The following is a 55,487-nucleotide window of genomic DNA, read 5'->3' as shown; positions in this document are numbered from 1 at the left end:
GCCGTCGTCGTAGCGGCTGAAGTAGACCGCCGCGCCGACCTCGTCGCGCAACCTGGCGAGGATCGCCTTGAGCTTGTCGCTCAGGGCGCGCCGCCGGGTGCTGCTACCGAGCAGGACAGCCGATTCGCCGACCACATAGGCACCGTCGGGCTGGAGATCGAGGTAGCCCTCGTTCTTCAACATGGAGAGCAGCGGGGCCAGGTAGTCAACGGGCACGCTTATGTCACGGGAAAGCTGGTCGGCCGTCACGCCGCGGCCATGGCGGTCCACGGTCGCCAGTACGCGCATTGCGTACTGGACCGCCGCGTAGGCCGGCGCGGTCTGTCGGTGCTCCAGCGACACGGTGTCCCCCTCGCAGGTGTGACCGCTTTGCGTGATGGTCGCGACTGCCGGGCACCGGTCGAGGAGATCGGCGGACCGGGCCCCGGCAGTGGACCGGCTTCCACGATAGCCCCAACCGGAGTGCCAAGAGCCCTGGTTGCGTACTTCCATGAGGGTTCTCGCGCGTATATGCAGGGACGTATCACTCTGGCATATGCCTAAGTCAAGAACCGTGCCGGTATGGTCCTTCGGATTACCCGGCCGCCCCTTGGACACCCGCCGGATTGCCGTGGTATCCGGGCAGTTCAGCGTAGTGCCCGGAGGAATTCCAGGCTTCCCGAGTGTTCCGCCGCGCCGGAAATCCCCTTCGGCGCAGCGGACTCGAACACCCGTCGAGGCCCACCGTCCTCAACGGTCCCTTCGCGCGCTCCCCAAGCTCATCCTTGCTCAGTCCGAGCCCACGCAGCGGCGCTTCGGTGACACACGCGACACCGGCCCGGCGGCCTGGGGCCTGTTCGAAGCGGGCCAACTCACCGATCCGCGGAGGCCAGTGGGCCGCGCAGCGTCGGAGTGGTTGTGGTGAAGCAGCGGTACGGTGCCGCCTTGATTCCCACCAGGCCGCTGGGGCTGTCGTTGTGGTGTCAATCTTGCCGCAGGAGACGCCATGGCTTTTCGTGTTGTTCTGAATCCCGATGCCCCCCGGCGGACACTTCATTGAGGCGTCTGACCTGGAGATGTCCGCACGGGTGCGTGGCTTCTTCGGAATTGCCCTTGACGGCGGTCGGTGCCGCACCTGTTTGGTCCGGGCTCGCGGAGGGCACGCGCGTCGAGACCGGTCGGCCCGTGACCGGCGCACGGTCACGGGCCGACCGGTGAACCGGGGTCAGTGCGCCCGTTCGACCTCGGCTGTGAAGTCCTTGGGGGAGACCGGCCCGGTCTGGGTCAGCACGTTCAGCCGCGCCCCGTTGAGCAGCACCGACGGGGTGCCGCCGATCGGCTTGCCGTCGCGGTCCTTGGCGTCGTTGAACGCCTTGCCGGTCTTCACCGCCCAGGGAACGAACGTTCCGTCGCGGACCTCGCGCTCGAACGTCGGGGTCTTCAGTCCCGGCACCTTTCCGGCCAGGTCCAGCAGGTAGTCGGTGTCCGCGAAACGGTCGGTCTGCTCGTCGGGCTGGTTCTCGAACAGCACCTTCTTGTACGCCAGGTACTTCGGCAGGCCGCCCTGGTCGAGCGCGGCGCCGAGGGCGGCGAGCGCGGTCTTGGAGCCGCTCTCGTCCTCGGTGCGGTCCAGGAACGTGGCGGAGTGGTACTCGACGCGGTACTTGCCCTGGTCGGCGAGCTTGCGCACCTCGTCGCCGTCGGTCTGCTCGAACATCCTGCAGATCGGGCAGCGCGGATCCTCGTAGACCGCCAGCACCTTGCCGTTGTGCGGGTCGCCGTACGGGACGGTCACGCCGTCGGCGGCCACGTTCCGCGGGGTCTTCAGCGGCTTGGCCGCGGCGTCGGTGGGGACCCGGGCCCAGTCGTCGTGCTCGCCGGAGCCGGAGGCCGAGCTGGCGAACACCACGCCCGCGGCGGCCGCGGCCACCGCGGCGACGGCGACCGCGCCGATGCCGAGGCGGCGGCGCAGCTTGGACCGCCGCGCCTGACGATCCCGTTCGGCCTTCAGCCGCTCACGTGCCGACTGCTTGTTCTGCCAACTGTTCCTGCTGCTCATGAAGGGGGGCTGCTCCTGCTGGTCGCCGTGTCAGTAGATGGTCTCCTTCGAACCTACCCGATAGCCATATAGGTCATAGTTCAACTACAACCATCACTTATCGGTCACCCAAGCGGGCTTTGGGGCCGCGTCCGTACGGGAAGGGGTCCAGGGGACGCACGCTGGAGGTGGAGTTGATGGAACGATTCGTTGAGATCGGGCTCGCCAAGCGGGCGGTGGCCTGCCGGGTACGGCTGTTGGACGACCGCGCGCCGTTGACCTGTGCCGCGGTCTGGGAGGCGCTGCCGTTGGCGGGCGAGGTGTACCACGCCAAGTACGCGCGCAACGAGGTCTACACCCTGCTGCCCGCCTTCGCGGACGGCGAACCACCGCTGGAGAACCCGACGATCACCCCGATCCCGGGTGACCTGATGTACTTCTCGTTCACCGACACCCTGCTGGGCACGGCCAGTTACGGCTACGGCAGCTCGGCGGGGCACGCGGGCCACTCCAGGGTGGTGGACCTGGCGCTGTTCTACGAGCGCAACAACCTGCTGCTCAACGCCGACACCGGTTTCGTGCCCGGCACCGTGTGGGGCACGGTGGTGGACGGCCTGGACCGGATGGCCGCCGCGGCGCACGACCTGTGGCGGGGCGGGGCGCTGGGGGAGACGCTCACCTTCCGTCGGGCGTGAGCGCGTGCGCGGCGCGTAGCACCAGGGCGTCGGCATGCCGGGCGGCCACCAACTGGGCGCCGATGGGCAGCCCTTCGGGGTCCGTGCCGCAGGGGAGCGTGGCCGCCGGTTGCTGGGTCATGTTGAACGGGTAGGTGAACGGGGTCCAACTCGTCCAACGGTGACCGGGCGCGTCCGGCGGCGCCTCCAGGCCCGCCGCGAAGGCGGTGCGCGGCACGGTGGGCGTCAGCAGCAGGTCGTACTTCTGGTGGAAGCCGCCCATGGTCTGGCCGAGCGCCATCCGCACCTGGGTGGCGCGCACGTAGTCCAACGCGCTGTAACGAGCGCCCTGCTCGGCGATCTCGGCCAGTCCGGGGTCCACCAACTCGCGCTCCTCGGAGCGCAGTTGGGCAACGAGCTGCCCGGCTCCGCTGAACCACAGCACATGGAACGCCTCGACCGGGTCGGTGAACGGCGGATGCGCCTCCTCCACCCGCGCGCCCAGCTCCGCCAACCGGTCAGCCACCCGCCGTACCGCCGCCGCCACCGCGGGTGCCACCGACACCGAACCTCCCAGGTCGGGGCTGTAGGCCACCCGCAACCCGGCCACCCCGCCGGCCAACTCGTCGCGGAAGCAGCCCGCTTGGGGCGGCGGCCCCGACCAGTCGCGCCAGTCCGGGGCGCTGATGACATCCATCATCAGGGCGGCGTCGGCCGCGTCCCGGGTCATCGGCCCCACATGTGCCAGCGTGCCGAACACACTGGCCGGATACAGCGGCACCCGCCCGTAGGTGGGTTTCAGCCCGAAGACGCCACAGAAAGCGGCGGGAATCCGCACCGACCCCCCGCCGTCAGTGCCCAGGCTCAACGGCCCCGCGCCCAGGGCGACCGCCGCCGCACTGCCACCGCTTGAGCCGCCGCAAGTGCGCCGGGGATCATGCGGGTTGCGGGACACGCCGTACAGCGGGCCGTCGGTGACGCCCTTCCAGCCGAACTCCGGGGTGGTCGTCTTGCCGATGAACACCGCGCCGTGCTCGCGCAGCCGCGCCACCGCCGGCGCGTCCTCGTCCCACGGCCCGCCCGCCGGATCGACAGTGCGCGAACCGCGCAGCGTCGGCGCGCCGCGCAGCGGCAGCAGGTCCTTGACCGACACCGGCACCCCGTCCACCAGTCCGGTCGGCTCGCCGCGCCGCCACCGTTCCCTTGACGCCCTGGCGGCCTCCAGAGCTCCGTCGGCGTCCACGCGGCAGAACGCGTTCACGGTCCCGTTGACCGCCTCGACGCGTTCCAGCACCGAACGCAACGCCTCGACGGGCGAGAACGCGCCGGAGCGGTACCCCGCGACGAGTTGGCTGGCAGTCAGTTCGTACAGGTCGGTCATGGCAAGGGGCCTCCTGTCCTTACCGGTCCTTCAGGGCACGGGTACGTAACCCAGCCGCTTGTCCACCACGTTGAACAGTGGCCGTCCGGACGTCCAGCGGTCGAAGTTGTCCAGGAACTGCTCGGCCAGCTCGTCACGCCAGCCGAAGGTGTCACCGCTCATGTGGGGGGAGACCAGCAGACCCGGTACGTCCCACAGCCGGTGGTCGTGGCCGAGCGGCTCGTCCTCGAAGACGTCCAGCACCGCACCCCCGATCCGCCGCTCCAGCAGTGCCTTGACCAGGTCATCGGTGACCACCAGCGGGCCGCGGCCGACGTTCACGAAGCGTGCGGAGCCCTTCATCCGCCCGAAGGCCGCCGCGTCGAACATTCCCCGGGTCTCCTCGGTGAGCGGCGCCGCGCACACCACCCAGTCCGCCTCCGCCAGCAGCGCCGCGAGTTCGGCGCGCCCCCGCACCCGGCCGAACTCCGGGTCGTCCCGCCCGGTCCGGCCCACCAGGTCCAGCCGTACGCCCAGCGCGGCCAGGGTGCGCGCCACCGCTCGCCCGATGGGACCGGCGCCCACCACCACCGCACGGGATCCGGCCACCCGCATCGTCTCCCGGTGGCGCCACCGGCGTTGCCGGTGCAGCTCCCAGGTGCCCTGGAAGTCCTTGGCCAGGGCCAGCACCAGTCCGGTGACGTACTCGGCGATCGGCTGCTCGAAGACGCCCCGGGCGTTGGTCAGCGCGGTGCGCGCGGTGATCAGTGCGGGGAAGACCACCCGGTCCACACCCGCGCTCGCGGTGTGCACCCAGGCCGGCACCGGGCCGTGCTCCGGCCACGCCGCACGCAGCGCGTCGGAGGTGAAGTCCCACACCAGGACCACGTCGGCCGAGCCCAGTTGGTCCGTCAGCCGCCGTGGCTCCGCCCGTACGACACGGGTGCCGGACGGCAGCCGCTCCAACTGCCGGGGAGGTTCGTCGCCGAGCACCAGTAGCGTGGAAATTCCGCCCACCCGTCCCTTTCCGGGGCCGCCGCCCCAAGTGCCGCTGGTGGAAATCCGCTTGGCGTTCGTTGTCCGGTGGATGGATTGACCACGCTAAGAATCCGTATCTACCGTGTCAACAATCCTCCTGTGCATACCACTTGTCGCGCTTAGCCCCTCATTCCGCCATGCGTCCGCAAAGGGGACCTCCGTTGGACATCGCCTTCCTCGGCGGGCCGTTGCCGCAGCGCGGTGTCGGTGTCGTAGCGCCGTTCGACTTCGCCCTCGACCGCGAGCTGTGGCGCTGGGTGCCGGACGATGTGTCACTGCACCTGACGCGCACCCCGTTCGTACCGGTCGAGGTCAGCCTCGACATGGCCCGGATCGTCAGCGAGCACGAGACGTTGCGCGAGGCGGTACGGGCGCTGCACGCCGTCCAGCCGGAGTCGCTGGCCTACGCGTGCACTTCGGGCAGTTTCGTCGGCGGGGTGGCGGGCGAGCGGGCGATGAGCGCGGCGATGAGCCAGGCGTCGGGGGTGGCGCTGCCCGCGGTGACCACCTCGGGCGCTCTGCTGGCGGCGCTGGGCGAGATCGGCGCCCGCCGGGTCGCGGTGGTCACCCCGTACACCAGGTCGGTGACCGACTCCCTGGAGGCGTTCCTGCGCGAGGCCGGGATCGCGGTCACCGGGCGGGCCTACCTCGGGCTGACCCGGCAGATCTGGCAGGTGCCGTACCGCGATGTGGTGGACATGGCCCGCAGTGCGGTGGTGGGCGCGGCCGACGCGCTGTTCATCAGTTGCACCAACCTGCCGACGTACGACGTGATCCCGCAGTTGGAGGCGGAGCTGCGGCTGCCGGTGCTGTCCGCGAACCAGGTGACGATGTGGGCGGCGCTGCGCCGCATCGGCGCGGCGGCCGTCGGCCCGTACCAGGCGCTGCTGGACGCCTCGGCGCGGGCCGGGACCGGGCTGGTGGTGGGGCTGCCGGTGGAGCCGTTCCCGGCGGTGGAGGCCTCGGCGCTGCCCGAAGTCGCCCTGGCCGGGCCGCCGTTCGGGGACGCGGAGGTGTTCGACGCCCTCGATCCACCGCCGCCACCGGAGGATCCGCTCGTCAACTGACGCCGCCGCACCGGCTGGTGTGTCGCCGGAACATGTGGGAAGGGGCGGGGGTATGGCTGTTGGCTTCCTCTATCCCGGCCACTCCGCCGAGGACGACTATCCGCGACTGGAACGGCTGCTCGCCGCGTCGGGACCGCCGGTCCGACTACCGCTGGTGCACACCGACATCGGTGAGGACGCGCACCGTGTCGACGCGCTGCTGGAGATGGGCTCCGCGGCCCGACTCGCCGACGGGGCCCGGCAGTTGGCCGGTACGGGGGTGCGGGCCGTGGTCTGGGCGTGCACCTCCGCCAGCTTCGTCTTCGGCTGGGCGGGCGCGGGCGAGCAGGTACGGGAGCTGTCCCGGGCGGCGGGACTGCCCGCGTCCTCGACCTCGTTCGCCTTCGCGCACGCGGTACGGGCGCTGGGCGTGCGGCGGGTCGCGGTCGCCGCGACGTATCCGCGGGACGTGGCCGAGCGCTTCGTGGCGTTCCTCGCCGAGGCCGGGGTCTCGGTGGTGGGCGCCCTGAGCAGCGGCATCGTGACCGCCGCCGAGGTCGGTACGTGGGGGCGCGACGAGGTGCTGCGGCTCGCGCGGGGTGGTGACCACCCGGACGCGGAAGCGGTGCTGCTGCCGGACACCGCGCTGCACACGGCGGCCTGGCTGGACGACCTGGAGTCCGCGCTCGGCAAGCCGGTGCTCACCGCCAACCAGGTCACCGTGTGGGAGGGCCTGAGGCTGATCGGCGCGGAACGCTCCCGCTCGGGGCTGGGCGCGTTGTTCGCTCCAGTGGGGGCCGGGGACGCCACCGGCCCACGATGAGTTCGGCACCGCCGGGCCCGGCTGCCGCCCGTCGGGGGCTGGCCCTTGCCCCGCCGCGGGAGACGTAGGCGTGGCCGCAGCGGGATCCCGCGGGCCGTGCCGGGGCGGTCCTCGCCCGGACCGCGAGCCCCGGGGATAAAGCACCGGGAATAACCGGAGCCAGCATCCGGTTAGCAGCTCGCAGTAGAGGCAACGCGAGCGGGAGGCACGGCGTCGTGGCTGATGAGCGGCGGAACGGGGACGAGATTCGCGGGACGGTGCGAGGCACCGCGCCCGTGCCGTTGTCCGTGTTGGATCTGGCGACCGTCGGCAGCGGGCTGACCGCCACGCAGGCGCTGCGCACCAGCGCGGCGCTCGCACGGCTGGCCGAGGCCCGTGGCTTCCAGCGGTTCTGGGTCGCCGAGCACCACTCCATGCCGGGAGTCGCCAGTTCCTCCCCGGCCGTGATCCTGGCCAACATCGCCGCGCACACCCACACCATCCGGCTCGGCTCGGGTGGTGTCATGCTGCCCAACCACGCGCCGCTGGTCATCGCCGAGCAGTTCGGCACCCTGGAGGCGCTGGCGCCCGGCCGCGTCGACCTCGGTCTCGGCCGCGCGCCGGGTACGGACGGCGCCACGGCGGCGGCGCTGCGCCGCAGCGACGCGCTGCGCGAGGCCGCCGACGACTTCCCGCGGCAGCTCGCCGAGCTGATCCGCTTCCTGGACGACGACTTCCCCGACGGCCATCCGTACCGGCGGATCCATGCCGTGCCGGGACCGGTCCAGGGCGGTGTGGCCGGCGGGGTGCAGTCGCCGCACCGGCCGCCGGTGTGGCTGCTGGGGTCCAGTGGGTTCAGCGCACGACTGGCGGGCGAGTTGGGGCTGCCGTTCGCCTTCGCGCACCACTTCTCCGCGCGCAACACGGTTCCGGCACTGGAGCTGTACCGGGAGACCTTCCGCCCGTCGGCGATACTGGACCGCCCGTACGCGCTGATAGGGGTGCAGGCCTTCGCCGCCGAGGAGGAGAAGGAGGCCCGCCGCCAGGTGCTCACCGGTGCCCTGGCGATGCTGCGGCTGCGCACCGGCCGCCCCGGTCTGGTGCCCACGCCGGAGGAGGCGGACGGGTACCCGTTCAGCCCGATGGAGCGGGAGTTCGTGGACTCGTGGCTGGCGGACGTCGAGTACGGCACGCCCGAGACGGTGCGCGAGGGGTTGAACGAGCTGCGGAAGCGCACCGGCGCCGACGAGTTGATGATCACGTCCAACGCGCACGGCGGTGACGCCCGGCTGCGTTCGCTCGAACTGATCGCCGACGCCTACGAGTTGCCCGCCGCGGGCGGCTGACGCTTCCACGTCCAAGGGTGGTCCAGATCGGTGGGTCGCACCCCACCGGCCTGGACCTCTCGCTGCGCGGAAAATGGTCTAGTCCAAGATTAGTCCAGACCATTGACGTGGACCTGACCGGTCGGTATTTCCATAACCAGCCGGTGAAACAGCGGGGCCATGCCCCCTCCGCCCGGCCTCCACCCTGCCCAGGAGGTCCCCCACGTGCGCTTTTCCCGTAGCCCCAGCAGACCACTGACAGCCGCGCTGTCCGTGCTGGCACTGGCCGCGGCCGGTCTCGGCGTCGCCGCGCAGGCCGACGCGTCGTCAGCCGTCCGGCCCGCGGTGCACGCCGCGACCGCGGCCAACACCACCGGTGCGGCGGCCACCAGCGGCGGCCTGAAGGTCGCGTACTACGACCAGTGGTCGATCTACCAGAACGCCTTCTACCCCAAGAACGTCGACAGCGAGGGGATGGCGGGCAAACTCGACTACCTGATCTACGACTTCGAGAACATCGACCCCACCAACCTCACCTGCTTCGAGACCACCAAGGCCACCGACCCTGATCCAGGCGGTGAGAACGACCCCAACGCCGGTGACGGCGCCGGGGACTCGTTCGCCGACTACCAGAAGTCCTACGGCTCGGACATCAGCGTGGACGGCACCGCCGACACCTGGAACCAGCCGATCGCGGGCAACTTCCACCAGCTCCAGGAGCTCAAGGCGAAGAATCCGCACCTGAAGGTGCTGCTCTCGCTGGGCGGTTGGACGTACTCCAAGTACTTCTCCGACGCGGCGGCCAGCGACGCCTCGCGCAAGAAGCTGGTCTCGTCCTGCATCGACATGTTCATCAAGGGCAACCTGCCCTCGCAGGGCGGCTACGGCGGCCCCGGTACCGCCAAGGGCATCTTCGACGGCTTCGACATCGACTGGGAGTACCCGGGTGGCGGCGGACACGTCGGCAACCACTCCAGCACCGCCGACAAGCAGGACTTCACCGCGCTGCTCGCCGAGTTCCGCTCGGAGCTGGACGCCCAGGGCCAGGCCGACGGCAAGAGCTACGCCCTCAGCGCGGCCATCCCCGCGGGCCAGGACAAGATCACCAATGTGCAGACCGACAAGATCGGCCAGTACCTGACGTTCGGTGACGTCATGACGTACGACATGCACGGCGGTTGGGAGGCCACCGGGCCCACGAACCACGCCGCACCGGTCTACGACAACCCCAACGACCCCAGCCAACCCATCGCCCCGGGCACCGAGAAGTACTCCGACGACGCGGCGATCCGGGCCTACACCGTGGGCGACCAGCAGTACGGCATACCCGGCGGCTTCCCGGCCAACAAGCTCAACCTCGGGGTGCCGTTCTACTACCGGGGCTGGACCGGCGTACCGGCGGGCAGCAACCACGGCCTGTTCCAGAGCGCTACCGGACCGGCCGCCGGCTCCGCCGACTCCGGGAACGTACCGGGCATCAGGATGTACAAGGAGCTGGGCGGGATCGTCGACAACCCCGGTGACACCTTCTGGGACCCCGCGGCGCAGGCGGCGTACTTCTACGACGGCAACAACTTCTGGTCCGGCGAGGACGCCCAGTCCATCCAGGCCAAGGCCGACTACCTGCACTGCAACGGGCTCGGCGGCACCATGATGTTCTCGCTCTACGACCTGGACCAGAGCGCGTCGCTGTTCAACGACACCGTCAACGACACCAACGGCTCGGCCGCCTCGTGCAGTTCGAGCCCGACCCCCACCCCGACACCGACGCCGACCCCCACTCCGACCCCGACCCCACCGGGCACCTGCACCGCCGCGCCGTGGGACAAGTCCGCGATCTACACCGCGGGCAACACCGTCTCGTACGGCGGACACAGCTGGAAGGCCAAGTGGTGGACGCAGGGCGAACAGCCCGGCACCACCGGCCAGTGGGGCGTCTGGCAGGACCTCGGCGCCTGCTGAGTCCGCGCCGGACCGCCTCCCCCCACCCGTGATGCTCGGCGGGCTCCGCCGGTCAACGCCCGCCGAGCATCGCGGAGATGCGCTCCGCCGCGACCGGGCGGGAGTAGAACCACCCCTGACCGGTGTCGCATCCGATCCGCCGCAGCCGCTCGGCCTGCTCCGCGTTCTCCACGCACTCCGCGGTGACGGTCAGTCCGAGCCGGTGCGCCAGCTCCACCAGGGCCACGACGATCGTCTCGTCGGCGGGGTTCGGATGTTCGGGCGAACGGAAGCCCCGCACAAACGATCCGTCCAACTTCAGTGCGGCCACGGGGAGTCGGCTCAGATACGCCAGGTTCGAATAGCCGGTGCCGAAGTCGTCGATGGCGATCCGCACACCCATCTCGCTCAGCGCGTGCAGCGCCTGCAACGGCTGCCCCGCCGAACCCATCACCGCCGACTCGGTCAGCTCCAACTGGAGCAGTTCCGGGGGCAGTCCGGTCTCGTCCAGGATCTCGGCCACATCGGTCACCAGATCCGAGTCCCACACCTGCCGCACCGCCACGTTGACGCTGACGAACAGCGGCTCGTCCGGGTGGTCCTTCTGCCAGGCCCGGGCTCGCCGGCAGGACTCGGCGAGCACCCAGTGGCCGAGCTGGACGATCGAGCCGTTCTCCTCGGCAAGACCGATGAAGCGATTCGGCGCCAGCCTGCCGAACTGGGGGTGCTCCCAGCGCACCAGCGCCTCCACCCCGCGCAGCGCGCCACCGGACAGCGCGACCAGCGGTTGGTACTCCAGTACGAACTCGCCGCGCTCCACCGCCTGCCGCAGCGTGCTGGACAGCGACTGGCGGGTCATCCGGTGTGCGTTGCGCTCCGGGTCGAAAAGCGTCCAGCGCGCCTTGCCGTCCGCCTTGGCCCAGTACAGCGTGGTGTCGGCGGCCTGCATCAGACAGGTCGGCGAGGTGCCCGCGGTGGGCCGCTCGACCACGCCGATGCTCGCCGAGACCGCCAGCCGGTGCCCCTCCAGGTCGAACGGCCGTTGCAGCGCGGACAGCACGGTGTCGGCGAGCGCCACCAACTGCTCGGTGTCCTGCGACTCCTCCACCAGCAGGGCGAACTCGTCGCCGCCGAGCCGGGCGGCCAGATGGCCGCCCTCGGCGACGCAGGCGAGCAGCCGGGTGGCGACCGCGGCCAGCAGCCGGTCGCCGATGGCGTGCCCCAGCGTGTCGTTGACCGCCTTGAAGCCGTCCAGGTCGAGGTAGCAGATCCCGACCCGGCCGCTGGTCGGCGAGCGCAGCGCGGCCGACAGCCGCTCGAAGAACAGGGCGCGGTTGGGCAGCCGGGTCACCGGGTCGTGCATCTGCAAGTGGCGCAGCCGGGCGGCCAGTTCGCGCTGCTCGGTCACGTCCTCCACGGACAGCAGCGCGCCCGCGGAGCGTGCGCCCTGGTCGCGTTGGCGCAGCGACTCGATGGTGACCTCGGCCCACATCCCGTGGCCGTCACGGCTTTTGAGCCGACAGGTCCTGCGCAGCCGCTCCCGGGCACCGCGCAGTACGTCCTGGTACGCGTCCCGGGACCGCTCGTCGCCGCCGAGTCCGACGAGTTCGGCGGCCCGGCGGTCGGCCAGTCCGGCCGGGTCGGTGCCGAGCAACGAGCCCAGCGCCGGGTTGGCCGCCAGCAGTCGTCCGTCGCGGTCGACCAACGCCATCGCGGTTCGCGCGGCGTTGAAAGCGGCGTGATAATCGCGGAGCTCCGCGGCGGCGCTTCCAGGGATCGGATTGTCACACTCCGTGACGTCTCTGGAGCACTCCGCGGGCTCGCTTTCCCGGCTGACCAAAGGTCCGCCTTCAGCTTGCTCCCGCATCGCAGTCGTCTCGCACAGGTAGTCGGGGAGGTGTGGAGGGAACCGCCGGAAGCGGTTCCTATGCTGGAAATGTGGCGATCATAGAGGTTCGTAGCGGGCCTGAGCCACTGTCACGGTGGTGATTCTTGGCACGTGAAACAGGGTGGGAAGCGGAGTGACCGTTCCTTCGATATCGATGTACCCCTCCGCGTCGGATGCTGCACCCAAATGATCGAACGGGATCACTGGTTACGGAGTGTAGTTAACTGAGCCTGCCTCAATTGGCTCAGTAGAACAGGGCGTACACCCGCAAACCATCACAGGCTGGATGGGTAAGCGAGGGTGGCCCGACTCCTTCCGGGCCGGATCCGTCCGGGAGGCGGTGTGCGAGATCGCCTACGGCGCGTTCGGAGCCGCCTCCAGCCCCGCGCGCACGCCGCGACAAGCCGTCGCACGCCCATTGCGACCGGCGTATCGGCTTCGCCGGATACGCCGGTTGTGCGAGGTCCGCGCGGCGGCGGGGGCGCGGGGGGCGGTACCGGCCGCGCGCGGGGCTCCGGCCTCCCCCCGGCAGGGCGGGCGGCGCGGGCTTCGGTGGGCTGGAGACCGCCGGGTCACGCCGTTCAGGTGGCTCGCCGCTGCGGAGGGCAGAAGGTCTCGCCACGGTGGCGGATGGGGGGCGCGGGGTGCGGCGGGGGTGGGCGAGGCGCGGGGAGCACCGCCGGCGAGGGGTGGAACCGGCGGGGGGTGGCCATGGTGGTGGGGTTCGTGGCGCTCGTGGCGTGGAGCCTGGTGGCGGGGCCCGCGGCCGCCGCGCCGATGCGGGGGCCGTGCGCGCTGGAACGCACCGACGTACGGCACTCGGAGGGCGTGGACCGCTGGAACGGCGGCTACCCCCGCCCGTTGGGCGACGTGAACGCCGTCATGGTCTTCCTCTCGTTCCCCGACCACGTCCCCGACGTCGACACGCGGGCACTGACCGCCGATCACTTCCCGGCCACCACCACGTTCCTGACCCGCGCCTCGTACGGGCGCCTCCGGCTCCACCCGCACGTCGTACAGCGCTGGTTCCGCATGCCGCGCCCCTCCACGGCGTACGGCATCCACCGCGACTGGGCCGACGGGCTGCGCGCGCAGTACCTCCAGGACGCGATCTCGACCGTCGGCGGAGCCGTCGACTTCCGGCGCTACCCGGTGATCTACCTCGTCGCCGACCCGGACGCCCGCGGCGTGGACGCCGACGCCACCAAGGTGATCAACCTCGCCCGCCCGATCCACTCCGGCCACGCCACCATCGACCGACTGGTGACCGTCTTCGAACACCACCCGCCGGACCAGAACGTACTGGCCCACGAGACCAACCACGTCTTCGACCTGCCGGACCTGTACTTCCGCCCGCCCCCCGGCAGCAACGACTCCTGGGACACCCGGGTGGGCGACTGGGACCTCATGGGCAGCCAGTTCGCCCTGGCCCCCGACCTGTTCGCCTGGCACCGCTGGAAGTACGGCTGGATAGACCCCGGCCAGGTGGTCTGCGTGGACCATCCGGGTACCACCACGCGCACCCTGTCCCCCGTCGAGGTGCGCGGCGGCACCAAGCTGATCGTGGTCCGCGTCAACGTCACCACGGCACTGGCGATCGAGGCCAGGGAGGCCCGGGGCAACGACGAGCACGCCTGCACCCAGGGCGTACTGCTCTACGAGGTGCACACCGACATCCAGTCCGGCGAGGGGCCGATCACCGTGATGGACGGCCATCCGTGGACCGGCGCCTGCTACGGCACGTCCGTGTACCCGCAGCTCGCCGACGCGCCGCTCGGCGTGGGCGAGTCGTACACGTACCACTTCGGGCGCCTGGCGCAGGACGTGCTGAACATCCATGTCGATCGCCACGGGCACCGCGGCTGGACCGTCACGGCGGACGAGCGATGAGGCGGGCGAAGCGCAGGGAGGGCCACATATGGTGGAAAGCCGCCGCGATGGCCGGTGTCCTGCTGCTCGGCGGCGGCAGCTCCACCCTGATCGGCCCGACCGCGTCCAGCGCGCCCCCGACGTCGGCGACCCCCTCCGGCCGCCCCTGCGCACTGCGGGCCCACCGGGGCACCGAGATGTCCGAGGGTTTCGCCGCGCTCCGCGACCCCGCCTACGCCAGGTCCACCGGGGAGGTGCGCGCCCTCACCCTGTTCATCGACTTCCCGGACGCGCCCGCCCGGGAGAGCGCGGGCAGCCGCTACGCCGAGTTCTTCCCGTTCGTACCGCGGTGGTACGCCCGCGCCTCGTACGGCAGGCTGCGCTACCACGTCTTCCCGGTGCTGCGGTACTTCCGGATGCCGCGCACGTTCGAGTCGTACGGGATAACGCGCGGCTACGGGTGGTCGGTGCACCGCGCGATGATGCGGGACCTGGCCGCGGTGGTCGGGCGCAGCGTGGACTTCCGCGGCTACGACCTGGTCAACGTGATCGCCACGCCCAACGCGGGGCCGCCCGCGGACGAGACGGTGCTCTCCGTCACATGGACCGGCGGCACCGCCGCGCGCACCGAGGACGGCACCCATCTCGACCGGGTCTCCATGATCTACGGCCACGACCAGGCCGGACCGCGGGTGCTCGCGCATGAGAACGGACACATACTCGGCCTGCCCGACCTCTACGCCGCCGACGACTTCCACCGCACCGACCGGCTCGCCGGCCAGTGGGACATCATGTCCCTGGACTGGGGGTTGCAGAGCGATCCGTTCGCCTGGCACAAGTGGCGCCTGGGCTGGCTGGACGACGCTCAGGTGGGGTGCGTCACCAGACCTGGAGCGCGGATCTTCCAGCTCGCGCCCCTTGAGCTGCCGGGCGGCCGCAAGGCGGTGGTGATCCCGTACGGCCGCAGAGCCGCGTATGTGGTGGAGGCGCGCACGGCGCGGGGGAACGACGCGTCGGCGTGCAGCGAGGGGGTGCTGGTGTACCGGGTGCGCACGGATGTGGACACGGGGGACGGGCCGATCAAGGTCATCGACGCCCATCCGGGCACCACTGCCTGCGAATTCAGCAGCGGCTCGTTCAACTCCCTCAACGACGCTCCCTACCGCGCGGGGGAGCGGTTCGCCGACCGCGACAAGGGCATAGGGGTCGACGTACTCGCCAGGGACGCCGACGGCGGCTGGACGATAAGGGTGACAAAAAAGTAGGCCCCCACGATCACGTGGGGGCCTCCATGGTGCGCCGCCAGGGACTTGAACCCCGAACCCGCTGATTAAGAGTCAGCTGCTCTGCCAGTTGAGCTAGCGGCGCCTGTGCGGGAAATACTACCTGACGAAAGGGCGTGCCCTGACCACCCGGCCCTCCGGCCCGAAGCCCACCGGGCGCGGCCCGTCGGGTCTGGTGGCGGAGTTCCGAAGGGGCGGGGGAGCGGAGCCCTCCCGACGAGGCCCGAGCGCCCGGCGTACCCGCACCGCCACATGCAAAGAGGCCCCACACGCAAGCGTGTGGGGCCGTTGTGCGCCGCCAGGGACTTGAACCCCGAACCCGCTGATTAAGAGTCAGCTGCTCTGCCAGTTGAGCTAGCGGCGCCGGTCAACGTCGAAGACCTTAGCACCCTGATCCGGAGGAAGAAAAATCGATAAGTCTTCCCTCCTGGTTCACCTCCCGTCCCGCCCCGCGTGGGCCGCCCGCAGGCAGGCCCAGAGCAGCACGGGCGCGCCCGGCAGCCAGGGGTGCCGGGCGCCCGGCGCCACCAGCCAGCGCGACCTGCTGGCACTGTGCTGTCCGTCACACCCCGGCACCAGCGGCGGCACCGTCACCGTCTCGCCCGGCCCGTGGCACATCAGTGGCGGCACCGGCACGCCCCACTCCTCCCAGGCCAGCAGCGCGGGCAGCCGCTCGGCGGTGCCGGGTACGGCGAAGACCAGGATCCGGCCGCGGTGTACCGCCACCGGCCCGCAGCCCGGGCCGGCCGCCCATAACCGGTCCAGGACCCGGCGGCCGAACAGTGCCGGCAGGTTCAGCACGTCGAACGCCGTCCCGCACGGCAGCACGCTGGGCGCCGTGGGCCGCGCCGCCCACAGGGCGTGGACACTGCGCGGGAAGGCGCTGGCCGAGGCGAGCCAGTCCGCCCCGTCGACCGTCACGTACTCGGCACGCAGCATGGCGTCCGGCTCCCAGGTATCCGTCATGGCAGACAGATCTACCGGCGCTGTGCACTGCCTTTCGCCGGATCACCGGAAACCGGGACGCCCCTGGCCGCGCGGCACTACGCTTCTCGCATATGCCACCGGCTTGTGGATCCCGTGCATCAGCACGTGCACAGCGTCATTGACCGATCGGTGGACGGCGCCTCACTCGCGCGGCGGCTGCCCGTTGAGCAGCTCCAGGCCGAAGTCGACCATCCGCTTCGCGTAGTCCTCGCTCCAATCGGCACGCTCCGCGATCGCGGCGATCGACATCCGGTCGAACCGCCGGGGATCCGCGAGCTGCGCCGCCGCGATCGCCTGGAACTCGGTGGCTCGGTCGGCCGCCGCCCGGAACGCCAGCGCCAGCTCGGTGGAGCGGTCCAGCAGCCGCCCCGGGTCCTCTATCGACTCCAGGTCGAAGAAGTGCTCGGGGTCGGAGGCCGCCGCCTCGGGTTCGAAAAGCAGCCGCGCGGGCCGCATCCGGTGCTGGGCTGCGTCTGGCGTCTGCTGAGCCGACTGCGGCTCGGACATCTAGGTACCTCCAGATCGTGGGCCGCCTACCATTGTCCCGCACGAGGCAAGGCCGCCGAGCGCCGTGTTCGTTCGGCCGCTTCGGGCGGCGTGCCGGACTCCGCCCGGCGCCGCCGACGGCCCGGCCAAGCGCTCGTCACCGTCTCCAGCGCACCCGGTGCTCCGACAGCCGTGCCAGCACCGCGTGGTTCGCCTCCCAGCCGTCCGGGAACTTCACCGTCACCCCCAGCTGGACCGGCTCCATCGACGGATGCTCGTCCAGCAGCCCGGCCACCCCCGCCCGGCACACCACCACGCACGCGTGCCGATGGCGCGAGGCCAGCACGCACAGCCGTCCGGTCTCCAGGTGGAACGCGGTCGCGTCCGGCCGCCCGGACAGTGGATGCAGCACGACCGTCACGTCGAACTCCCGTCCCTGCAACCGGTTCGCGGTGTCCACCACGACGCCGGTCACGCCCAACCGGGCCAGCGCGGCCCGTACCGCGGCGGCCTGGTCACGGTGCGCCGTGCCCACCGCGACGCGGTCGGCGGTGAGCGGCACCGGCTCCTCGGCCCGCTCGCTCACCGTCACCCCGCCACGGTCCAGCAGCCGCCGCACCACCTGGGCCACCGCCGCGACCGCCTCGGGGTCGGTGCGCGGAGTGTGCCGGGCGGGCAGCTCCAGCAGCCCCCAGCCGGACGCCGCCGCCTCGTCCAGCACCCGGTCGGGCCCGCTGCCGTCCGACGCCACCCCGAACGACAGCGTGCGCTCCCCGTGCCCGGTGCCGCTGCGGAAGGGCGTGTACGGGTAGAAGGCGTCCGAGATCAGCGGCGCCGCCGAGGCGGGCAGCCGCCAGGACACCGGCAGCCGGTGCTGCGGCAACCCCGGGTTGTGCGCGAGCAGCGTGACCACCGCGCTCGCCGACGGGTCGTACGACAGCCCCGCCCACTGCTCCGCGCCCACCACGCTGAACGGGTCCAGCTGGCCCGGGTCGCCGACGAACAGCGCCCGCTCGAAGAGGCCCGCGACCCGCAGCAGGGCGTCGGAACGCATCTGGTACGCCTCGTCCACGATCGCGTGCCGCCAGGGCTCGACGCCCTTGACGTAGCCCCACTTCGCGGCGGTCGCGAGCACCACCTGCCGGTCCCGCAGCTCGGCGACCTTGGTCGACCGGGCCACTGACGGATGCCGGTCCAGCACCGGATCGGGCGGCGAGTCACTGCCGTGCAACCGGCCGATCGGCAACCGTGGATCGGCCGTCGCCAGCCGGTCAACCAGATCGTCCACCTGTGAGTTGGTCTGCGCGACGATCATCAACTGCTCGCCCGCGGCGGCCAGTTCCCGTGCGGCGCGCACCACCAGGGTGGACTTCCCAGCGCCGGGCGGGGAGTCCACCACCACCCCGCGGTGCGGGCCGTCGCGGGTGTCGCGCAGGATCGCCTCGGTGACGGCCGCCGCCGCCCGCGCCGGGCCGCCGGAGCTCGGGGACGCTTCGCTCACAGGTAGTCCTCGCTCGTCACGGGGTCGGGGGCCACGGCGCTCGACGGGGGACCGCCGTGGGTCCACGGGGTGTCCTCGGCGTCCGGCAACTCGGGCCCGCCGCGCGGCGCGTGCTCGAACAGCGTCCAGCACACCCGGTCGCCCACCTCCGGCACCGAGCCCCTGTCGGGCACCTTGCCGCGCCCCATCCCGTTCAGCAGTTGCACGACCAGCACCCCGGGCGCCGTCCACCCGGTGAACCGCGCCTCCTGCGTACGGCCGTCCTCCAGCGCCCGGTACACGGTGCCGCCCTCCTCCAGGTGCGGCAGGTCGCCGGTGGCGACCGTCAACAGCGGGCGCGGCCGCGGCACCCTGCCGTCCGAGTACGCCGGCTCCATCGCCGTGACCTCGCCCGCGAACGCCTCACCGGACAGCCGCCGTCCGGCCATCACCAGCGGATCGTCCAACGCCTCCTGCGCGTCGAGCCGTACCTGCGCGGTCTCCCGGCCCGCGAGCTTCCGCGCCGCGGCGACCGCGTCGTCCACCCTGGGCTGCGGCGGCTCGCCCGCCCGCAGCCGGTCGCGGTGGCCGGTGTACGACCAGCGGTCACCCTTCCAGCGGTCCGCGACATGCGCGCCCGGTGCCAGGGCGCGCAGCAGGTCGATGCCGCGCCACACGTCGTCCCAGGTCGGACGCAACTGGCCGGCCAGCAGCGCACGGATCTCCCGCTCCGCCGGACCGGTGTCGGCTCCCGCGGAACGCGCCGCGTCGTAGCGGTCCATGGCCGGGGCGAGTGCGGTGTTGTCGAAGACCGGGTCGGTGGCGGGTCCGGCGGGCGGGCGGCACAGCAGTCCGTCCGCTCCCCTGTCGACCTGGGCGCCCAGCGCCGCCCGCGCGCCGTCCATGCCCGCCGGTGGGGCTATCCAGGCCAGCAGCCCGCCCAGGTGCTGGTCCTCAAGGCCGCTCTGGCCGGTGGCCCAGTGCCTGGCCAGCAGCTCGGTCATGGCGAGCAGCAGCGCGCTGCCGGGGGTACGCGCCCGCTCGCCGTAGTGCGTCAACCACCGGCCGAGCAACGGGACCTGGGACGGCGCGGGGTACGGTTCCGCCGGATCCTCCTCGGCGGTCCGCCGGAACCGGGTGGCCCGGCCCAACAGCCGTACGTACTCCACCCCGGCCGGGTTGGGCACGATCAACTGCGGTGCGTCCTCGCACAGTTCGCGCTCGACGGCGACCTTCTTCCCGGTCTCCGGGTCGGTCTCCTTGCCCGGCTCCATGACGGTCCGGTCCTCGTACGAGGCGAGGTACGGCAGCATCTCGTCCGCCAGCTCGGCCAGGAAGGCGGAGCGCAGATCGCGGTCGCGCGGCTGCGGTACGGCCAGCAGGCGCGGCGCGTCCCGCTCGGTGCCGACGAGGGCGCCGAGCGGCGCGCCCACCTCGCCGGCCGTGGTCAGCGGTACGAACACCAGCGGCCGGTCGGAGAGCCACCGGTGCCGCACGGTCGCCAACGGCTGCGCCCGCCCGGCCGCCACGGCCTGGGCCTTGGCCAGTGTCTCCATCAGCGGCATCCGGCCTCCTGGAGTGCTTCGGCGCGCAGCGCCGCCGCCCGGCGAAGTGCGGTGGCGGCCGGGTCCTCGTCCCCGGCCGGGCCGGTCGCGGCGGACAGGATCCGCTCGATCGTGGTCAGCGTGCCGAGTTCACCGCGCAGCGAGCGGCCGAGCGACTGCACGGCGCCGTCGGCGCGGGACTTCTCCCGGCAGTGGTAGGCGAGTTCGCAGCTGTCCAGGCACTCGGGCGCGTACGTGGCGGGTACGGCGGCCACGGAGTCGGCCAGCCGCTCGCCGGTCACGTCGAACGTCGTGCCGTCCGGCAGTGCGGCGGCGATCTCCTCGATCCGGGTGAGCCGGGCCAACTGGCGGCGGGTGACGGACAGTTGCTTGCGTACGTCGACCGTGCGGGCGGTCGGCACGTTGGAGAAGTCCCTGGGGCAGACCAGCAGCACCTCGTGCCGGGGCGGCGTGGCCAGGCCTTCCAGCGCCAGTACGTAGCCTGCGGCCTGGCGGGCCGCGGCGCCCACCTTCACCGCGTCGGCGCTGCCGTCCAGGATCGGGAACGACTTGACCTCGATCACCGTCGCCGAGCCGTCCGGACGCACCGCGATCGCGTCGGGCTCCAGGAGGGCGGGGGCGCCCGCCACGTCGAGGGCCAGCAGCGGGTGGTCGAGCAGCGTCCAGCCGCCCGCCGCGGCCGCCTCCTTGAGCGCCAGCCGGGTACGGGCCAGGCGGCCCTCCGGGCCGGGGGCGGACAGGTCCGGCAACGCGGCGTCGTCGGCGCCGAGCAGACGCAGCAACTCGGCGCAGCCGTCGGCCTTGACGCGTGCCTCGAACGCGTTGCCGCGGGTGAAGGCGAAGCGGGACTGGCCGAAGCGGGTGGGGGCGCCGAGGGCTTGTGCGACGGACGTCTTGTCCACGCCCGCCGCGTCCAGTAGTGCGCGGCGCGCGCAGCCGGGGTTGGCCGCCAGCGCGGCCAGCGCTCTGGCGTCCAACGCCTTCGGCTGGACGCCGGGGCCGCGCAGTGCCGCGAGGGTGGCGGCCAGCGGGGCGGTGGTACTGGTGCGGTCACTCACGCCCCGCAGTCTCCCATCCGCCCACGCGTTCCGGCGGTGCGCCCGCCGGGCTGGGGGTGGTGGGCTGCTGCGCGCGGGTGCGCGGGTCGGGGGCGCGCCCGTTCGCCGTCGGCCCTCGCTTGCCGTTGCGCGCGGCGGTTCGCGGGGCGCAGGTGTGGCGCGGTGTTTCCTGGATCCGGTCGGTGTTCACGGTCGCGATCGTCGCGGGGGCGCCGCGGGACACCCGGCACGCGCCTTCCGCGGTGCCCTGCGAAGAGGGCGGGTGGGGGTGAGAACCCGAATCCCAGCGGGAGCGCAGGGTCAGCGGCGCCGTGCCAGCAGGGCGCCCAGGCCCATCACGGCCGCGCCTGCGAGGGCGTCAAGGAGGTAGTGGTTGGCGGTGCCCAGTACGACCAGCGCGATGACCACCGGGTACGCGGCCCCGACCGCCCGCACCCAGGGAGTGCGCGCACAGCGCCACAGGGCGAACCCGCACCACAGCGCCCACCCCACATGCAGGCTGGGCATCGCCGCGTACTGGTTGGTCAACCCACCGAGCCCCTGCGGCGCACTCGCGTCCCCGCCCCACCAGCCGAAGGACGCGTACTGCGCGAGGGTGTCGTGGAAGCCGGTGGCCGCGGGTAGCAGCCGCGGCGGCGCGGTCGGCAGCAGGGTGAAGCCGACCAGCCCTATCAACGTGGAGACCATCAGCCACGTCCGCATGAACAGGTACCGGTCACTGTGCCGCCGCCACAGCCACACCAGCACGCCCGGCGTCACGAGGTAATGCAGCGTCGCGTAGCAGAAGCACGCCGGTATCCCGAGCCACGCCGCATGGGTGAACACCCCGTTGAGCACATGCTCAGGAGCGGCGTGCAACGCCCGCTCTATTCGCAGAATCGTTTCTCCATGTGCGACCGCACGCCCGGTGTCCCCCGCCACCAGCAATCGTCCGGCCGAGTACGCCGCGTAGACGAGGGCGATGAGCGACAGCTCCGCCCACCAACGGGGCCTGCTCCTGGGTACCGCCCCGGCGCGGGCCGCGGTGCTCGACATCGGTGGGAATCTCCGTCTCTGCGCGTACGGTGGTTGCGAGCGCTCTACCGTACGCCGTACGTTATGCACTCCGCGCACCGCCCCCGGCGCCGTGCCGTTCGGCCGGTGTTCACTCGCCCGCGACCGGGTACGCCGTAGGACGCCGAGCGGCAACCCCGGGGTTGCCGTAACACCAACAACATCCGTCACACAGATCGCTGCCCATGACGAACCCACAGCCCGCCCGCCGCCGCGTCCCGCGCAACACGCTCAACCGGGAACGCGTCCTCGGCGCCGCCGTCGACCTGCTGGACCACGCCGGTCCCGACGCCTTCACGATGCGGGCGCTCGCCCAGCGGCTGGGCGTCGGAACCATGGCCGTCTACAGCCACTTCAAGGGCAAGGACGAGATCATCGACGCCGTCCGCGAACGACTGCTCGCCGAGGTCGAGTTGCCCCCGGCGGGCAGCGGCCGTACCCCGCGCGAGGAACTGCGCGAGCTGTGCCGGGCCGTCTACCGGCTGCTCTCCGACCACCCCTCGGTTCTCCACCTGCTCACCGTCCGCCCGGTGCACGGCGACGAGGGCACCGCCGTCGTGGAGCGCATCGTCGGCCTGCTGCTGGCCACCGGACTCGACCGGCCCGCGGCGGCCCGCGCGCAGACCGCGCTGATGCAGTACACCGTCGGCGCCGCCCTGTGGACCGCGCGTGGCCGCCAGCGCGCGGGCGGCCACGAGGACCCGGGCGCCGCCCTGCGCACCCGGTTCGCCGAACTGCCCGCCGAGCGCTATCCGCACCTGGTCGACCTCGCCCCCGAGCTGGCGTCGGCCCAGGACGGCCTGCCCCAGTACGAGCACGGCCTGGACGCCCTGCTCGGCGGCCTGCTCGCCGGGTACTGAACGCGGTGGGCGATGATGGTCTGCGGGTCCCCGCCCAGCAGGGCGGTCGGCCCTCGTAAGCAATCGGCCGGGGGGCCCGGGGTTTCTCCCCCGGGACAAGCAGTCTGAAAGGCCCTTCCTCGGTATGGCACCGCGCATGTTCCTCGTCCGGCACGGTCAGACCGAGTGGTCGGTCACCGGCCGCCACACCGGCCGCACCGACATCCCGCTCACCGAGGAGGGGCGGCGCACCGCACGGCTGCTCGGCGACCGGTTGCGCCGCGCGCCCTGGCACGGCCTGCCGGACGTCGAGGTGCGCACCAGCCCGTTGTCCCGCGCCCGGGAAACCTGTGAGCTGGCCGGATTCGGCGCCCGCGGCAAGGAGTGGGAGACGCTCATGGAGTGGGACTACGGCGCCTACGAGGGCCTGACCCCGGCCGGGATACGGGCGGGCCGCCCGGACTGGCTGGTGTGGCGGGACGGCGCCGAGCGCGGTGAGACGGTCGCGGAGATGACCGCGCGGGCCGACGAGACCGTGGCATGGGCGCGCTCCGCGGACCGTGATGTGCTGGTGTTCGCGCACGGCCACTTCCTGCGCGCGCTCGGCGCGCGCTGGCTCGGCCACGACCTCGCCTTCGGCGCGACGATCAAGTTGGACCCGGCGTCCCTGTCGGTGCTGGGCTGGGCCTACGGTGCCCCGGCCATCGAGCGCTGGAACGACACGGGCCACCTCGACTGACCTCTCGCTGGAGGGCTCGCCTTGGTCATTCGGGGGCGAACCCCCAAGTCCCCAAGGAAAGCGCCTGCGTGTCCGCGTAGGACGGTAGGCCGGGGTCCGCCGCGGCCGGGTCCGCGATGGCGCACGCAGTGCGGAGCGCGCTGTGCAGGGCGACACGGAACAGCAGGGAGCCGGTGCTCACCCGCGCCACGCCCGATTCGGCGAGCCGCTCGTAGCTGAGCCCCGGCGCGTACAGCACGTTGAGTGGCGCGTCGAGGTCGCGGACCAGGCCCGCGATGGTGTCCTCGTCCGTAAGCCCTGGCACGAACACCCCGTCCGCGCCCGCGCGTTGGTACGCCTCGGCGCGGCGGAGCGTCTGGCCGGTCGGCGCGTCGGCCAGCCAGTACGTGTCCGTCCTGGCGTTGACGAACAGCCGCGGCGCGGCCTGCTTCGCGGCCTCGATCACCTCGCACTGGTGGCCCACCGGCACCAGGCGGCCGTCCTCGCGGCCGTCCTCGATATTCACTCCGGCCACCCCGGCCCTCGCCAACTCGGCGGCGAGTTCGGCGACCTGCCCGGGGTCCTCGCTGAACCCGCCCTCGATGTCCACGGTGACCGGCACCGGCAGCCGGGCCAACCCCCGGGCCAGCGCCAGCGTTCGCTCTCGGGTGGCCCCGGTCCCGTCGGGCAGTCCGGCCGCCGCGGCGACCCCCAGACTGGTGGTGCCGATCGCGGCGAACCCGCGATCCGCCAACGCCGCCGCCGAGGCGTGGTCCCAGGCGTTCGGCAGCAGTAGCGGACGGTCGGCGTGGTGCAGCCGACGGAAGTGCGCGAACCGGTCGTCGTCCATGGCACCGACGCTAGTGCCGGTTCACTTCGGCCGCCGTCGAACCGTCGTCGACCGAGCGCGCCCTCACACCGCGTGCTTGGCGACGTACCCGTCGAGGAACGTGGACACCGCCGACCTGCGCCGGTACGGGCGCAGCGCGCGTGCCGCCACGTCCAACATCCCCTGGATGCGCGAGGACTTGACCCGCTCGCCCAGCAACTCCAGTGCCCGGCAGCCCGCCTTCGCGGCCTCGTCGGGTTCCCCGCTGGCGGCCAGGTCGCCGGCGAGCTCCGCACTGTAGAGCGCGATGTTCCGGGTGAAATGGGAGTCTTGGAGCGCGACGCCCCGACGGGCGTGCGCCGCCGCGCGCCGGTAGTCGCCCAGCCGTGACCAGCACTGTGCCTCAAGGCCCTCCATCTCTGCCTCACCGTAGAACGTCATCCACTCCGGATCGCAGTCGGCCGGGCCGCGGCCGTACAGCCGTTGCGCCCGCAGCAGTGCCCGCTCGCAGGCGACCCGGTCACCGAGCCCGGCCCAGCCGCCCGCCTCGCGCAGCGCGAGCAGTGACAGCAGCCGGGACGAGCCGAGCCTGGTCGCCGCCCGCTGGGCCGCCTGCGCGGCCCGTACCGCCTCCCGCGGCCGGTCGGCGTCGCGGGCCAGGAACGAGGTGTTGCAGAAGGCGTGCGCCTCCAGGGCCGCGTCGCCCGCCATCCGCGCCGTGGCCAGCGCCTCCGCGTAGTACGAGCGGGCCTCGTCGTGCCGCCCCGAGTCATGCGCCAACCACCCGACGGAGATGGCGAGTTCACCGGAGCCGCTGTGCAACCGGTCGGCCACCGGCTGGCTGTACGCGCCCTCTTCGAGCATCGCGTAGGCGCTGCGCAGCCAGTGCCCGGCGCGCGCGTAGAGTCCGTCCGCGCCGTGCCGGTCGTCGAGCAACCGGATCTGGCGCACCGCCTCCTCGACGGTCCGCACCTCGGGGCGGCCGATCCGGCGGGGCGCGGCCGAGGCGGAGCCGCCCGGCAGCGTCGCCGCCAGCGCGGCGGCCGGGCCGCTGGTCATGAATGCGCGACGTAGCACGTCGCTCTCCTCGTCACTGTGGGTGTGTTCATCGCGTGCGCCGAACCCGTACGCCTGTGGGCCGGTACCGGCCCCGGCAGCGGCCCGACGGGCCTCGCGCGCCCGCCGTCCGCGCACCGTGTCGCGCGGCGCGAACCCCAGTTCCGCGAGCGAATATCCGGGGAACATGTGCTTGAACACCCGCTCGTACGCGTAGTTGGGGCATCGGATCTCGCCGGACTCCACGCGCCCGATGTACCGGGCGTCGCAGCTCACTCGCTCGCCGATCTCGCGGGCCGCCCGCCGTACCGCCGCCGAGAACTCGCCCGGCGAGAGGTCGCCGCGGATCCGGCGGAAGGCGGTGTTGGGCCCGGAACGGTCCGGTGTGGGTGAGGGTGCCATGGCGGGGCCTCCCCTGGTCATGCGCTCGTGTGCTGGTGGCTGATTCGGCGGGCACGACCGTACCCGCTGTGATCGGCCAACCACCCATTGTTTGGCTACAAAACGGATATCTCATCCGGCATTCGCCATTAAGTGCCATCCTTTGCGGCGGCACACGCCCGTAGCGGTTGACGGCGCGCCGCGTTGTGCATGGTGTACGGACGAAGGCAGTTGCGCTCCCGACTGCGAGGAGGGTTCCCCTTGTTGGACACCGGTGGGGCACACAGGTCCTATGCGGCAGCGCGCGGCGACGGGCTCGCGGCTGCCCCCGGCGGGGGTGACCGTCCGCCTGCCGCCCCCGCCTGGGACCTGGTCACCGTGCCCTCCCGGCAGGGCCTGGAGGCGGTGGACATCCTGCGGCTGCGCACCGGTGTCGGCCCGGTGCTGCACGACGCCTCCGGTGGCACCCTCGGTTTCCTGGTGCCCGCCGGTACCGCCGTCGACTGGGACCTGCCGGGCAGCGCCTGCATCCAGACGCACCGCCGGGTCCGTGCCGCCGCGGGCGATCCGCCCGTCTCGGGCACCTGCTGGCTGGTCGCACCGGAACACAGCAACCCGGTCAACGACCCGACGCTGCTGCGGCTGGCGCTCGGCGAGGCCGCCCGTACCATCCGGGCCGCCGAGGGCATCCAGGCCGCTGACGGCCGGTAGCCCCGCGGTGACCGCCGCGCCCCCCGGTCCTCGCCGATACTGGTGAGGTGGCAGGCAAGAGGCAGGGCAGGTCGCGCACCCCGGAGCCGGTGCGCGAGAAGGTCGACGGCGGCGTGGCGGAGCTGGTGCCCGACCGTGAGCGGCCGCGTGCCTGGTCACTGCTGATCGACGGCGCCCCGCAGTCCCACGTGGACCTCGACGACCCCACACGGCTCGAGTTCGCCTACCAGCGGCGGCTCGGCCATGTCGTGGACCTGGTGAGCCCGCCCGGCCAGCCGCTGCACGTGGTGCATCTCGGCGGCGGGGCGCTGACCCTGCCGCGCTATGTCGCCGCGACCCGTCCCCGCTCCACCCAGCAGGTCATCGAGAACGACGCCGCCCTGGTCCAACTGGTACGCAGGGAGCTGCCGTTGGACCGCTCCTGGCGGATCCGGGTACGCGGCGGCGACGCCCGCGAGGGTCTGGCCAAACTCCCGGACCACTGGGCGCACCTGATCATCGCCGACGTCTTCACCGGTGCCCGCACCCCCGCCCATCTGACCAGCACCGAGTTCCTCGCCGAGGCCGCCCGGGTGCTAAGGCCCAGCGGCTGGTACGCGGCCAACCTCACCGACGGCGGCCGGCTGGACTTCCTGCGCTCCCAGGTCGCCACCGTACGGGCCTGCTTCCCCGAGTGCCTGCTCGCCGCCGACCCGGCCGTACTGCGCGGGCGCCGCTTCGGCAACGCGCTGCTGCTGGGCACCGCGGGCGAGCTCCCGGTCGCCGACCTGACCCGCCGCATCGCCACCGACCCGCACCCCGGCCGGGTCGAACACGGCCGCGTCCTGGCCGACTTCACGGCGGGCGCGGTGGCGGTCACTGACGCGACCGCCAAGTCGTCTCCGGCCCCGCCGGACGACATCTTCCGCTAGGGAATGTCCCTTTGGGGGGCAAGCCCCAAGGAGGAATCCTGCTAGGACTCGTAAGTCTGGACGGTGGGCGCATGCCCGTTCCACGTGCAGAACACCGAGGACGCGTGGCCGTCCGAGGTGAAGTCCACCCGCAGCCAGCCGTTCTGCTTCCACACCTGCATCGACCACCCGGCGTTGGGCGTCGCCGACACCAAGGAGGCCGCCGCCGGCCCCAGATCGATCGCCACCCGGCCGCCGTTGACCGTGTAGCTGTTGATGTTGCCGGTGGACTGCGTCTGCCCCGGCGGCTGTTGCGGGGCGGCGGGCTGGGACGGTGACGGCGGCGGGGCCGAGGAGTCCTGCGGCCGGGGCCGGTGCGTGGACGACGTCTCCGGGCTGATGCTCGGCAGCGCGCTGGCCGACGTGCCGGCCCCCGAGATCGGCAGCGCACGCGGCGGGTCGTACGCCGTCCCCGCCAACACCGTGTGAACCCCGTACCAGGACAGGCCGATCGCCGCCCCCGTGGCCAACGCCCACGCACCGGTGTGAACCAACCCTCTTCGCACCGGACCATCCTGCCGCACTCGTACCAGGCGCCGGAACGGCAGGGAACGGCTCGCTCCGTATGGCGTACGGTGCCGGGCATGGCAAGTGTGCTCGTCGTCGAGGACGACCAGTTCGTGCGTTCCGCGCTCATCCGCCACCTCAGCGAGGCATCGCACACCGTACGCAGCGTCGGCACCGCCCTGGAGGCGCTGCGCGAGGTGGCGCAGGTCGGCTTCGACGTGGTGATCCTGGACCTCGGCCTGCCCGACCTCGACGGCTCCGAGGCGCTCAAGATGCTGCGCGGCATCACCAACGTGCCGGTGATAGTGGCCACCGCGCGCGACGACGAGGCGGAGATCGTCCGGCTGCTCAACGACGGCGCCGACGACTACCTGGTCAAACCCTTCTCGGTGGAACACCTTTCGGCGCGCCTGACCGCGGTGCTGCGCCGCTCGCGCACCGCCGAGGCGTCCCCGGTGCTGCAGGTCGGGGGCCTGCGGATCGACGCACAGCGGCGTGAGGCGGTGCTGGACGGGGCCGCGTTGGACCTGACCCGCCGCGAGTTCGACCTGCTGGCCTTCCTCGCCGCCCGGCCCGGAGTGGTGGTGGCCCGCCGTGAACTGCTCGCCGAGGTGTGGCAGCAGGCCTACGGCGACGACCAGACCATCGATGTGCACCTGTCCTGGCTGCGCCGCAAACTGGGGGAGACCGCGGCGAACCCGCGCTATCTGCACACCGTGCGCGGTGTCGGTGTGAAGCTGGAGCCGCCGGGGCCGCGGGCATGAGATGGGCGCTGGTCAAGGTGGTCGTGGCGGTGACCGCCATGGTGGTGCTGGCGTTCGCCGTACCGCTCGGCCTGGTGGTACGGGAGATGGCCCGCGACCGTGCGCTGACCAACGCCGAACGGCAGGCGGCGGCGATCGGACCGGCGCTGGCCATCACCACCGACCGCGCCCAGCTGGATCGGGCGGTGGCCTCCACCCAGGCGGGCGCAGACGGCCGGATTGCCGTCCACGTACCCGCCGCCGGATCCGGTGGCGATGTCCAGATCGGGCGGCAGCGGGTGACGGGGGCCGACCTCGACACCGCCAGCAGGCTCGGCCGGGCCTCGACGCTGCGGGTGCCCGGCGGTTACGCGCTGCTGCAGCCCACCGCCGTCAGCTCCGGTTCGATCGCGGTGGTCGAGGTCTTCGTCCCCGAAGGCGACGTCACCCGTGGGGTGACCGCCGCGTGGGCGGTGCTGGGACTGGTGGGCGCCGGACTTGTGGTGGGTTCGGTGGTGGTCGCCGACCGGCTCGGCACCCGGCTGGTCCGCCCGGCCCGGAGGCTGGCCGCCGCCGCCCGCGACCTCGGCCAGGGCCGGCTGGGCGTACGGGTACGGGAGGACGGACCGTCCGAACTGCGCGCCGCCGCCGTGGCGTTCAATTCCATGGCCGACAAGGTCGCCCAACTGCTGGCGAACGAACGCGAGTTGGCAGCCGACCTGTCGCACCGGCTGCGCACCCCGCTCACGGTGCTGCGGCTCAACACGGCATCGCTGGGGGACGGCCCGGCCGCCGAGCAGACCCGGGAGGCGGTGGCGCAGCTGGAGCGCGAGGTCGACCAGATCATCCGCACCGCCCGCGGTCAGGCCCAGCACTCCGCCTCGGCCGTGGGGTGCGACGCGGCCGAGGTGATCAGGGAGCGCATGGCGTTCTGGTCGGCGCTCGCCGAGGACCAGGGCCGCCGGGTGCGTACCGCGGGCGTGGACCGGCCGGTAAGGGTGCCGGTGGCCCGCGCCGAACTCGCGGCCGCGCTCGACGCGTTGCTCGGCAACGTCTTCCGGCACACCCCGGAGGGCACCGCCTTCGCGGTCGACGTACACAACTCCGAGGACGCCGTGATCGTGCTGGTCTCCGACGCGGGGCCGGGCATCAAGGACCCGGCGGCCGCCCTGCGGCGCGGGCACGGCGACGGGCGCCCCGGCTCCACCGGCCTCGGGCTGGACATCGTGCGCCGGGTCGCCGAAACCACCGGTGGCGACGTGGCGTTGGGCCGCTCGGTGCTCGGCGGCACCGAGGTGCGGGTGTGGCTGGCGTTGCAACCCCGCGCCCGTACCGGGGCGCGGCGGGGGCACCGGGTGGTGCGGCGTCGCAAGGGGCTGGCCCGTCGAGGAGCCCCCGCGGGGTTCGGCGGGGTCGAAGCATAACCCCCGCCGATCCCTTCCTTAAGCGGGCCATAAGGCTGTCGGCACCTGCCCTGAACTGGCATTTTGTCCGTTTCGCAGCCGCTAGCGTGCTGCCATCCCCCCACCCCCGGACGCAGAGGTAGGCAACACCGATGAGCAGTTCGCACCGTCGCCGCCCCAGCCGCAGGGTCCAGTTGATCGGTGGCGTCGTGGTCTGCGCGGCGGTCGCGGGTACCGCGGTCGCCCTCGCGGGCTCGGCGCAGGCGGCCACGCTGGGTGCCGCGTTCACCAAGACCAGTGGCTGGAGCGGCGGTTACACCGGCCAGTACGTGATCACCAACTCCTCCAACCAGGCGCTGTCCGGCTGGACGCTGAAGTTCGACCTGCCGGACGGCGCCAGGATCAGTTCGCTGTGGAACGGCAAGTACACCGCCAACGGCGCGACGATCACTGTCACCGGCGAGGACTGGGACAGCTCCATACCGGCCGGGAAGTCGGTCACCGTGGGCTTCGTCGCCACCGGCGGGTCCGGGGCCGCCCCGGCCAACTGCCTCATAGACAACGCCAAGTGCTCAGTGGACGGCGGCCCCACCCCGACCCCCACCGGCCGCCCCACCGGTACGCCGACGACCGCCCCGACGTCGTCCCCGACCACCGCACCCACCCAGAGCCCGACGCCGACCGCCACCCCCACTTCCGGTTCCGGCAACGGCAGTTCCGCCAGCGCGGGCTTCTCGCCCTACGTGGACACCTCGCTCTACCCGGCCTACGACCTGGTGGCCGCCGAGAAGGCGACCGGCGTCAAGCAGTTCAACCTCGCCTTCATCACCGACGGCGGCTCCTGCACCCCCAAGTGGGGCGGGGTGACCGACCTGGGCGGTGACGCCACCGCCAACCAGATCGGCGCGCTGCGCGCGGCGGGCGGTGATGTACGGGTCTCCTTCGGCGGCGCCAACGGCAACGAGCTGGCCACCACCTGTTCGTCGGCCTCCGCGCTGGCCGGCGCCTACGGCAAGGTCGTCGACCAGTACAAGCTCACCAAGGTCGACTTCGATGTGGAGGGCGGCGCGCTGGCCAACACCGCCGCCAACACCCAGCGCGCACAGGCCATCGCCCAACTGCAGAAGTCCCACCCGGGCCTTGAGGCCTCCTTCACCCTGCCCGCCATGCCCACCGGACTCACCCAGGACGGCATCAACCTGCTGTCCAACGCCAAGAGCAACGGGGTGGACATCAACGCCGTCAACATCATGGCGATGGACTACGGCTCGTCGTTCAGCGGTGACATGGGCCAGTACGCGATCGACGGCGCCACCGCCACGCAGGCGCAGGTCAAGAGCGTGTTGGGGATCTCCGACGCGGACGCGTGGAAGAAGATCGCGGTCACGCCGATGATCGGGGTGAACGACGTGAGCGCCGAGACCTTCACCGTCGCGGACGCCACCAAGCTCGCCGACTTCGCCAAGTCCAAGAACCTGGCGTGGCTGTCGATGTGGTCCGCGACGCGGGACAAGCAGTGCGCCGGTGGCGCCAAGAACTACGCCGATGCGACCTGCTCGTCGATCACCCAGGACCCGAACGCGTTCGCCAAGGCATTCTCGGCGTACGGCGGTTGATCACCGGCGGTCCGCCGACCGCCCCCAGAACGAGATGTCCCGACCGGACCCCCACCCGGCCGGGGCATCTTCGCGTCGGGGCTCAGCGACTGTCCGGCAGACGCGGTGCCGCGCGTCGCGGCAGCGCGCCTCCCGCGACACCGCGGCGGGCCAGGTCCGCCCGAGGGCTAGTAGTCCTGGGCGATGGCCTTGTGGTGCTGGACGACCTCTTCGATGATGAAGGTCAGGAACTTCTCCGCGAAGGCCGGGTCGAGGTGGGCGTCCTCCGCCAGCTTCCGCAGCCGCGCGATCTGCGCCACCTCGCGGGCCGGATCGGCCGGGGGGAGGTTGTAGGCCGCCTTGAGGTGGCCCACGGCCTGGGTGCACTTGAAGCGCTCCGCGAGCAGATGGACCAGGGCCGCGTCGAGGTTGTCGATGCTGGAGCGCAGCCGCAGCAGCTCCTGCTGGGCCCGCTCGTCGAAGGCGGCGCCGTTGGTCACGTGGTCGCTCATCCCCGAAATGCTACAAGCCGTATCGGGCCCCGGGGACCGCGTATCAGGAGGTGAGATGGCGGATCCGGCTGCGCAGCTGGATGCCGTGCACCACCTCGACCACCCCGAGCACCACCAGCCAGATGCCCGTGACCAGGGTCAAGGTGGCGATCGAGCGGAACGGCTCGACGATCAGCACGATGCCGGCGAGCAGTGTGATGATGCCGAGGAACGCCTGCCAGCCGCGGGCGGGCAGCTCGTGGTGGGAGAGCGCGACCGCGGTCAGCATGATGCCCCGCAGCAGCCAGCCGAAGCCGATCCACAGCGCGAGCAGCAGCAGTGACTGCGCTGGACCGCGGAAGCAGATCAGCCCCAGTAGCACGCACAGCGCACCGGTGACGAAGCTCAGCACCCGCAGTTGCCCCGGTACGTGTGTACTGAACGCCCCGGCGAGCTGGAAGACGCCGCTCACCAGCAGATAGATGCCGAAGAGGACGGCGACCACCAGCAGCGTGGCCGTCGGCCACAGCAGTACGCACACACCCAGCGCCACCGCCGCCAGACCGGCGGTCAGCGGGACCTGCCAGGAGGAGTTGCCCAGCGCGGTCAGGAACGCGCCGGTAGGGCCGCTGCCGTAGGGGTGCTCGGTGTCGCGCGGGCCCCCGGTGCTGGGGTTGTCGGAGGGGATCGTCATGGCGGCTGCCTCCCTCGGGGCGGACCGGACAACCGGATACAGCCATCCTCACGCAGCGGCTCCGTTCCCGCCTGGTGAAGATCCTCTGGCGCCCATGACAAAGGGCCGGCCTGCCTTCGCAGACCGGGCCTTGCCCCATCAGGGTGAGTGACGGGACTCGAACCTGTTTCGTAGTCCTATCGTGACCTGCGCCTTCGCTGAGAATGCGGACAAACGCGTGCAGAAGGATAACGGACGATGACGCCTGATGCGGCTGCGCGGCGTTCGGTTTGGCCATGGCCAAACGCTGCCGCCGAGGTGCGCGTGCGTGGGTGAGGGGTGAGTGACGAGTCCCCTGGCCAAGCTGCGCCCGCCCCGTCTGACAACGCGACCGGCTCCGGAGACAAGCTCCGGAGCCGGTCGCGGGGGGGATGTGACATGTGGAGAAATCTGTCAAGCTGCCCGCCTCGTCGTGAGCTCCTCGCGCTCGGCGGTCGTGAGCCGGTCGTCACGCTCGCCGCGGTCGGCCTCGGCCTAGCAGACTTAGCCGCGCAGGGCCTCCTTGTGGACGCCGAGGTCCTTTGCGACGTGGGCAATCGGCTGGCCGGTGCTGCGGACCTCGCGGACCTAGCGGACCGCGCGCTCGCGGGATCAACCGCTGATGGCGATGTTGACCCAGCTGACCTTTCTGACCACCGCTGACTTTACTGACCCCAGTTGACCGTCCAAGAACTTCAGTCCCTCGGCTTTCATCGTCCCCATGGCGGCTGACCAGCACGCAACAGACGAACTGGGGGAGCTGATGATGGACAGGAGTTACGTCGTGCCCTGGGGAACGCGGGGTGCGGTATTAGCCGACGCAGAGGCAGCCGCGTTGGTCGATCTGGTACACGATGACGTCCCGCTCTCGCTGGGAAACCGGCGTGACTGCTTCGAGCGTGCCTTCGCGGCCCTGGTAGGCAGCAAGCACGCGATCTCGGTGACCAGCGGAACGGTCGCCCTGGAACTGGCGATCCAGATGCTCGATCTGGAACCGGGCGACGAGGTGATCGCCACTCCGCAGACCTACCAGGCCACCGTTCAGCCCCTACTTGACTACGACGTGCGTGTCCGGTTCTGCGACATCGACCCGGCCACCCTCAATATCGACCCATCCGCGCTGGAAGCCCTGATCACCCCCCGGACGAGGGCGCTGCTGTTGGTGCACTACGGCGGCTGCCCGGCCGAGATGGACGCGATCATGGCACTGGCTCGGCGCCACGACTTCCTCGTGCTGGAGGACTGCGCACACGCATTGGGCGCTGACTACCGGGGGCGGACTCCCGGCGCGCTGGCGGACATCGCCACCTTCAGCTTCCAGAACGCCAAGAACATCACCACCCTCGGCGAGGGCGGAATGATCACATGCTCCCGGGGTGACTGGGCTGAGCGACTGGATCGCCTGCGCTCCAACGAAACAGACGCGGAGATCGCCCCCACATACCCGAGCGACGTGGTGGAGCCCATCGTGCTGCCGTGGATGAAGTACTCCGCCTCCGTCTACACCGACGCGGTGCGCAGGGTGCGCCACGCAGGCACGAATGCGACGCTGTCGGAGGCAGCCGCAGCCGTGGGCCTGACCCAACTCGGCAGGCTGGGCGCGGTGAGCGAGGCCCGGCGGGCGATCGCCGGTCGACTCGACGAGGTGGTGAATCGCTACCCGTTCATGAGCCCCCAGTCGGCACCCCCGCACAGCGCCCACGCCTACCACCTCTACACGTGCTTCGCTGATCGACAGGAGCTGCGCGATCAACTCGTCCTGGCACTCGACCGCCGGGGCGTGGAGATCCAACTACGTTATTTCCCCCAACACTTGCTGCCCGAGTGGCGGCATCGCGGACATGCCTACGGCGAATGCCCGGTCGCAGAGCGCATGTGGTTCGAGCAGCATCTGAACCTGCCGTGCAACCCACGACTGAAGCAGTCACAGGTGGCTTACCTCGTTGACGCATTGGACGAGTCCCTGGCCGAGCTGAACGGCAGCCCGTCCTTGCCCCTACGGGTGAGTTCCACCGTCACATGCGAGAAGTGAGCCATGGGCCGGGCAACGAGGCGGGAAACGCATTCCGATTGGGGAGTGCGTTACGGGTAGCGCCAACCGGTGAACTGACCACCGGCGATGGGGAGCAGCCCGCGCGGCGACTGCCGGCGGTCCCCAACGCTCCGCATGAGCCTTCCTCGGTACGGATCAGCTCTCTGGACTTGTCGGGTTCACCGCGTCTGGACGGCTGCGACGTGAGACACGTCCAGGCGCTCTCCGAAGCCAGCGCCATCGATCTCCCGCCCATTGTCGTGCATAGGGCCACGATGCGGGTGCTCGATGGAGTTCACCGTGTGCAGGCAGCGATCCTGCGCGGGGACTCCGAAATCAGCGCCGTTTTCTTCCGTGGCTCTGAGCAGGAGGGGTTCGTGCATGCCGTGCGGTCCAACACCGCACACGGTCTACCGCTGTCCATGGTGGAACGCAAAGCCGCCGCGCTACAGATCCTCCGCGACTACCCGTACTGCTCCGACCGCTCGCTGAGCACAGTGGTCGGACTCTCCGCGAAGACGGTCGCCATGCTCCGCCGTTCGACCGTGGATCCGCCGCAGTCGAACGGGGGCAGGATCGGCCGGGACGGCCGGGTACGTCCGGGGAGCGCGGTCCAGGGGCGACTGCACGCCAGCCGTGTGTTGCGCGCGAACCCAGGCGCCTCTTTACGGGATGTCGCCCGCCAGAGCGGGATATCGCTCAGCACCGCACACGATGTGAAGAGAAGGCTACGCAACGGTCAGGACCCGGTGCCGACACAGCAGCGCGGAGCATCACGAGCATCCTGCCAGGCGGTGCCGGACGGCTGTCTCACTGGCCTGGGTTCAGGGGACGCTGCCCACCCCACGAAGCCGCCGTCGTTGGTGCAACTGCTGTTTCTGCGACGAGATCCGGCGCTTCGGGCAACGGAAACCGGGCGGGCCCTGCTACGGCTGGTGATCGCCCACGAGGCCGCATTGGCCGGAGACGGTGAGCTGTTGTCCGGCGTGCCGCCCCACTGCGCTCCCGCCATGGCCGAGGTAGCACGTGACGTCGCCCGGATTTGGTGTCAGTTCGCCGACGAGCTCTCCCGGTTGGCGCCGGAGGCGTAAGGCCACATGTATGGAAAGGAGATGTCGTGTCGATGAAGTCTGTCCGTGAAGTCCTGTCGGACATCGTGGACACGGACACGTTGGAGGATGCGGGACCGGACGTCAGGCTCCGCGCCGACCTCGGGCTCAACTCCGTGGAGACCACGGACCTGCAACTCGAACTCAAGAAGCAGTTCGGCCTTGATATCGACCTGTGGGACCAGGAGGACTACTCCCTGGGCGAGCTGGCCGAGCGAATCACCGCCGTCGGGAGCCACTCATGACCCGAACCCCGGCGTTGTCTGCGCCAACCCCTCCCATGGACAGTGACGTTCCCGTCATAGCGGAACAACGAGTCGCCGCTTACCGGGAGTCAGGCACGTGGACCGGTGAACTGGTCGGTGCACGTGTCTTGGAACAATGCGAGAAAGCACCTGACCGGGTCGCCGTCGTCGACGGGGAACGCCGCCTGATCTATCGCGAGTTGGGGCATGCGGTGAACAGCGCCGCAGGTCGGCTGCGTGGACTGGGCGTCGGCCCCGGGGACCGTGTCGGCGTGCAGCTGTCCAACTGCCTTGAATACGTGGTCCTGGTGTTGGCTCTGCTGAAGATCGGCGCCCCACCGGTGCTGATCCTGCCAGCCTTCCGCGAACACGAACTCGACCACATCGTGGCGGTCACCGAGCCCGTTGCCCTTGCCGTCGAGGCAGGCAACCGCAGATCTGACGCGCTCACTACCGCACGCAGGCTCAAGGAGCGCCACGCGAAGCTACGCCATCTGTTGGTACGCGGTACGGGAGCGGCCTCCTCGGAAGAGGACCTCGCGGACATCTGTCGTCCGAACCAGGAGACTACCTGCCACTCCGGGCCGGGCGCCTCGCCCCAGGACACAGCCGTCTTCCTCCTCTCCAGCGGCACCACCGGCCTGCCCAAGGCGATCGCCAGGACGCACGAGGGCTATGGCTACATGATTCGTACCGCCAGTACCATCGCCGGGGTTTCGAAGGACACGGTCAACCTGGTCGTGATGCCCGCCGAGCACGGCTTCGTCATGAACTGCCCGGGAGTGCTGGGCACTCTCTCGGCTGGCGGAAGGGTCGTCCTCGCCTCTCCTGTCAGTGCCCGGCACGCCCTGGAGCTGATCGAACGAGAAGGCGTAACGCACAGCACCCTTGTCCCCACCCTGGCCCTGCAGTGGATCACTGCCGCCAAGGCGGCGTCCTACGACGTGTCGAGCCTGCGGGTGCTCCAAGTGGGCGGGGCACGCCTCTCCGCCGAAGCAGCGGCTGGGTTACGCGCGGCGCTGGGAGCAACCGTCCAACAGTGCTACGGGATGAGCGAGGGCTTGCTCTGCTTCACCCGTCTCGACGCTCCGCACGAGGTGACCGACCACACTCAGGGCACTCCAGCGAGCTCCTTGGACGAGATGAAGGTCGTCGGCCCAGACGGCACCGAGGTGGCATCCGGGGAACTGGGAGAACTTCTGACCCGCGGCCCGTACACCGTCGCCGGCTACTACCGGAACGCGGAGGCAACCGCCAAATCCTTCACGGAGGACGGCTTCTACCGTACCGGTGACCTGGTTCGTCTGGATCCGCGCGGCAACGTCACGGTCGAGGGACGGGTCAGCGATGCCATAAACCGAGGCGGCGAGAAGATCTCGGCCGAGGAACTGGAGTCCGTCGCGCGGCGGCACCCAAACATCGCCGATGCGGCGGGTGTCGCCATGCCGCACTCCCTCTACGGCGAGGCGGTGTGCCTGTACGTGGTAGTGGAGGAGGCGGACCGAGAAGCGAGCCCTGACCTCCTGGACCTTCGGGCGGTGCGCCGGTTCCTGGAGGGCCAAGGCTTGGCCCGCTACAAGCTCCCCGAGCGGTTGGAGATCGTCTCCGGGCTTCCACTGACCGGTATCGGAAAGGTCGACAAGGCGGCCCTTCGCAAGGACATCGCCGATCGCCTCGCTGTGGAGGCGAGCACCCTTCGATGAGAGAACACCCATGAACAATCCGCACACCGCCTGGGTCAAGCGCATCCCGGGCGAGTCATCTCCGCGGCACCAGTTGGTCTGCTTCCCTCATGCGGGCGGTGGTGCCTCCTTCTTCCGACCATGGCGGGCCGTGCTCCCCTCCGACGTGGAACTGCTGGTCATCCAGTACCCGGGTCGGGAGGACCGGCTCCGCGAACCCTTCGTCGAGACGATGGACCAACTCGTGGCCGGTGTCTCTGCATGGCTGTCGCCCGAGCTCAGCGTGCCGTCCACCTTCTTCGGCCACAGCATGGGGGCGCTGGTCGCCTACGAAACCGTCCGACAGTGGCAGCGCATGGGGCTTCCCCTCCCCGAACGGCTTGTGGTCTCCAGCCAGTTCGCCCCAGGAGAACTGCCGGTCAATGACCTTCACCTCCGATGTGACGAGGACTTGCTCGACGCGGTGGAGAAGCTGGGCGGCGTGCCCTCCGATGTGCGCCGGACTGCCGAACTGCGAGAGTTCACCGCATCGTTGATACGCGCCGACTATCAGGTCCTGGAGACCTACGAGCCGTCGGATGGCGAACCTGTCGATGTCGCGCTCACCGCGTTCTGCGGTCAGCATGATCTGGCGGTGACCCCGGATGACGTCGTTCGCTGGTCCGCCTTCACCACAAACACCTTCACCCAGCACACCTTCCCCGGCAGCCATTTCTACGTTCGCAGCCACCAAGTCGATGCCGTGTCCACCGTCACGGAACTGATGTCCCGTATATCCAGGTAGCGAGTGAGACGAGGAACTTGTCCATGAGTGGTATCGAGACCTACGACCTCATCGTTGTCGGCGGCGGACCGATCGGCCTGTCCACCGCCTGGCACGCTGCCCGACGGGGGCGGATGAGGGTCCTCGTGCTCGACCAGTACGGTTTCCTGCACGAGCGGTCGGGCTCCAGCGGCAACGAGCGGCACTGGCGCGTGCAGTACACCCAGAAGGACATTTTCTCGCTCACCCTTCAGACCCGCTCTCTGTGGCGGGATCTGGAGCACCTGACCGGCCGCAAGCTGATCCACGAAATCGGTAGCCTGTGGTTCGGTGACACCGAAGTCGCGACCAACGAGGGTCATATCGCCGGAACCGCCCTTGCCATGGATGAGATGTCGGTGCCGTACGAGTGGCTGGCAGGCAAGGAGATTGAGAAGCGTTACGGCTTCACCAACCTTCCAAAGCACTTCGAGGGGTTCCTCCAACGCGACGGCGGCGTCATCGACGTACGGGGCACCCTGACCGCGTTGTTCCATCTCTCCCAGGAGCACGGTGCGTTGCTGCGCGGCAACGAAGCGGTGCACGAGGTCACTCCGGACCACGACGGCGTGACAGTACGCACCGAGCGAACCACCTACCGCGCGGCCAAGGTGGTCCTGGGCAATGGCGCGCACGTCAATGACCTCATCACGCCTTGGGGCAGCGGCAAACTCGACATCCATCTCTACGAGATGGCCCTGGTAACGCTGCGGCAGCGGAACGACAGCGTGGAGCGTCCCTTCTGGTTCGCCTTCCAACAGCCCACCGAAGAGGACACCAACCTGTTCTACGGGTTCCCTTCCAACCCCTGGTCGGTGAGTGACGAGGTGCGTCTGGGACCTGACTTCGAGGTGGGCGCGTTGGACCACGCCAGCCAGGCAACCTACCGGCCGAACCCCCGGCACGTGGAGCGGGTCACCGGGTGGGTCCGGGACCATATGCCGTGGATCGATCCACAACCCGTCGCCACCTCGACCTGCCTGGCCGTACTTCCCGGTGATCCGGCCCGCCAGTTCTACCTGGGAACGGCCGAGCAACTCGTACCCGGTGGCGAGAACATCGTGGTCTGCGCGTCCGGCTGGGCCTTCAAGCTCATTCCGCTCTTCGGCAAGATCTGCGCGGAACTGGCACTGGACGGGGCGACCTCCTGTGACATCGACCGCCACGGCCTCACTGGGCTCATCTCCTCGACAAGCCCCGCGGCCCCGCCTCGTGCGGAGAGCGTCCGATGACGGCTGCCACTCACGCGCCGTACGACATCGCGGTCATCGGCATGGCTGGCCGCTTTCCCGGCGCCGCGGATCTCGACGCCTTCTGGCGGAACCTGCGCGAGGGCGTGGAGGCGATCACCACCCTCAGCGAGAAGGAACTGCTCGCTGAGGGGATCGATCGGGAGGTGTTCGAGCGACACGACTACGTTCGGGCTGCTGCTCTCCTCGACGGCCACGATTTGTTCGACGCCCGCTTCTTCGGTTTCAGCCCGCGTGAGGCCGCTCTGCTCGACCCGCAGCAGAGGGTCTTCCTGGAGTGTGCCTGGCATGCGATCGAGGACGCGGCTCTTGCCCCGGACTCGGTGCGGTGCGGCGGAGTCTTCGCCGGTGCCAACATGTCCGCGTACTGGATGTCCAACCTGCTGGGAGGCAGGCGGATCCTCCTCGATTCGGAGATCTTCGAGCTCCAGATTCACAACGACAAGGACTATCTCGCTACCCGTACCGCGCACAGCCTCGGCTTCACCGGCCCCGCTGTCACGGTCCAGACCGCGTGTTCCACCTCCCTGGTCGCCGTTCACCAGGCTGTGCAGGCACTGCGGGCAGGCGAGTGCGACGTGGCCGTAGCCGGAGGCGTCTGCGTCCGAGTGCCGCACAACGTCGGGTACTTGGCAGAACGAGGCATGATCTTCTCTCGCGACGGTCACTGTCGCCCGTTCGACGCCCAAGGGGCGGGAACCGTGTTCGGCAACGGCGTCGGGGCGGTCGTGCTCAAGCGACTGGCGGACTCGCTCGCCGACGGCGACCGCGTCCTCGCTGTCATCAAGGGGTCGGCCGTCAACAACGACGGTACGGAGAAGGTCGGCTTCACCGCGCCGAGTGTCGCCGGACAAGAGCACGTGGTGCGGGAGGCGTTGCGAGCCGCGGGGGTGTCCGCTCGTTCCGTGACCGCCATCGAGGCGCACGGCACGGCCACCCCGATCGGCGATCCCATCGAGGTCAAGGCCCTCACTCGTGCCTTTCGCGACAGCACTGAGGAGAGCGGCTTCTGCGCGGTGGGAGCCGTCAAGTCCAACATCGGGCATCTGGAGTCGGCAGCGGGCATCGCCGGGCTCATCAAGGCGGTCCTCCAGCTCCGCTACCGCAAGCTCGCGCCTACCGTGCACTTCGCCGAGCCCAACCCGCGTATCGACTTCGCCTCGACCCCGTTCTACGTCAACGACAGGCTCAGGGAGTGGGAGACCAGCGCATTCCCACGGCGCATCGGGGTGAGCGCGTTCGGCATCGGTGGGACCAACGCCCACATGATCCTGGAAGAAGCCAGCGAGCCTGCGGCGAAGACGGCCGTGAACGGGCCGCAGCTGCTCGTTCTTTCCGCCAGGACTCCCGAGGCGCTGGAGGCGTCCGTCGGTCGCCTTGCCGAGCGGCTTGCGGACCCGCAAGCCCCGGTGCTGGCTGACGCGGCGTACACCCTGCAGACCGGACGGCGGGCGATGCGGTACCGGCGCGCCGTTCTCGTACCGAGCGCTTCGGACATGGGACAGCGGACGTCGTGGGAGGAGCGCGAGGCGGATGCGCGTACGGGGCGGCCTAGGACCGTGTTCCTCTTTCCCGGCCAGGGGGCGCAGTATCCCGGCATGGGCCGCGAACTCCACGCAACCGAGCCGGTCTTCGCCAGCCACCTTGACCAATGCGCCGAGGCGCTCCGCCCGGAGCTGGGGTTCGACGTACGTGACCTGGTGTTGCACCACGACGCCAGCCCCGCACGCCTGATGTCGACCGATGTGGCTCAGCCAGCGCTGTTCGCCGTCGAGTACGCGCTGGCCCGGCTGCTGATCGACTGGGGCATCGAGCCTGACGCCATGGTGGGCCACAGCCTTGGTGAGTTCGTCGCCGCCTGTTTGGCCGGGGTGTTCACGGTCGAGGAGGCAGTGCGTTTGGTCACGCTGCGCGGGCGGCTGATGGCGGCAATGCCTGCCGGATCGATGCTCGCGGTACAGGCTCCGGAAGAGAGGGTCCTGGAACTGCTACCGGAGGGTGTGTCCATAGCCGCCGTCAACGCCCCGGAACTGTGCGTCGCAGCTGGCCCCACGTCCCTCGTCGGTGAACTCGCCGGAAAACTCGGTGCATTGGGTGTGTCCAACCAGCGACTGCACACTTCGCATGCTTTCCACTCGGCGATGATGGATCCGGTTGTGGAGCCGTTCACGGAGGCTGTGCGGTCTTCGAAGCTCTCCGAGCCGGAGCGCAATTTCGCCTCTGGTGTCACCGGTGCGCCCATCGCCTCCGGACAGGCGGTGGATCCCACGTACTGGGGTGAACACGTCCGGCTCCCCGTGCGGTTCGCCGAGGCGTTGCGCGCCGCACTGCCTTCCGGGCGCTCGGTGCTGGTCGAGGTCGGCCCCGGCACCACTCTGTCATCGCTTGCGAGGGCCACGCTCGCGGGACGCCCAGGCGTCACGGTCACCCGTACGATGCTCCGACCGACCGAGGAGGGAAGCGAGCACGGAACCGTGCTGCTCGGCGTTGCCGACCTCTGGCTGGCCGGAGGTGATGTGGACTGGTGTGCTCTGCACGGCGGTGCACAGCGCCGGGTGTCGCTGCCCGGGTATCCGTTCGCCCGGGAACGCCACTGGATCGGCCCCAACTCGGTGTCGGAAACTGGGCCGTTGGCTCCGGTCGGGGCTGCGGAGACGAAGGCGGAGCCAGCTGCCCATCAGCGTTCGGCCCGGCCTGGTGGGCTGCAGTCTTCTTACGTGGCCCCTCGCGGGGCGCTGGAGCAGCGGTTGGTCACGGTGTGGGAGGAGTTTCTGGAGTACGAACCAATCGGCGTGCATGACGACTTCTTCGAACTGGGCGGTCACTCCCTGCTCGCAGTGCGGATCGCCAACCGCGCGGCCGAGGTGACGGGTCTGCCGGTGTCGATGCGAGAGGTGCTGTCGTATCCGACCCCGGCGCGGTTGGCTGCCGCACTCAGCGAACGGCACTGACACGGACGGTTTTCGAGGACGTTCCGAGAAGTTCTCCAGCGTTGTGGTCAGCAGGCCCGCCTGGCACGATGGCGGCGGACGGCGTCGCGGTTCGCGCAGGTGTGGGAGCAGTACCGCTGTCTACCAGCCCGACTGAAGTCCGCGTATGCGCTCCCGCACTCTACGAGGGCGCACCGTCCCAGGCGGTGCATGCCCCGTCCGCTCAAATGCAGCGCGGTGCCGACGCTGGCCACGGCGCGCAGGACGCCGGCCAGGCCCAGATCGTCATCACGGTAGTGGATATGCCATCCGCCCTCGGCGTGGTCGGTCAGCCGGGGGTGCGCGGAGGCGTCCGCGAGCAGGACGTTGAGCAGCGCCGCCCGGTGCTCGTCTGTGGTGGCGTCCACGACCTCGGTCCAGCGGCTGATGAAGTCCAGGGCCTCTGCCAGGTCCGCGTCGGTCACCGTGCGGTCCACCACCATCCCTGCCTCGGCACAGCGTCTGGCCAGCTCATCCGCGCTGATCGGCGGCGTGTTTGTGAGCTCAATCACAAAGCGGACGGGATCCTCCCCGTAAGGGTTCAAGTGCATAAGAGGATTACATCAGAGTGGGGTCATGAATTCACCACTCGCCAACTGGCGCCCGGGAACCTCGGGAGTCACCGCTACGGGACGGGACTCCGCGCCACCGACGTCTCCGAAAGGCAAGTGGCTGCCACTCGTGGCAACTTGCCTGGGCACGTTCATGCTGCTCGTTTACGCCACGATCGTGACGGTGGCGTTACCGCGCATCGCCGACGACCTGCACGCGGGTTTCGGCGCGCTGCAATGGGTCGTCGACGTCTACACCCTGGCGCTGGCGGGCCTCCTGCTCGGCATGGGTTCACTCGGGGACAATTTCGGGCGGAAGCGTCTGTACGTCCTCGGGCTGATGGTGTTCACGGTCGCCACACTGCTGTGCGGGCTGGCCCGGAACGTCGAGGTGCTCATCGCCGCCCGTGCGACACAAGGCATAGCGGGGGCGGCGATGTTCGCGACGCTGCTGCCCTTGATCGGTCTCTCGTACAGCGGACGTGACCGTGCCCGCGCCTTCGCGATCTGGGGTTCCGTGGCGGGTGCCGCCGCCGGAATCGGCAATGTGGCGGGCGGAATGCTCACGCAACTCCTGTCCTGGCAATGGATTTTCTACGGTGCAGTGCCGATCTGCGCCGCGACCACCGTGCTGTCCGCGAAGGTGTTGGTCGGCGATTCCAGTACGCCAAGCAAGGTGGACGGATGGGGAATCGTCACCTTCACGCTGGCCGCGGTCGGCATCACGTTCGGCTTCATCCGCGGTGGCGAGAAGGGCTGGGGAGACGTTCCCGCTCTGATCGGCTTCATTGTCGGCGTGCTGCTTCTGATCATGTTCGTTCTTGCGGAACGGGCAGTGGAACAGCCGATGATCCCGCTTGAACTGTTTCGCAAGCGCGCCTTTGACGGCATGTTGATCGCATCCTGCGGCTACTACCTGGCCGCCTACGGCTTCCTGCCGGTTCTCTCGATATGGCTGCAGAACAGTGTTCAGCTGAGCTCGTTCGCCACCTCGCTCGTCATCACCGTTCAGCCACTCGCCTTCTTCGCTACTTCCGCCCTGGTTGGCAGCGCTCTGCACCGACTACCGGCACGATTCACGCTCGGCGGCGGATCCGTGATCGTCGGCATTGGCAATCTGGCTCTACTGACGGTGGGCCCCGGCTCTTCCTGGCCAACCCTGCTTCCAGGGCTCGTCATCACAGGCGTTGGCGCTGGAATCGTCTCACCCGTCCTTCCGGCGATCGCCATGTCCTCCGCGCCGCCATCCCACAGCGGCGTCGCCGCTGCGGCTGCGAACAGCGCGCGCCAGCTGGGCCTGTCCCTGGGAATCGCCGTACTGGGCACGGTCTTTCACCAGTACGTTCCCGGCACGGGCACTACCGCCTCGCGTCTCGCGTACGCGAATGGCCTGGACGCCGCATTCCTCCTGGCGGCTGTGGTCGGTCTGGTAAGCGGAGTATCCGCCATCTGGTTGCTCGGTACACGCGGTCCCGCAGGACAATTGACAGGCTCTGCAGCCTGAAGGGGGCCAACAGCCGCACGTGGCCCGGCATAACTGCCAGCTACCCCCGTTTCTCGAACAGTTGACGCCCGCAAAGCACTGGTTGAGTATCTGCGAGAGACAGCCGAGGTATTACGGCCGACATCGGATTGAACCTGTACTTTGAAGGGATCGTGGTCATGCAGGAAGCAAAGCAGTCAACAATTGACCTCTCGGTACCGGCGCCGCTGGCCACTGCCGTGGACGAGACTGCGGCCCTCAGCACGTACCCGGGGCTTCGTGCGTTCCGTGCCAAATTAGGAGGGACACCGCTGGTGGAGGTTCCCGGCCCTTCCGGGGGTGCGAGGATTCTCGCGAAATACGAGTTCACCAACCCCTTCGGTTCGGTGAAGGATCGCACGGCCTACTCACTCGTCTGCCACGCCGTGAACAACTGGGAGGGCAGCCCGGGGACGTTGAAACTTCTCGACGCTTCTGGCGGCAACATGGCCCGCGCCCTGTCGAAACTCGGCAAGCTGATGGGCGTACGCGTGCGCGTCGTGGTGCCCGGCTCCGTACCGTCCAGTCTCCTGGAGGAGCTGCACGCGGAGGATGCCGAGGTCGATCTGGGCGACCCCGATGAATTCCTGCTCGGCATCATCCGCAAGAGCGAGGAGATAGCCGAACGGGAACCAGACTGGACGCTGATGTCCCAGCACCGCAACGCGGCCAACATCGCCGCTCACGAGTTCGTCACCGGCCGCGAGATCATCGGGCAGCTCGACGGCGAGCGCCCCGCGTGCTGGGTTGCTGCCGTCGGTAGCGGAGGTACGCTCACCGGAGTCTCCCGCGCACTGCGCTCCCGGTTCCCGGACATCTCCGTCATCGGAGTAACCCCCGCAGAACTGCCCTACGGAACACAGCTCCCACCCAACGGGCTCCACAAGTTCGCCGGTGCGGGAGGGCTGGGAAACGGACTTCGCCAGCCGTTCGTGGACACTCTGGTCCCGGATCTGCGCAGCGCCCACGTTTCTTATGCCGAGGCAGTGGCGGGGATGTCGGAGTTCTTGAGGCGGACCGGCACGCGAATCGGCGCCTCCAGTGCGGCCAACTGGCTTACCGCGTACGAAGCGGCCAAATCCTACGCTCCCGACGACGTCGTGGTGACCTTGTTCGCGGATGCCGGTTCCCGTGAGGATTGGGCCAAAGCGGAGCACCGGGGGCACTGATCCATGCCGAAGCAGACGCAGATCCCGGGCCAGACGAACATCCGGCGCCTCGCGGACAAGCGGACGCGCGGTGAATCCCGGCTCGCTTTACGGCACCAGATATGGGAAGACGTGGACACGATCCTCGCCCGGGATCCGTCGATCACCACCCATGCCGAGGCCATGTTCCACTCCGCGCTTCCCGCGGTCTGGATGCACCGGGTGGCTCACCGCCTCTATCGGAAGCGGCATCGCATCAGCGCCCGTGTGCTGACCAATGTCGCCCGGGTCCTCACCGGGGTCGAAATCCATCCAGGGGCTCGCGTCGGCAGGAGGTTGTTCATCGATCACGGCACCGGTGTCGTGATCGGGGAGACGGCCGTCCTGGGCGACGACGTCACCATCTACCAGCAGGTGACTTTGGGCGCGGTGGGCTGGTGGCGAGACAACCAGCGCCGCAGCGGCGAGCGTCGCCACCCCGTCGTCGGTGACCGTGTCACGCTCGGTGCCAATGCCACGGTGCTCGGCCCGCTTGTCATCGGAGATGACGCGATGTTGGGTGCGCACGCTCTCGTACTGAAGGACGTCGGGCCGGGCCAGCGTGTGCTGGCCGAACCATCCAACGGCTGGCGAACGCCACAGGACGCCAGCGAAGAGGGGGCCTGAAGGACGGCCGTGTCGCGCATTTGCGAGAATTCCCCCATAAGCCGAGGAGAGAGAGCATGAACGGAACCGACTCCGCATTACCGGTGCCCAGCACCCCGGCCATGTGCCCCCAGTGTCTCGCCGCACTGGACGGCCTGGCTCCGAAGACTGCTCCGGCCGCGCGCGGCGGAGAGTGCTTCATACAGACACATCTCGCGGAGAATGCCGACATCCGCATCCACTCCGCCGCGTCTTCCGCCAGGCCGACGGTCGGCGACCGCAACTCTCATTCGGACAAAATCACCGATGCGTCCGGAAGAGTCGTCGGCACCATTACCGGTAGTGGCTGGAAAGTGTACGAGCGAGCTCACGACGGCCACGTCCTGTCGTACTATCGAGAGGAAATCGAGTTCGCTGACGGAACCGTCCAGACCTCTGGGTGGATGGACTCGACCGCGGTATGGGCGGGGGAGTGGCAGTCCCTGCATGCCGTCGGCACGGGTGGCGCGTACCTGGGATTGATCGGGGTGCGGCAGATCCGGCAGGAGATCCCACGGGAACTGTTTCGCGCCAACATTATTCTGTGTGCCTCCGGCGGCAGGTGAACGCGAACCCGTGTTGACCGTCGATCGCGTCCGTTGGGGCATCGGTACTCTCATTGCCGGTGGGCTCCTCGTCAACTTCGCGGACCGCACCGTCATCTCGGTCGCGGGATCGCAGCTGAGTGATGAATTCGGCATGGACGTGAGCCAACTCGGCTGGGTCCTAGGGGCGTTCTCCTGGTCCTACTGCCTGGCTCAACTCCCGGCCGGGGTACTGGTGGATCGGATCGGCGTCAGGTGGCTCAATGGAGTCGCCGTGGTGCTGTGGGGGCTGGCGAGTCTTCTGACGGCGACGGCTGGCGGACTCGGCCTGATCATCGCGACCCGGTTGTTGCTCGGCGTGGCCGAGGGGCCGTTCATGCTGAGCGCCTCAAAGGCGACCGCGAGCTGGTTCCCCACCGCTGAACGTGGACGAGCCACCGCGCTGTTCGACGGGGCAACGAAGCTGTCCAACGTCATAGGGCTGCCGGTGTTGGCGCTGGTGATCGGCAAGTGGGGTTGGCGGGCTGGATTCCTCTTCACGGGAGTGACGAGTCTGCTGTTCGCCGTCGTCTGGTGGCGCTGCTACTGGGACCCAGCCGAGCACCCCGGACTCGACAACGCGGGGCGCGCAGACCTGACCGCGCGAGGCGCTCGTGGCCACGACCGAGCGGGCACCGCAGCTGTGCGCACTGTGCTGCGCTCTCGACGGCTGTGGGCGATGACCTTGGGGTTCGCCTGCTACGGCTACACCATCAACGTGTTGCTGACCTGGATGCCGCAGTTCTTCCAACGGCAGTTCGGTGCCCGCGTAGTGGACTCCGGGCTCTACTCCACCGCACCGTGGATCGCGGCCGCCCTCGCCGAGTTCACCCTTGGAGGCTGGCTGGTAGACCGCTTGGTGAGTGCCGGGCGCGACCCGATGAAGGTACGGCGAGCGGTGCTCTTCGGAGGGCTGGCGGTGGGTGCGTCCGTCGGCTTCGCGGGAACGGCGGAATCAACACTCGCCGCGATGGGGTGGATGACGCTTTCCCTGTCCGGGCTGGCGGTGGCCGCGCCGGTGGCCTGGAGTCTCCCGGGGTTGCTGGCGCCGACGGGTTCGGTTGGCACGGCCAGTGGGCTGATGAACGTGGCCAACGCCGTGGCGACCGCGGGCGGAGTGGTGCTCACTGGCTGGCTGGCGAAAGTGACTGGTTCGTTCGGTACGCCCTTCGTCTTCGCAGTCGGCGTGCTAGGTGCTGGAATCCTCCTCTACTGGCCTGTGTTCACGGTTCGGCGGCATGGCGTGCCCCGCTCGGCATCACCTGGCGCTGGTAAACGCGCACCCGAAGAAGGGAGTCAAATATGCGCATGATGTAGAGATGTTTTCGGTCATCTCTTGGCTGTCTCCAGCCTCACGTAATGCGACTTGCTGCCGGCCTGCGGCTTAACAGTTGCCGCTGCCCTTCGGGTTCCCGATATGTTGCCAGTACATCGTTCGCGATTACTGGAGGGAATCTGTGCCCAGCGAGGTGTCAGCTCTGTGTGAGCGCAGACGGCGTAGCCCTCTGGGTGCGCACTCATCAAGCCACAGGGTCCGGCCACGATGAGCGGCGCGTCAACGCTTGCCAGCTGTCTGGAGCGCCTTTCCTGGTCTCCGGACCGACTGGCCCGCGAGGTAAACAAGACATGCGGCGAGAACACGATCAGCATCAAGGCCCCATACAACTGGCTGAAGGGCTCACTGCCACGACACGGCCTCCCGCAGGTAGTGGCCGAAATTCTCTCCCAAAGGCTTGGTGAGCCGATTTCCGTCCGCGACCTGTGGCCGGACAAATTCGGCCACGAGAAGCCGGAAAAGTTTTCTCCCTCAACACAAAGTTCGTCGGTCACGGAGCTTGTGCCGCCCAGCGCGCAGGAGATGGTCAACGCTGCGGTCGACTGGCTTGTCGGCGACGATCCGCCGCTGGACGGGCAGTTACGGGGGGAGGAGATCACACCGCAGATCCTGACGGTCCTTGACGCCCGCACCACTCAATTGCGCCAGTTGGACGACGAGCAGAGCGGGCGGGTGGTGCTGGACTGGGCGGTGCAGGAACTTCGTTGGGCCCGGAAGCTGGCCGCGGACGGCAGTTACGACCGTGAGATGGGAAGGCGGTTGCACCAAGCGATCGCCCAACTCGCCCAACTCGCCGGCTGGATAGCAGCGGACATCGGCAGGCACGACCACGGCCGACGCTACCTTCTGGGTGCGCTGCGTTCGGCGCGGACGTCTGGAGACCGTGCGTTGGCGGCCCATGTCATCTCGTGCCTGAGCTACCACTCCACCTGGGTTGGGCAGGGCCGGGAGGCGTTACGGCTGGCGCAGATCGCACGTAAAGGCGTCGAGGGAACCGCCGCCAGCCGTGGCCAGGCATTGCTGGCGAGCCGTCAGGCAAGGGCCTACGCGGTCCTGGGTGATGTTGAGGGATGCCTGGCCGCGCTGGGCGAGGGAGAACAGCTGATGGAGTCGGGTGGCGCGGCGGACGGCCCGTCCTGGAGTTACTGGATCACTCCCGCCGTGCTGGTCGCCGACGCGGGCCGAGCGTTGTTGGACCTCGGCAGGATCGACCAAGCTGAACGCCAACTCATATGCGGCATCGAGCTGTTCGGTAACACCCAACCGCGAAACCGTCTGCTGCACTGGACCTCACTGGCCGAAGCCCGGCTGGCACGTGGTGCGATCGACGAGGCCGCCGCAGCAGCCGCAGAGGCCCTTGGGCTCTACGAACAGGTCACCTCACAGCGTGCCCGGGCCCGGCTGGCTGCCCTTCAGTACCGCTTTGCCGACTGCGACACACTAGTGGCCCGTCAAATGAGTCAGCGCATCACCCTACTGCTGAAGGAAGCTCGACCACTTGCCTCCTGCACGTGATCCGGGCAAGAGGCCAAGGAAGGACCGAATGTGCACGTCAGCCACTGCGTCCCACTCGCACCGCTGACCACGCTGCGGCTGGGCGGTCCAGCCGCAGCCCTCATCGAGTTGTCGAACCTCGCCGACTTCCCCGACATCGTCGAATGGGCGGGCCGACATGGCAGCACCACGCCGGTATGCCTTGGCCACGGCAGCAATGTGCTGGTCAGCGACTCGGGATGCACTCGCCCCGTGCTGCGTGTCACCACCCGTGGGATCAAACTTCTCGGACCCGCGGACAACGGCCGGGTCCTGGTGGAGGTCCAGGCGGGGCAACCCTTGCGAGACCTGGTGGATACATGCCTCGCAGAGGGACTGTCCGGCCTGGAAATGCTTGCCGGCGTTCCCGGAACAGCGGGGGCGACGCCCGTGCAGAACGTCGGGGCGTACGGACAGGAAATCGGCGACATCCTCGTACGCGTGGTCGCATGGGACTGGAAACTGGGCCGGAGGGTCACACTGGACGCTGCCGACTGCCAACTCGGCCACCGCACCAGCATGTTCAAGGGGTCATCGCGCTGGACCCTGCTCGTTCTCGTCCTCGCCCTGCACCGGTCCGACTTGAGCGCGCCGATCACCTATCGCAGCGTCGCCGACGTACTAGACGTGCCGCTGGGCAGCAGAGTGCCGCTCAAGGAGGTGGCAGAAGCGGTGCTCACCATACGACGGAGCAAGGGGATGGTGCTTGAGGACTCAGGCGTCGACCGTCGCACGGTAGGCAGCGTCTTCCTCAGCCCGGAGGTCCCCACCGGGCAACTGGCCGCTCTGCGCCGACTCGGCGCCCCTGTAAGCACCTTCCCTGACCGCTCGACAAGGGTCAGTGCCAGCTGGACGATTCGTGCGGCCGGTTTCACCTTGCGTGCGCCCGTCGCCCGTGGTGTCCGGATCTCGTCGCAGCACTACACGCTCGTCGCCGACTCAGGGGCAAGCGCCGCCAGCTTCGCGAAGGCCATAGGCATCGTGTCCCGAACGGTCATGGAACGCACCGGCATCGCACTCACCAGCGAGATCGACGGCATCGGCGACGTACGGTGGTCACCAGCCGCCCACGGCCGAGTGCCCGCGCTTGGCCGTTATCAGTAACACCAGCAGATAGGGTCCGCCCACCGCCCCCGTCACAATGCCCACAGGCAACTCGACCGGTAGGAAGAGGTGTTGCGCGGCGAAGTCGGAGACCGTCATCACGAGCGCCCCCATCAATGCGGAGGCGGTCAGCGCGGCGCCCCCACCACGGACCAGGCGGCGGGCGGCCGGACCGGAGACCAGGGCCACGAACGCCACCGGTCCGGCCGCCGAAGTTGCCACGGCCGCCAAAGCCACGGCGGTGACGAGCAGCCCGAGCTGACAGCGCTCGACCCGCACACCAAGTCCGCGAGCCAGATCATCCCCAAGAGCGAGCACGCTCAGCGGTCGGGCCAGCGCCATAGCTGCCGACACCAGGGGAACCAGGAACAAGGCCAGCGTTGAGGCCTGGGTCCACGTGCGGCCGCTGAGACTGCCCGTCAGCCACAGCAGTACCTGCTGGGCGTCGTTGACGTTCGCCCTCGTCAACAGATACGAGGTCAGGCTTGACAACAGCGCGGTGGCTCCAATGCCGACCAGCACCAGACGATGGTCAGCCCTGCCACGGCGGCGGGACATCAGGTAGATCACCATGGCGGTGGCCAGCGCACCAGCGAGAGCACCGACGGAGACGGCTTCCCCGCTGAGACCGAGGACGAGTACGCAGGCCGCTGCAGCCGCGCCCGCCCCCGAGGTGATTCCAATGATGTCCGGACTGGCCAGGGGATTGTGCACCAACGCCTGGAAGATCGAGCCGGACAAGCCGAATGCCGATCCGGCGAGCAGCCCGACGAGGACCCGGGGAAGTCTGACGTCAATGACGAACAGCTGGTTCTTCCACTGTGCCTGCCCGCAGAACGCCCGTATGACTTCGGACGGCGGCACGGCGAGGTCGCCAAGTGACAGCAGCGCCAACGTCGTCACGAGCGCGGCGAGGACCAGCGTCAAGACCACGACTCGACCGCGCCTCACGGAACGACGCGTACCGCCCATCACAGCACCGCCGTCCTTCGGCGGCGTGCCAGCGCAATGAAAACCGGGGCGCCCAATACCGCTGTGACGATGCCCGCCGGCAATTCCCCCGGTCGAACCACCAGTCGCCCTGTGATGTCCGCCAACAGCAGCAACGCGGGCGCCAGAACCATGGAATATGGCAGCACCCAGCGATAGTCGGGCCCGGTGATCAGGCGGGCGGAGTGGGGCACGGCCAAGCCGACGAAGCCGATCGGCCCGGCCATCGCAGTCGCTGCGCCGCACAGCAGGACGACCGCCAACGCGGCCGTGCCGCGCAACCGTGTGGTGTTCTGCCCGAGCGAACGGGCCAGATCGTCCCCGAGCGCCAGGGAGTTGAGCGAGCGCCCAAGGGACAGCGCCAGCAACGCGCCAACTGCAACGAACGGAGCGCCCTGCCAGACCACTGACCCGCCCCGCCCGGCCAACGAACCTACCTGCCACAGTCGAAACTGGTCAAAGGTGCTGACGTTCAGAAGAAGTACCGCATTGGTGAGAGATGCCAGTGCCGCGCTCGTCGCAGCCCCGGCCAGTACCAGTCTCGTTGGCGCGGCTCCGCCACTGCCCAGCGAGCCCACGGCGTAGACCACGGTCGCGGCGACACCGGCCCCCACCAGACCGCACCACACGTAGTCCGTCAGCTCCGTGATCCCGAACACGTTGATCCCCGTCGCCACCCCCAGCGCCGCGCCCGAGTTGACTCCGAGGATCCCGGGATCGGCCAACGGATTGCGGGCCATGCCCTGCATCACCGCGCCGGCCAGGCCGAGCGCCGTACCACTCAGCAGTCCGACGGCGGTGCGGGGTAGCCGGAGCGTGCGCACCACCAGCTGGCCGTAGTCACGTCGGTCGAAGGAAAACAGCGCGTCCCACATCGTGTGTGCGGGCAGAGGCTTGGCCCCCAACATGACGCTGGCAGCAGAACAGGCAACCAACATCAGCAGGGCTGCGACGAGACCCACGGCCAACCGCCACACCCTGGCTCTGCCCGTCCCCTTGGACGCTGGTATCCCATCCGCGTCGGGGAGCTTGTTCCGATCCACCGCGTACGACACAGCAGTAACTCTGTGAACACTGGCCAAAGTTGGCAAGGGCGTTCAGGATCGTCCCAGCAGGACCGTCAGGTGAGGAGCCATAGAGGGTGTCGCCTTGTAGCGCTGGCAGTCGGTGGAGCAGGCGGTGCTTTCTGACCGGTGTCACCACAGTGGCAGGCGCACTCGCCGCGGGTTGCTCAGTACGAAGCGCGCCGCGGCCCAACGGACCACGAGGCTGGGTCTTCCGCGATGACTCTGGAGCCACCGTCGGGGCACCACGCCGCCCCCGTACGGTCGTCGCGTACTCCACCGCCGCAGCGGCACTGTGGGACTACGGGGTCCGGGTCGCGGGCGTCTACGGGGCGTTACAGACCCAAGGTGGCGGCGCCGATGCCGCGGTCCTCGGAGGAGTCGATCTGCACCGGGTGACAGTTCTCGGCCGTACCTGGGGACAGATCAACCTTGAGATGCTCGGGAATCTCTCGCCCGACCTCGTCGTCGACCCGTTGATGTTTGGTGCACATCATATCGAAGCCAACCTCCTGGGAATCGTACGGAAGTTGGCCCCTGTCGCGTCTGTCGAAGCCTACGGCGTCGGAATCCCGCACGCTGTACGACGCTACGCCGACCTCGCGCACGCCCTGGGTGCTGGTGTCCCCACGGGGAAGGGACGCGGCCAATTCGCGATGTCCCGGAGCAACCTGAAGACGGCGATTGCGCGGCGGCGCGGCCTCAGGGTCGTCTTCGCCTCAGTCGACTCCGATGGCCTGAGAATTGCCCGGCAAGGATGGCCCACTGTCCGCGACTTGCAGGATCTTGGCCTCAACGTCGTCATCCCTCCTGAGGGCGAGAGCGTCTTCGCGCAGAAGCTGTCCTGGGAGGAGGCTGACCGCTACCCCTGCGACCTCATCATGCTGGACACACGCACCAGCAGCCTGCAGCTGGGCCAGCTACGCGGCAACAGCGTATGGCGGGCGCTCCCCGCCGTACGGGCCGACCAGATCGGCGCCTGGAACCCCGAGCCCACCCTCAGCTACGGCGCCATGGCACGCGTCTACGACAGCCTCGCCACCTGCCTCTCCCGAGCTCGTCCGCTGACCACCCGGTAAACGGGCCGGTGAGTTCACAGTCCCGCACCGGCGAAATCCCCTGCGTTGACGCAATGGCGAGCCCCTGGGAGTCCTCTTCCACGCCCTCTGGACGCTTGGCGGTGGGTATGGGGCTCCCGAGCCTGAGGTCCTGCGCTTGGAGGGCGGTTGCCTTGCCCCAGCGCATGCCTGTTCCGACGAGCCAGTCGGCGAGGTTTCGGGCGTCCTCGTGGGTGATGTGACGTCGGGTGAGCGGGTACTCATCCTGCTCCAGGAAGACCATCTCCTCGACGATCTCGTCGTCGGCCCGGGGCAGCCGGGTGCCGGCGCAGCAGTTCTTGGTCCTGAGCGGGGGATCGGCCTCGATCGCGGCCTGGACGATGCACCACAGGAGCCCGTGCCGGTTGGCTATGGACTTGGGTGCGGCCGGGCGACGGATCCACTGGCCGGTCTCAGGGTTCTGCTCGCCGGTTTCCTGGAGTCGGATCCAGTCCTGAACGTCGTCCGCGGTGATGTTGCCGATGGTGGCGGGCGTTACCTGCCCCGCCCGTGTGGTGTGCACGAACAGCGAGAGGTGGCGGTCCACCTCGCGGAGGTAGTCGTCCCGGGTCCGCTGGTCGATGCCGGTGAGACGTTCCACGTAGCGGCGCGACCAGTCGATGAGTGGCACGTCGTCGGGATCTTGCTCGGGCTCGACGAAGCCCTGCCCCGGGACCCATCCGTGGGGCCACTGCTGGCCGTGGGCGTCCACGAGTGGTCTTTCCGGATGCGGTGCCTGATCGTCGCCATGGACTGGACAGAAGATCGAAAATCCGGGTCGCGTTTGGCCAAGCCGGGCGACGAAAAGGCCCCTGACCCGCGTTTCCGCAGGTCAGGGGCCTCTCCTCGTGGGGTGAGTGACGGGACTCGAACCTGTTTCGTAGTCCTATCGTGACCTGCGCCTTCGCTGAGAATGCGGACAAACGCGTGCAGAAGGATAACGGACGATGACGCCTGATGCGGCTGCGCGGCGTTCGG

At 69.7% G+C, this 55,487-nt stretch carries 50 protein-coding genes, 2 tRNA genes and 1 pseudogene; 29 read left to right on the top strand and 24 right to left on the bottom strand.

Annotation, left to right across the window (positions count from 1 at the left end; translation table 11 throughout):
• Together P3G67_RS33165 and P3G67_RS33160 are read right to left on the bottom strand one after the other, a co-directional pair.
• Positions 1–342, bottom strand: a pseudogene (locus tag P3G67_RS33165) (IclR family transcriptional regulator); the annotation flags it as partial.
• A gap of 862 nt (positions 343–1,204) precedes the next feature.
• On the bottom strand, positions 1,205–2,038 hold the full coding sequence (locus tag P3G67_RS33160; protein ID WP_269857763.1) for a DsbA family protein: 834 nt from the start codon (positions 2,036–2,038) through the stop codon (positions 1,205–1,207).
• A gap of 173 nt (positions 2,039–2,211) precedes the next feature.
• Here P3G67_RS33160 and P3G67_RS33155 point away from each other — a divergent pair, with 173 nt between their 5' ends.
• Positions 2,212–2,712, top strand: a complete 501-nt coding sequence (locus tag P3G67_RS33155; RefSeq protein WP_269857764.1) for a DUF3830 family protein — start codon at positions 2,212–2,214, stop codon at positions 2,710–2,712.
• Here P3G67_RS33155 and P3G67_RS33150 read toward each other — a convergent pair.
• Together P3G67_RS33150 and P3G67_RS33145 are read right to left on the bottom strand one after the other, a co-directional pair.
• On the bottom strand, positions 2,693–4,072 hold the full coding sequence (locus P3G67_RS33150; RefSeq protein ID WP_276096808.1) for an amidase: 1,380 nt from the start codon (positions 4,070–4,072) through the stop codon (positions 2,693–2,695). The two genes, P3G67_RS33155 and P3G67_RS33150, sit on opposite strands and share 20 nt — an antisense overlap.
• 30 nt (positions 4,073–4,102) lie before the next feature.
• On the bottom strand, positions 4,103–5,068 hold the full coding sequence (locus tag P3G67_RS33145; protein WP_276096807.1) for a D-2-hydroxyacid dehydrogenase: 966 nt from the start codon (positions 5,066–5,068) through the stop codon (positions 4,103–4,105).
• Between the two features lie 182 nt (positions 5,069–5,250).
• On the opposite strand from P3G67_RS33145, the gene P3G67_RS33140 reads away from it, so the two are divergent.
• From P3G67_RS33140 to P3G67_RS33125, 4 genes are all read left to right on the top strand, one after another.
• The gene (locus P3G67_RS33140; protein ID WP_276096806.1) at positions 5,251–6,156 is read left to right on the top strand and encodes a maleate cis-trans isomerase family protein; all 906 of its coding nucleotides are present in this window, start codon (positions 5,251–5,253) and stop codon (positions 6,154–6,156) included.
• A gap of 52 nt (positions 6,157–6,208) precedes the next feature.
• Positions 6,209–6,958: a maleate cis-trans isomerase family protein gene (locus P3G67_RS33135; protein WP_276096805.1), complete on the top strand. Its 750-nt coding sequence runs from the start codon at positions 6,209–6,211 to the stop codon at positions 6,956–6,958.
• 215 nt (positions 6,959–7,173) lie between these two features.
• Complete coding sequence (locus P3G67_RS33130) at positions 7,174–8,283, top strand: LLM class flavin-dependent oxidoreductase (protein ID WP_276096804.1); 1,110 nt, start codon at positions 7,174–7,176, stop codon at positions 8,281–8,283.
• A gap of 204 nt (positions 8,284–8,487) precedes the next feature.
• Positions 8,488–10,224, top strand: coding sequence for a glycosyl hydrolase family 18 protein (locus tag P3G67_RS33125; RefSeq protein ID WP_276096803.1), 1,737 nt, complete (start codon positions 8,488–8,490; stop codon positions 10,222–10,224).
• 52 nt (positions 10,225–10,276) lie between these two features.
• On the opposite strand, the gene P3G67_RS33120 is transcribed toward P3G67_RS33125, so the two are convergent.
• Positions 10,277–12,070 carry a putative bifunctional diguanylate cyclase/phosphodiesterase gene (locus P3G67_RS33120; RefSeq protein ID WP_269857771.1) on the bottom strand — a complete coding sequence of 598 codons (1,794 nt, stop codon included), beginning with the start codon at positions 12,068–12,070 and terminating at the stop codon, positions 10,277–10,279.
• A 732-nt stretch (positions 12,071–12,802) separates the two neighbouring features.
• Between P3G67_RS33120 and P3G67_RS33115 the strand changes: the two genes are divergently transcribed.
• Both P3G67_RS33115 and P3G67_RS33110 read left to right on the top strand, forming a co-directional pair.
• Positions 12,803–13,981 (top strand): M6 family metalloprotease domain-containing protein, encoded by a 1,179-nt coding sequence (locus P3G67_RS33115; RefSeq protein WP_269857772.1) that lies wholly within the window; start codon positions 12,803–12,805, stop codon positions 13,979–13,981.
• The gene (locus P3G67_RS33110) at positions 13,978–15,225 is read left to right on the top strand and encodes a M6 family metalloprotease domain-containing protein (RefSeq protein ID WP_276096802.1); all 1,248 of its coding nucleotides are present in this window, start codon (positions 13,978–13,980) and stop codon (positions 15,223–15,225) included. Before P3G67_RS33115 ends, P3G67_RS33110 begins: the two co-directional genes overlap by 4 nt.
• 27 nt (positions 15,226–15,252) lie before the next feature.
• Here P3G67_RS33110 and P3G67_RS33105 read toward each other — a convergent pair.
• From P3G67_RS33105 to P3G67_RS33065, 9 genes are all read right to left on the bottom strand, one after another.
• Positions 15,253–15,328, bottom strand: a tRNA-Lys gene (locus P3G67_RS33105).
• Between the two features lie 206 nt (positions 15,329–15,534).
• A tRNA-Lys gene (locus tag P3G67_RS33100) sits at positions 15,535–15,607 on the bottom strand.
• Positions 15,608–15,675: 68 nt separating this feature from the next.
• Complete coding sequence (locus P3G67_RS33095) at positions 15,676–16,209, bottom strand: bifunctional DNA primase/polymerase (protein ID WP_276096801.1); 534 nt, start codon at positions 16,207–16,209, stop codon at positions 15,676–15,678.
• A gap of 162 nt (positions 16,210–16,371) precedes the next feature.
• Complete coding sequence (locus P3G67_RS33090; protein WP_269857775.1) at positions 16,372–16,737, bottom strand: hypothetical protein; 366 nt, start codon at positions 16,735–16,737, stop codon at positions 16,372–16,374.
• 136 nt (positions 16,738–16,873) lie between these two features.
• Positions 16,874–18,217, bottom strand: coding sequence for an AAA family ATPase (locus tag P3G67_RS33085; protein ID WP_276096800.1), 1,344 nt, complete (start codon positions 18,215–18,217; stop codon positions 16,874–16,876).
• Positions 18,214–19,761 carry a hypothetical protein gene (locus P3G67_RS33080; protein WP_276096799.1) on the bottom strand — a complete coding sequence of 516 codons (1,548 nt, stop codon included), beginning with the start codon at positions 19,759–19,761 and terminating at the stop codon, positions 18,214–18,216. The genes P3G67_RS33085 and P3G67_RS33080 overlap by 4 nt, the downstream gene beginning before the upstream one ends.
• Complete coding sequence (locus P3G67_RS33075) at positions 19,752–20,828, bottom strand: hypothetical protein (RefSeq protein ID WP_391858403.1); 1,077 nt, start codon at positions 20,826–20,828, stop codon at positions 19,752–19,754. Before P3G67_RS33075 ends, P3G67_RS33080 begins: the two co-directional genes overlap by 10 nt.
• Positions 20,812–21,009: a hypothetical protein gene (locus P3G67_RS33070; RefSeq protein ID WP_276096797.1), complete on the bottom strand. Its 198-nt coding sequence runs from the start codon at positions 21,007–21,009 to the stop codon at positions 20,812–20,814. The genes P3G67_RS33075 and P3G67_RS33070 overlap by 17 nt, the downstream gene beginning before the upstream one ends.
• Positions 21,010–21,119: 110 nt before the next feature.
• Positions 21,120–21,854: a phosphatase PAP2 family protein gene (locus P3G67_RS33065; RefSeq protein WP_391858401.1), complete on the bottom strand. Its 735-nt coding sequence runs from the start codon at positions 21,852–21,854 to the stop codon at positions 21,120–21,122.
• 203 nt (positions 21,855–22,057) lie between these two features.
• On the opposite strand from P3G67_RS33065, the gene P3G67_RS33060 reads away from it, so the two are divergent.
• Both P3G67_RS33060 and P3G67_RS33055 read left to right on the top strand, forming a co-directional pair.
• On the top strand, positions 22,058–22,732 hold the full coding sequence (locus P3G67_RS33060; RefSeq protein ID WP_276096796.1) for a TetR/AcrR family transcriptional regulator: 675 nt from the start codon (positions 22,058–22,060) through the stop codon (positions 22,730–22,732).
• 124 nt (positions 22,733–22,856) lie between these two features.
• Entirely contained in the window at positions 22,857–23,450 is a 594-nt protein-coding gene (locus tag P3G67_RS33055; RefSeq protein WP_276096795.1) for a histidine phosphatase family protein, read from the top strand.
• A gap of 25 nt (positions 23,451–23,475) precedes the next feature.
• On the opposite strand, the gene P3G67_RS33050 is transcribed toward P3G67_RS33055, so the two are convergent.
• Together P3G67_RS33050 and P3G67_RS33045 are read right to left on the bottom strand one after the other, a co-directional pair.
• On the bottom strand, positions 23,476–24,279 hold the full coding sequence (locus P3G67_RS33050) for an isocitrate lyase/PEP mutase family protein (protein WP_276096794.1): 804 nt from the start codon (positions 24,277–24,279) through the stop codon (positions 23,476–23,478).
• Positions 24,280–24,342: 63 nt separating this feature from the next.
• Positions 24,343–25,716: a tetratricopeptide repeat protein gene (locus P3G67_RS33045; protein ID WP_276096793.1), complete on the bottom strand. Its 1,374-nt coding sequence runs from the start codon at positions 25,714–25,716 to the stop codon at positions 24,343–24,345.
• 240 nt (positions 25,717–25,956) lie between these two features.
• Here P3G67_RS33045 and P3G67_RS33040 point away from each other — a divergent pair, with 240 nt between their 5' ends.
• Together P3G67_RS33040 and P3G67_RS33035 are read left to right on the top strand one after the other, a co-directional pair.
• A complete protein-coding gene (locus P3G67_RS33040; RefSeq protein WP_391858400.1) occupies positions 25,957–26,406 on the top strand; it encodes a hypothetical protein in 450 nt (149 codons plus the stop codon).
• Positions 26,407–26,453: 47 nt separating this feature from the next.
• Positions 26,454–27,317: a spermidine synthase gene (locus P3G67_RS33035; RefSeq protein ID WP_269857785.1), complete on the top strand. Its 864-nt coding sequence runs from the start codon at positions 26,454–26,456 to the stop codon at positions 27,315–27,317.
• A 41-nt stretch (positions 27,318–27,358) separates the two neighbouring features.
• Here P3G67_RS33035 and P3G67_RS33030 read toward each other — a convergent pair whose 3' ends face one another.
• The gene (locus P3G67_RS33030; RefSeq protein WP_276096792.1) at positions 27,359–27,862 is read right to left on the bottom strand and encodes a hypothetical protein; all 504 of its coding nucleotides are present in this window, start codon (positions 27,860–27,862) and stop codon (positions 27,359–27,361) included.
• A gap of 78 nt (positions 27,863–27,940) precedes the next feature.
• On the opposite strand from P3G67_RS33030, the gene P3G67_RS33025 reads away from it, so the two are divergent.
• From P3G67_RS33025 to P3G67_RS33015, 3 genes are all read left to right on the top strand, one after another.
• On the top strand, positions 27,941–28,627 hold the full coding sequence (locus tag P3G67_RS33025; RefSeq protein ID WP_276096791.1) for a response regulator transcription factor: 687 nt from the start codon (positions 27,941–27,943) through the stop codon (positions 28,625–28,627).
• Entirely contained in the window at positions 28,624–30,030 is a 1,407-nt protein-coding gene (locus tag P3G67_RS33020) for a sensor histidine kinase (RefSeq protein ID WP_276096790.1), read from the top strand. The genes P3G67_RS33025 and P3G67_RS33020 overlap by 4 nt, the downstream gene beginning before the upstream one ends.
• A gap of 131 nt (positions 30,031–30,161) precedes the next feature.
• A complete protein-coding gene (locus P3G67_RS33015) occupies positions 30,162–31,625 on the top strand; it encodes a glycoside hydrolase family 18 protein (RefSeq protein WP_276096789.1) in 1,464 nt (487 codons plus the stop codon).
• A gap of 167 nt (positions 31,626–31,792) precedes the next feature.
• Here P3G67_RS33015 and P3G67_RS33010 read toward each other — a convergent pair whose 3' ends face one another.
• Entirely contained in the window at positions 31,793–32,116 is a 324-nt protein-coding gene (locus P3G67_RS33010) for a chorismate mutase (RefSeq protein WP_269859300.1), read from the bottom strand.
• Between the two features lie 43 nt (positions 32,117–32,159).
• Complete coding sequence (locus tag P3G67_RS33005; RefSeq protein ID WP_276096788.1) at positions 32,160–32,789, bottom strand: HdeD family acid-resistance protein; 630 nt, start codon at positions 32,787–32,789, stop codon at positions 32,160–32,162.
• A gap of 739 nt (positions 32,790–33,528) precedes the next feature.
• On the opposite strand from P3G67_RS33005, the gene P3G67_RS33000 reads away from it, so the two are divergent.
• From P3G67_RS33000 to P3G67_RS32970, 7 genes are all read left to right on the top strand, one after another.
• Complete coding sequence (locus P3G67_RS33000; protein WP_276096787.1) at positions 33,529–34,839, top strand: DegT/DnrJ/EryC1/StrS family aminotransferase; 1,311 nt, start codon at positions 33,529–33,531, stop codon at positions 34,837–34,839.
• Between the two features lie 302 nt (positions 34,840–35,141).
• Positions 35,142–35,930 (top strand): winged helix-turn-helix domain-containing protein, encoded by a 789-nt coding sequence (locus P3G67_RS32995; protein ID WP_276096786.1) that lies wholly within the window; start codon positions 35,142–35,144, stop codon positions 35,928–35,930.
• Positions 35,931–35,962: 32 nt separating this feature from the next.
• A complete protein-coding gene (locus P3G67_RS32990; protein WP_276096785.1) occupies positions 35,963–36,193 on the top strand; it encodes an acyl carrier protein in 231 nt (76 codons plus the stop codon).
• A gap of 128 nt (positions 36,194–36,321) precedes the next feature.
• Entirely contained in the window at positions 36,322–37,896 is a 1,575-nt protein-coding gene (locus P3G67_RS32985; protein ID WP_276096784.1) for a (2,3-dihydroxybenzoyl)adenylate synthase, read from the top strand.
• 10 nt (positions 37,897–37,906) lie between these two features.
• A complete protein-coding gene (locus P3G67_RS32980) occupies positions 37,907–38,659 on the top strand; it encodes a thioesterase II family protein (protein ID WP_276096783.1) in 753 nt (250 codons plus the stop codon).
• 23 nt (positions 38,660–38,682) lie between these two features.
• Positions 38,683–39,909 (top strand): FAD-dependent oxidoreductase, encoded by a 1,227-nt coding sequence (locus tag P3G67_RS32975; protein ID WP_276096782.1) that lies wholly within the window; start codon positions 38,683–38,685, stop codon positions 39,907–39,909.
• Positions 39,906–42,878: a type I polyketide synthase gene (locus tag P3G67_RS32970; protein ID WP_276096781.1), complete on the top strand. Its 2,973-nt coding sequence runs from the start codon at positions 39,906–39,908 to the stop codon at positions 42,876–42,878. The genes P3G67_RS32975 and P3G67_RS32970 overlap by 4 nt, the downstream gene beginning before the upstream one ends.
• 47 nt (positions 42,879–42,925) lie before the next feature.
• On the opposite strand, the gene P3G67_RS32965 is transcribed toward P3G67_RS32970, so the two are convergent.
• Positions 42,926–43,447, bottom strand: a complete 522-nt coding sequence (locus tag P3G67_RS32965; RefSeq protein ID WP_276096780.1) for a CGNR zinc finger domain-containing protein — start codon at positions 43,445–43,447, stop codon at positions 42,926–42,928.
• 25 nt (positions 43,448–43,472) lie between these two features.
• On the opposite strand from P3G67_RS32965, the gene P3G67_RS32960 reads away from it, so the two are divergent.
• The 7 genes from P3G67_RS32960 to P3G67_RS32930 all read left to right on the top strand — a co-directional run bounded on the left by P3G67_RS32960 (position 43,473) and on the right by P3G67_RS32930 (position 51,358).
• Entirely contained in the window at positions 43,473–44,951 is a 1,479-nt protein-coding gene (locus tag P3G67_RS32960) for an MFS transporter (protein WP_276096779.1), read from the top strand.
• A 158-nt stretch (positions 44,952–45,109) separates the two neighbouring features.
• Entirely contained in the window at positions 45,110–46,138 is a 1,029-nt protein-coding gene (locus P3G67_RS32955; protein WP_276096810.1) for a PLP-dependent cysteine synthase family protein, read from the top strand.
• Between the two features lie 3 nt (positions 46,139–46,141).
• Positions 46,142–46,783, top strand: coding sequence for a serine O-acetyltransferase EpsC (epsC, locus tag P3G67_RS32950; protein WP_276096778.1), 642 nt, complete (start codon positions 46,142–46,144; stop codon positions 46,781–46,783).
• Positions 46,784–46,839: 56 nt separating this feature from the next.
• A complete protein-coding gene (locus P3G67_RS32945) occupies positions 46,840–47,367 on the top strand; it encodes an allene oxide cyclase barrel-like domain-containing protein (protein ID WP_276096777.1) in 528 nt (175 codons plus the stop codon).
• Between the two features lie 10 nt (positions 47,368–47,377).
• Positions 47,378–48,697 carry an MFS transporter gene (locus tag P3G67_RS32940; RefSeq protein ID WP_276096776.1) on the top strand — a complete coding sequence of 440 codons (1,320 nt, stop codon included), beginning with the start codon at positions 47,378–47,380 and terminating at the stop codon, positions 48,695–48,697.
• A 231-nt stretch (positions 48,698–48,928) separates the two neighbouring features.
• A complete protein-coding gene (locus P3G67_RS32935; protein ID WP_276096775.1) occupies positions 48,929–50,236 on the top strand; it encodes a hypothetical protein in 1,308 nt (435 codons plus the stop codon).
• Between the two features lie 30 nt (positions 50,237–50,266).
• Positions 50,267–51,358 (top strand): UDP-N-acetylmuramate dehydrogenase, encoded by a 1,092-nt coding sequence (locus tag P3G67_RS32930; RefSeq protein WP_276096774.1) that lies wholly within the window; start codon positions 50,267–50,269, stop codon positions 51,356–51,358.
• On the opposite strand, the gene P3G67_RS32925 is transcribed toward P3G67_RS32930, so the two are convergent.
• The 3 genes from P3G67_RS32925 to P3G67_RS32915 form a co-directional block, all read right to left on the bottom strand.
• Positions 51,311–52,309: a FecCD family ABC transporter permease gene (locus tag P3G67_RS32925; RefSeq protein WP_276096773.1), complete on the bottom strand. Its 999-nt coding sequence runs from the start codon at positions 52,307–52,309 to the stop codon at positions 51,311–51,313. The genes P3G67_RS32930 and P3G67_RS32925 overlap by 48 nt on opposite strands.
• A 20-nt stretch (positions 52,310–52,329) precedes the next feature.
• Positions 52,330–53,310, bottom strand: a complete 981-nt coding sequence (locus P3G67_RS32920) for a FecCD family ABC transporter permease (RefSeq protein WP_313881777.1) — start codon at positions 53,308–53,310, stop codon at positions 52,330–52,332.
• A gap of 437 nt (positions 53,311–53,747) precedes the next feature.
• The gene (locus tag P3G67_RS32915) at positions 53,748–54,020 is read right to left on the bottom strand and encodes a hypothetical protein (RefSeq protein WP_276096772.1); all 273 of its coding nucleotides are present in this window, start codon (positions 54,018–54,020) and stop codon (positions 53,748–53,750) included.
• Positions 54,021–54,188: 168 nt separating this feature from the next.
• On the opposite strand from P3G67_RS32915, the gene P3G67_RS32910 reads away from it, so the two are divergent.
• Positions 54,189–54,491, top strand: coding sequence for a hypothetical protein (locus tag P3G67_RS32910; protein ID WP_276096771.1), 303 nt, complete (start codon positions 54,189–54,191; stop codon positions 54,489–54,491).
• Here P3G67_RS32910 and P3G67_RS32905 read toward each other — a convergent pair.
• Positions 54,412–55,221 (bottom strand): hypothetical protein, encoded by an 810-nt coding sequence (locus P3G67_RS32905; RefSeq protein ID WP_276096770.1) that lies wholly within the window; start codon positions 55,219–55,221, stop codon positions 54,412–54,414. The two genes, P3G67_RS32910 and P3G67_RS32905, sit on opposite strands and share 80 nt — an antisense overlap.
• Positions 55,222–55,487: the final 266 nt, after the last annotated feature.

Origin of the sequence: Streptomyces silvisoli (assembly GCF_029269905.1) — a bacterium.
GTDB lineage: Bacteria > Actinomycetota > Actinomycetes > Streptomycetales > Streptomycetaceae > Streptantibioticus_A > Streptantibioticus_A silvisoli_A.
This window is presented reverse-complemented; position numbering and strand designations above follow the sequence as displayed.

Coding starts and splice junctions, on each gene's coding strand:
- P3G67_RS33150 (WP_276096808.1), bottom strand. CDS start 4,072: ATGACCGACCTGTACGAACTGACTGCCAGCCAACTCGTCGCGGGGTAC.
- P3G67_RS32965 (WP_276096780.1), bottom strand. CDS start 43,447: ATGCACTTGAACCCTTACGGGGAGGATCCCGTCCGCTTTGTGATTGAG.
- P3G67_RS33010 (WP_269859300.1), bottom strand. CDS start 32,116: ATGAGCGACCACGTGACCAACGGCGCCGCCTTCGACGAGCGGGCCCAG.
- P3G67_RS32945 (WP_276096777.1), top strand. CDS start 46,840: ATGAACGGAACCGACTCCGCATTACCGGTGCCCAGCACCCCGGCCATG.
- P3G67_RS33080 (WP_276096799.1), bottom strand. CDS start 19,761: ATGCCGCTGATGGAGACACTGGCCAAGGCCCAGGCCGTGGCGGCCGGG.
- P3G67_RS33015 (WP_276096789.1), top strand. CDS start 30,162: ATGAGCAGTTCGCACCGTCGCCGCCCCAGCCGCAGGGTCCAGTTGATC.
- P3G67_RS33025 (WP_276096791.1), top strand. CDS start 27,941: ATGGCAAGTGTGCTCGTCGTCGAGGACGACCAGTTCGTGCGTTCCGCG.
- P3G67_RS33065 (WP_391858401.1), bottom strand. CDS start 21,854: ATGTCGAGCACCGCGGCCCGCGCCGGGGCGGTACCCAGGAGCAGGCCC.
- P3G67_RS33050 (WP_276096794.1), bottom strand. CDS start 24,279: ATGGACGACGACCGGTTCGCGCACTTCCGTCGGCTGCACCACGCCGAC.
- P3G67_RS33045 (WP_276096793.1), bottom strand. CDS start 25,716: ATGGCACCCTCACCCACACCGGACCGTTCCGGGCCCAACACCGCCTTC.
- P3G67_RS32980 (WP_276096783.1), top strand. CDS start 37,907: ATGAACAATCCGCACACCGCCTGGGTCAAGCGCATCCCGGGCGAGTCA.
- P3G67_RS33060 (WP_276096796.1), top strand. CDS start 22,058: ATGACGAACCCACAGCCCGCCCGCCGCCGCGTCCCGCGCAACACGCTC.
- P3G67_RS32955 (WP_276096810.1), top strand. CDS start 45,110: ATGCAGGAAGCAAAGCAGTCAACAATTGACCTCTCGGTACCGGCGCCG.
- P3G67_RS33115 (WP_269857772.1), top strand. CDS start 12,803: ATGGTGGTGGGGTTCGTGGCGCTCGTGGCGTGGAGCCTGGTGGCGGGG.
- P3G67_RS32990 (WP_276096785.1), top strand. CDS start 35,963: ATGAAGTCTGTCCGTGAAGTCCTGTCGGACATCGTGGACACGGACACG.
- P3G67_RS32935 (WP_276096775.1), top strand. CDS start 48,929: ATGAGCGGCGCGTCAACGCTTGCCAGCTGTCTGGAGCGCCTTTCCTGG.
- P3G67_RS33020 (WP_276096790.1), top strand. CDS start 28,624: ATGAGATGGGCGCTGGTCAAGGTGGTCGTGGCGGTGACCGCCATGGTG.
- P3G67_RS33090 (WP_269857775.1), bottom strand. CDS start 16,737: ATGTCCGAGCCGCAGTCGGCTCAGCAGACGCCAGACGCAGCCCAGCAC.
- P3G67_RS33110 (WP_276096802.1), top strand. CDS start 13,978: ATGAGGCGGGCGAAGCGCAGGGAGGGCCACATATGGTGGAAAGCCGCC.
- P3G67_RS33000 (WP_276096787.1), top strand. CDS start 33,529: ATGGCGGCTGACCAGCACGCAACAGACGAACTGGGGGAGCTGATGATG.
- P3G67_RS33095 (WP_276096801.1), bottom strand. CDS start 16,209: ATGACGGATACCTGGGAGCCGGACGCCATGCTGCGTGCCGAGTACGTG.
- P3G67_RS33160 (WP_269857763.1), bottom strand. CDS start 2,038: ATGAGCAGCAGGAACAGTTGGCAGAACAAGCAGTCGGCACGTGAGCGG.
- P3G67_RS33135 (WP_276096805.1), top strand. CDS start 6,209: ATGGCTGTTGGCTTCCTCTATCCCGGCCACTCCGCCGAGGACGACTAT.
- epsC (WP_276096778.1), top strand. CDS start 46,142: ATGCCGAAGCAGACGCAGATCCCGGGCCAGACGAACATCCGGCGCCTC.
- P3G67_RS32970 (WP_276096781.1), top strand. CDS start 39,906: ATGACGGCTGCCACTCACGCGCCGTACGACATCGCGGTCATCGGCATG.
- P3G67_RS33055 (WP_276096795.1), top strand. CDS start 22,857: ATGGCACCGCGCATGTTCCTCGTCCGGCACGGTCAGACCGAGTGGTCG.
- P3G67_RS32960 (WP_276096779.1), top strand. CDS start 43,473: ATGAATTCACCACTCGCCAACTGGCGCCCGGGAACCTCGGGAGTCACC.
- P3G67_RS33005 (WP_276096788.1), bottom strand. CDS start 32,789: ATGACGATCCCCTCCGACAACCCCAGCACCGGGGGCCCGCGCGACACC.
- P3G67_RS33120 (WP_269857771.1), bottom strand. CDS start 12,070: ATGCGGGAGCAAGCTGAAGGCGGACCTTTGGTCAGCCGGGAAAGCGAG.
- P3G67_RS32975 (WP_276096782.1), top strand. CDS start 38,683: ATGAGTGGTATCGAGACCTACGACCTCATCGTTGTCGGCGGCGGACCG.